Below are 57671 nucleotides of genomic sequence, written 5' to 3'. Positions count from 1 at the left end.
CTCACCCAGGGGCCTTTCGCATTTCAGCAGCCCGTTACGCCGCTTTCGCTTCCAACTGGCTCAACGAGCGGTTCAGCGCGCTGAACACCGCCTTGAAGCTCGCAGTAGTGATGTTTTCATCAATACCCACACCATGCACCGGACGCTCGCCATTCACGCGCAGTTCAATGTAGGCCGCTGCCTTGGCATTGGTGCCCGCGCCGATCGCGTGTTCGTTGTAGTCCATGATCTCCACCTTGATCGGCAACGCGGCGACCAGGGCTTCCAGCGTGCCGTAGCCCTTGCCGTTCCAGCGCAGGTTGGTTTCGCCCTGGCCTTTGCCCGAGACTTCCACTTCCACGCTGCTGTTGCCGTTTTCTTCCTGCAGGCGATGGCTGACCAGCGCGTACGGGGTGTTGGCTTGCAGGTATTCACGCTGCAGCAAGGCGTAGATCTGCGGCGCGGTCATTTCCAGGCCCACGCGATCGGTTTCGGCTTGTACTACTTGGCTGAACTCGATCTGCATGCGACGCGGCAAGCTGATGTCGTATTCCTGTTCCAGCAGGTAGGCGATACCGCCTTTGCCGGACTGGCTGTTCACGCGAATCACTGCCTCGTAGCTGCGGCCGATGTCGGCCGGGTCGATCGGCAAGTACGGCACTTCCCACAGGGCGTCGGCTTTCTGCTGGGTGAAGCCCTTGCGGATCGCGTCCTGGTGGGAGCCGGAGAACGCGGTGTGCACCAGGTCGCCGACGTACGGGTGGCGTGGGTGCACCTGGATCTGGTTGCACTCCTCGACGACTTTGCGCACGCCGTCGATGTCGGAGAAGTCCAGCTGCGGGTCGAGGCCCTGGGTGTACATGTTCAGTGCCACAGTCACCAGGTCGACGTTACCGGTACGCTCGCCGTTGCCGAACAGGCAGCCTTCGACACGGTCGGCGCCGGCCATCAGGCCCAGCTCGGTGGCGGCTACGCCGGTGCCACGGTCGTTGTGGGTGTGCAGGCTGATGATCACGCTGTCACGGCGGTTGATATGACGACCGAACCACTCGATCTGGTCGGCATAGATGTTCGGCGTCGCGCATTCAACGGTGGCCGGCAGGTTGAGGATCATCTTGTGCTCAGGCGTCGGGTTCCACACCTCGATCACCGCGTCACAGACTTCCTTGGCGAACTCCAGCTCGGTCGCGCTGAAGGTCTCCGGGGAGTATTCGAAGGTCCACTGGGTTTCCGGCTGCTGGGCGGCGTATTTGACGAACAGCTTGGCCGCGTTGACCGCGATGGCCTTGATGCCATCCTTGTCCTGGTTGAACACGATGCGGCGGAACGACGGCGACGTGGCGTTGTACAAGTGCACGATGGCCTTTTTGGCGCCGCGCAGGGATTCGAAGGTCCGTGCGATCAAGTCTTCACGGCCCTGGGTCAGCACCTGGATGGTGGTGTCCTCGGGGATGTGGTTGTCTTCGATCAGGGTGCGCACGAAGTCGAAGTCGGTTTGCGACGCAGCTGGGAACGACGCTTCGATTTCCTTCACGCCTACCGACACCAGGGTCTTCCAGAAACGCAGCTTTTTCGCGGCGTCCATCGGCTCGATCAGCGACTGGTTGCCATCACGCAGGTCGGAACTGCACCAGATCGGCGCTTCGGTGATGGTCTTCGACGGCCAGGTGCGGTCCGGGATGTCGATGGTCGGGAACGCGCGGTACTTCGAAGACGGGTCTTTGAGCATGCTCATCGGGAAATCCTTTGTAGTAGGGGCCGAAAAAAGGCGGCCTGCCGTGAAACTGTTTTTGGGGGAAAAAGCGTGGGGCGAGGCAGATCGATTCAGCCTGGCAGTCGTGCGCTGACGAGGCACAGGCTGCGGTGCTGGCGGAGCTGAATGAGGGTATGAGAGGTTTTCATAAGCTCAACCCTAACCGCCGGGGTGAAAGATGGCAAGTAGTCGAGAAAAATTGAGAGAAGTTTTGCTATTTCAGCTGAGGGCGAGATTTTGTGGCGATGATTGCGCCGAGCGCTGGTTTTAATTGCGCACCCTTTGTTGGGTGCGCAATTCACTCATTCAGGGTTGGAACGCGCCGATAAAGATGGCCGGGTCCACTCGCGCATCGTTGAGGCTGACATTCCAGTGCATATGCGGCCCGGTCGCGCGGCCGGTCGAGCCGACCTTGCCGACGACGGCGCCGCGCACCAGTTGCTGGCCGACTTTCACGTCGATCACCGACATATGGCAGAACATGCTGATAAAGCCCTGGCCATGGTCGACAAACACGGTGTTGCCGTTGAAGAAGTAGTTGCCCACCAGAATCACCTTGCCGTTGGCTGGGGTCTTGATCGGCGTGCCGGCCGGTACGGCGAAGTCCAGGCCCGAGTGGGGGTTGCGCTCTTCGCCGTTGAAGAAACGGCGCACGCCGAACTTGCTCGACAGCGGCCCGTTCACGGGTTTGTCCAGCACCAGGTTGCTCGGCAGGTTGGGGCTGAAGCTGCGGTAGGCCTTGAGCTGCACCGCCAGTTCACCTTCGATGCGCTTGAGCTGCGCCGGGTCGGGGTTGACCTGGCTTTTGTTTTTCAAGGTGATGCGCTGTTCCGGGTATTTCTTGTAGCCGACGATAAACGGCAGGGTGCGCCCGCCGCTGCTGATGCGCTCGTTGCCTGGCTTGACGGTCAAGGGGATGCCGACAATCGCCAGCCAGTTGTCCTGCTCCTTCACCACCAGCACCGGCTTGCCCTGGTAGGTGGCTTTGGGCGCGGCGGCCGCGGGGCCCAGTTCGACCACGGCGACGCCGCCGGGCACGGGTTTATTCAAGGTGCGGGTGATGTAGCTGTCGGCTTGGGCGTTGAAGGCGAGGCACAGCAGCATCAGCAGGCTAAATAGACGTGGCATCGATCAATCCAGTAACGAAAGGGTGACGGGTGTCAGGTGGTTGTCTTCCACCCGCACTTGCAATTGGCCTTCACCGAGACGCGCGGTCAGGCGCTGGCCGGTGTGGGTTTGCGCGGCGTTGCGGATGGCCTGGCCGCGCTCGTCGAGCAAGATGCTGTAGCCACGGCCGAGGGTTGCCAGCGGGCTGACCACCTGCAACGTCTGCACCTGGCTCTGCAGTTGCAGGCGACGCGCCTTGAGGCCTTCGCGCATGGCGCGGGGCAGGCGTTCGGCGAGGCTGTCCAGGCGCTGGCGCAGCAGGGCCAGTTGGCGGCCGGGGTGCTGGCCGGCCAGGCGGGTTTCGAGGCGGATCAGGCGTTCGCGACGGGTATTGAGGCTGCGCTCGAAGGCGCGGCGCAGGCGCATGTCCAGGTCATCCAGGCGCTGGGCCTGCTGGCGCAGACGCTCGCCGGGGTGGCGCAGGCGCCGGGCCATGCCCTCCAGGCGCAGGCGGTCGTGGCTCAGGCGGTTGCGCATGAGCATTACCAGGCGCCGGTGCAGGTTCTCGACCTGGCGCACCAGGTGGCTGGCGTCCGGCGCCAGCAGTTCAGCGGCGGCGGAGGGGGTAGGGGCGCGCACATCGGCCACAAAGTCGCAGATGGACACATCGGTTTCATGCCCGACGGCGCTGACGATCGGCGTAACGCAGGCATCCACTGCGCGGGCCACGGCTTCTTCGTTGAAGCACCAGAGGTCTTCCAGCGAACCGCCGCCTCGGGCCAGGATCAGCGCATCGAAGCCGCGTGCGTCGGCCAGTTTCAGCGCGCGCACAATCTGCGGGATCGCTTCGCGGCCTTGCACGGCGGTGGGAATCAAGGTCAGTTCAACGTTCGGCGCACGGCGGCGGAACACGCTGATGATGTCGCGAATCACCGCGCCGGTCGGCGAGCTGATAATCCCGATGCGCCGGGGATGCGCCGGCAGCGGCACCTTGCGCTCGGCACTGAACAGGCCTTCAGCGCTGAGCTTTTCCTTCAGCGCATCAAACGCCAAACGCAGCGCGCCATCGCCGGCAGGCTCCACTGTGTCGAGGATCAGTTGATAGTCGCCACGGCCCTCAAACAACGAGACCTTGCCGCGCACTTTGACCGCCAGCCCATCCTTCAAGGCCTGGCGCACCCGCGCGGCGTTGTTGCGAAACAACGCGCAGCGCACTTGGGCGCCGCTGTCCTTGAGGGTGAAGTACACATGGCCGGAGGCCGGGCGGGCGAGGTTGGAGATCTCGCCTTCAACCCAGATATTGGTGAACACGTCTTCCAGCAACACCCGCGCGCGGCCGTTGAGTTGGCTGACAGTCAGGACTTCGCGGTCCAGGCCCAGGCGGGCAAAAGGGTCTTTAATCATGGGCGGCAGTTTATAGGCATTCGCGCAAGGTTTGGCAGAATTGCTCCACCAGCGCGCTCGGCGCCTGAGCGCAGGCCAGGGCCACGGTGCTCAGGCAGTCGGGGTCGGCCAGGGGCAAAAAGTGCACGTTGGCGGGGGCGATGTCCTGCATGGATTTTGGTAACAAGGCAATACCGAAGCCGGCCTGGATCAGTTGCAGTTGGGTGGTCTTGCGCGACATCACCCGTGCAGCCTTGGGGAAAAATCCTGCGCGCATGCACAATTCGGCTGACAGGTAACTCAGGCCGCCGCGCTGCGGATGCGGGATCGAGATAAACGCCTCATCAGCGAGTTGCGCCAATTCGACAGGTGCGTCGCTATGCGCCAAACGGTGATTGGGGGGTACGGCCAGCAGTACTTGTTCTTCATATAAAGGAACCACGCATACGCCTTCGCGCTGGCGCAACACGGGCAAGCGCAGCAGGCCGACGTCCAGCCGGCCCTCGGCGATTTCCTCCAGTTGCGCTTCGGAGGACAGTTTGGCGATGTCCATCGACACGCCGGGGCAGCGCTGCAGCCAGGTGCCGATGCCTTGCAATAAAAGGCCGCTCATCGGCACGGTGCTCGAATGGCTCAGGCGCAGGGTGCCGAGTTGGCCGTTGCCCACTTGAGTCGCCATTTCACTGGCCTTAAGCAGTTCGCTCAGCAGGTTGCGCGCCCGCGGGTAGAAGGCTTCACCGGCAGCGGTCAAACGTGGCTGGCGCGCGGTGCGCTGGAACAGCGGCGTTTGCAGCTGGGTTTCCAGCTCCTTGATCTGCCGACTCAGGGCGGACTGGGCGACAAACAAACGCTCGGCGGCGGCGCTGAAACTGCCGCTGTCGGCGATTTCAACGAAATAACGCAGTTGGCGGGTGGAGATCACACGTCATGCCTTTTCGAGATGGGTGGAGGGCTTTGAAGATATTAGTCGCAACCCTCGCCAATGGCTAAAGTGATGGTCATCTCTTACAAGGAATAACCCATGAGCCCGGTTGAGCTGATGAATCAATGGTCGTTTGGCGCGGTGGATTGGCTGGTGATCGGCGTGGGTGTGGTGATTGCCTACATCGTGTTCGGCATCGCCGGATTTGGTACCGCGCTGGTGGCGGGGCCGGTCCTGATCCTGTTTATGCCGCTGTCGAAAATCATCCCGTTGCTGGTGCTGCTGGATTTTGTCGCGGCGTTTGGCAACCTGCTGCAATCGCGGCGCGAGGTGAACAAACCGGAGCTGCTGCGACTGCTGCCCTGCATGGCGATTGGCTGCACGCTGGGCGTGGTGTTCTTGCTCAACCTGCATTCGGACCTGTTGTTACTGTTGATGGGGCTGTTCATCAGCGCCTACGCGATTTACAGCCTGGCGGTGAAAGTACGTCCCACGCGGCTCGCCACGGGGTGGTCGGTGCCCATGGGCACGGTGGGCGGGTTGTTTGGGGCGTTGTTCGGCAGTGGCGGTTTTTTGTACGCGATTTACCTCAACAGTCGTTTGCCCAAGGATGCGGCGCGCGCCACGCAGAGCGCGTTGATCAGTTGCAGCACGGTGGTGCGCCTGAGCCTGTTTCTGATCGCTGGGGTGTATGCGGATTGGCCGCTGTTGATGTTGGCGCTGTGTTTGCTGCCGGCGATGGCGTTGGGGTTGTGGTGTGGGCGCAGGCTGACCATGCGCATGTCGCGGGAGGCGTTTGTACGGTTGGTGACGTGGTTGGTGCTGGCCAGCGGGCTTGCGTTGATTGGGCGGTATTTGAGTACTTGACCTGTGTGGAGCAGGGATTAAGCTGCCAGGCTTTAGGGCCCCATCGGAGGCAAGCCCCCTCCCACATTTGGAATTGTGAACACATTCACTGGTGGGAGGGGGTTTGCCCCCGATGGCGTCAGCAGCCACACCGCAGGACTCCCATGAATTCCCAAAGCATCCTTGTCCCCAAAATCTCCACCTTGCCCGTCCACGAACCCCGAGCCCGGGCAATCGTGCGCTGGCTGGTGCGCAAGAACATCATCAAGGAAGAGCTGACCACCTGCGGGCGCACCGGCAACCGCATGGGCTACGCCCTGGCCGATGGCGCCCGCGCCGTGGTGCTGCATCCCGAGGCGCTGCCGTTCAACGAGCCGGTCAACGGCCTGGAGATCATCTACAAACGCTGCATCTATACGCCGGCCAAGGGCTTTCTCGAAGAGGCCGGTTGCCCGGAATGCCGCAAGGAGGTCGGCGAGGCCCTGTTCGAAAGCCTGGAAGACTGGATGCCCGGCCATACCGACAACTTCACCTGCCCGCTGTGTGGGCACGAAGACGACATCAACGGTTTCCTTTTCCTGCAGCAATGTGGGTTTTCCAACCTGGGATTCATCTTCAACAACTGGGCGGAGGCGGGGTTCAAGCAGAGTTTTATCGACGAATTTGCCGATTGGCTGGACCAGAAGATGAGTTGGGTCAAAGTCGAGCTTTAACCCTTCTATCAGTATTACCAAGTTTGTCAGAGTTTTACATTGAGCCCGACAGGGTGCATGTATATAATGGCGCGCTTCCATTTTCCCGCTCGGGAGCCCCCGCGATGCTGCGTATCAGCCAAGAAGCTCTGACATTCGACGACATTCTCCTAGTGCCCGGTTATTCCGAGGTGCTTCCTAACGAAGTCAGTCTCAAGACCCGCCTAACCCGTGGCATCGAGCTGAATATTCCCCTTGTTTCTGCTGCCATGGACACCGTCACCGAAGCCCGTTTGGCAATTGCCATGGCTCAGGAAGGCGGCATCGGCATCATCCACAAGAACATGACCATCGAGCAGCAAGCTGCCGAAGTGCGCAAGGTCAAGCGTTACGAAGCCGGTGTGGTGAAAGATCCAATCACCATCGAAGCCGACGCCACCGTGCGTGATCTGTTCGACCTCACTCGCATGCACAACATCTCCGGCGTTCCGGTGCTGCACGATGGCGACCTGGTCGGCATCGTCACTTCCCGTGACGTGCGTTTCGAGAACCGCCTTGAAGTGACCGTCCGCGACGTGATGACGCCCAAAGAGCGCCTCGTTACCGTCAAGGAAGGCGCCGACAAGAACGACGTGCGCGAACTGCTGCACAAGCACCGCATCGAGCGCGTGCTGATCGTCGACGACAAATTCGCCCTCAAAGGCATGATGACCGTCAACGACATCGAAAAAGCCAAGGCTTACCCGCTGGCCAGCAAGGACGACCAAGGTCGTCTGCGCGTTGGCGCTGCCGTCGGTACCGGTAAAGACACCGGCGACCGCGTTGCCGCCCTGGTTGCAGCCGGTGTGGACGTGGTAGTGGTCGACACCGCCCACGGCCACTCCAAAGGCGTGATCGACCGCGTGCGTTGGGTCAAGCAGAACTTCCCTGATGTACAAGTGATCGGCGGCAACATCGCCACCGGCGCTGCCGCCAAGGCCCTGGCCGAAGCCGGCGCCGATGCAGTCAAGGTCGGTATCGGCCCTGGCTCGATCTGCACCACGCGCATCGTCGCCGGTGTGGGCGTGCCGCAAATCAGCGCCATCGCCAACGTTGCCGCTGCCCTCGAAGGCACTGGCGTTCCGTTGATCGCCGACGGCGGCATCCGTTTCTCCGGTGACCTGTCCAAGGCCATCGTAGCCGGTGCTTCCTGCGTGATGATGGGCTCGATGTTCGCCGGTACTGAAGAAGCGCCGGGCGAGATCGAACTGTTCCAGGGCCGTTCGTACAAGGCTTACCGTGGCATGGGTTCGCTGGGCGCCATGTCCCAGGCGCAGGGTTCTTCCGACCGCTACTTCCAGGACTCCTCGGCAGGCGCCGAGAAGCTCGTCCCGGAAGGCATCGAAGGCCGTGTTCCTTACAAGGGCACCCTGAGCGCGATCATCCATCAACTGATGGGCGGCCTGCGTTCCTCGATGGGCTACACCGGCAGCGCCGACATCGAAGAAATGCGCACCAAGCCTGAGTTCGTACGGATCACCGGCGCCGGCATGGCTGAATCCCATGTCCACGACGTGCAGATCACCAAGGAAGCGCCAAACTACCGCGTAGGTTGAGGCTTCCAGCAAAATGTTAAGTAACCGGGGCTGTTCTTCAGCCCCGAGTTGTTTCTGATTCATTAGACGAGACTGACTTCATGGCCCTCGACATTCACGCCCACCGCATCCTGATCCTCGACTTCGGTTCCCAGTACACCCAACTGATCGCCCGCCGCGTGCGTGAAATCGGCGTGTACTGCGAACTGCATCCGTTCGACATGGACGACGAAGCGATCCGCGATTTCGCACCTAAAGGCGTCATCCTCGCCGGTGGCCCCGAGTCCGTGCACGAAGCCAACAGCCCGCGTTGCCCGCAAGCCGTGTTCGACCTGGGCGTACCTGTTTTCGGTATCTGCTACGGCATGCAAACCATGGCCGAGCAACTGGGCGGCAAGGTTGAAGGTTCCGAACTGCGTGAATTCGGTTATGCCCGTGTGGACGTGGTCGGCAAGAGCCGCCTGCTGGACGGCATCGAAGACCACGTCGACGCCGATGGCCTGTTCGGCCTCGACGTGTGGATGAGCCACGGTGACAAGGTCACCAAGATGCCGGAAGACTTCCACATCCTGGCCAGCACCCCGAGCTGCCCGATCGCCGGCATGTTCAGCGACGAGCGTCGTTACTACGGCGTGCAGTTCCACCCGGAAGTGACCCACACCAAGCAAGGCGGGCGCATCCTGTCGCGCTTCATCCTCGACATCTGCGAGTGTGAAGCCCTGTGGACCCCGTCGAAAATTGCTGAAGACGCCATCGCCAACGTGCGTGCCCAGGTCGGTACCGACAACGTACTGCTCGGCCTGTCCGGCGGCGTTGACTCCTCGGTGGTTGCTGCGCTGTTGCACAAAGCCATCGGCGACCAGCTGACCTGCGTATTCGTCGACAACGGCCTGCTGCGCCTGCACGAAGGTGAGCAAGTGATGGCCATGTTCGCCGAGAACATGGGCGTCAAGGTGATCCGCGCCAACGCCGAGGACCAGTTCCTCAACAACCTGGCCGGCGAGTCCGACCCAGAGAAGAAACGCAAGATCATCGGCCGCACCTTCATCGACGTCTTCGATGCCCAGTCCAACAAACTGGACAACATCAAGTACCTCGCCCAGGGCACCATCTACCCCGACGTGATCGAGTCGGCCGGCGCCAAAAGCGGCAAGGCCCACGTGATCAAGTCCCACCACAACGTGGGTGGCCTGCCTGAGGAAATGAACCTCAAGCTGGTAGAACCGCTGCGCGAACTGTTCAAGGACGAAGTCCGCCGTCTGGGCCTGGAACTCGGCCTGCCGTACGACATGGTCTACCGCCACCCATTCCCGGGCCCGGGCCTGGGCGTGCGCATCCTCGGTGAAGTGAAGAAGGAATACGCCGACCTGCTGCGTCGCGCCGACCACATCTTCATCGAAGAACTGCGCAAAGCCGACTGGTACCACAAGGTCAGCCAGGCCTTCGTAGTGTTCCAGCCAGTGAAATCCGTTGGCGTTGTAGGCGATGGCCGTCGCTACGCGTGGGTCGTGGCCCTGCGTGCCGTAGAAACCATCGACTTCATGACCGCCCGCTGGGCACACCTGCCATACGAACTGCTGGAAACCGTCAGCGGCCGTATCATCAATGAGATCGAAGGTATTTCGCGCGTTACTTATGACGTGTCGAGCAAGCCGCCGGCGACGATTGAGTGGGAGTGATCCCTTCTAAGGGTTAACCGCTAAGGCACAAAAAAGCCGCTTGTCTGTTGAAGACAAGCGGCTTTTTTATGCGCGTTGTCAGGCGCGGGTCTACAGGTATTTCACCTGCAACGTAGCGTGGCCATCGATGGGCACTTCTTCGGTCAGAGTCAGCGTTTTAGCGGGGGCGATGTAGGTGTAATACACCACGACAGCATCCAGCGTGGTGATGGCGGCGGGCACGTTGCTTGGGTTGTTCGCGCCGGTCACGGCGAGCAATGCCGCATGGGTCAAGTTGCTGCCGGAGCGCCAGGTGGCGCCGTTGTTGGTGGACATGATGGTTCGCATCTGCCCGGAGTCGCTGACCGGGTCCACCAGGCTCAAGGCGAGGTAGCCGAGTTTTTCCGTGCCGTTGATCAGGCCCAGGCCGTGGAGGCTGGGCACCGTTGAGGAGCCTGCTCGATTATCGACGGTGGTCATGGCCAGCAGCGTGGCGCCTTCGCAGTGGAGGCTCAATTGCAGGCGGTGCTCGGGCAGGATCGTGATGTCTTCAACGTTCAGGTCCTTGGCCGCCAATTTACCGTGATCGATGGCCCCGCCGTTGGTGAGGCTGGGCTGGCAGGCGCTCGGGGTGATGCGGCCACGGATGTTCAGGTCGGTGGCAGAGGCTGCGGACGCAAGGGCGCTCTCGCTCAGCAGCAGGGCCGCGAGGAGTGGGGGGAGTAGTTTTTTCATGGTCGGCTCGGTATCGGCAAAGGGTCGATGATGCCCCTCTTGGTGGGGCAGAACCTTAGCGCCAAGTACCGGCCAGCGGAATGCAACAATTACGACAATGGCCGCGGCGTCAGTCAACCTATGTAACAACTGACACTCTGCCATCGGGAGCAAGCCCCCTCCCACATTGTTTCTATGGTGTTCTTACAGCTGCGGGTTATCTTCCGGCGGTTTGGTCTTGTCCACGCCCGGCACATGCAGATTGCCTTCCACCACCTGGTTACCCTCCAGCTGCGGCTGGGTCACCCAGGTGAGGATGTCGTAGTAGCGCCGGATGTTCGCCACAAAATGCACCGGCTCACCACCGCGCGCGTAGCCGTAGCGGGTCTTGCTGTACCACTGCTTCTGCGACAGGCGCGGCAGCATTTTTTTCACATCCAGCCACTTGTTCGGGTTCAAACCTTCGCGCTTGGCCAGCGTGCGTGCATCGTCCAGATGGCCGGTGCCGACGTTGTAGGCGGCGAGGGCGAACCAGGTGCGGTCCGGCTCGGCGATGCTGTCGTCCAGTTCCTCCTTGATCTTGGCCAGGTACTTGGCGCCGCCCATGATGCTTTGCTTGGGGTCCAGGCGGTTGGACACGCCCATGGCCTGGGCAGTGTTCTGGGTCAGCATCATCAGGCCGCGCACGCCGGTCTTGGAGGTGACCGCCGGTTGCCACAGCGATTCCTGGTAGCCGATGGCGGCCAACAGGCGCCAGTCGACTTTTTCTTCCTTGGCGTACGCGCGAAAGTGTTTCTCGTATTTGGGCAGACGCTGCTGCAAGTGCTGGGCGAAGGTGTAGGCGCCGACATAGCCGAGTACATCGACGTGCCCGTAGTAGCGGTCTTTCAGACGCTGCAGGGTGCCGTTCTTCTCGACCTTGTCCAGGTAGCTGTTGATCTCGTTGAGCAGGCTGTTGTCTTCACCGGCGGCCACGGCCCAGCTCTGGTTGCTGGCGTTGCCGAGGTCGAAGGCCACGCGCACGTTGGGGAAGTACACCTGGTTCATCGCCACTTCGTTGGAGTCCACCAGGGTCAGGTCGATCTGCCCCTCGTCCACCATGCGCAGCAGGTCAACCACCTCAACGGCGTCGGATTCTTCGTATTCGATGGCAGGGTTCTGCTGCTTCAGCGCCGCCAGTTGCTCGGCGTGGGTGCTGCCCTTGAGCACCATGATCTTCTTGCCCACCAGGTCCGCCGCGTTGGTCGGCCGTGACTGGCCGTTGCGGTAGATGATCTGCGGGGTCACTTCCAGGTAAGGGTGGGAGAAGCGCACCTGCTGCAGGCGCTGCTCGCTGCTGACCAGGCCGGCGGCGGCCAGCACCGGGCCATTGGGCTTGCCCAGCTGGCCGAACAGGTCATCGAGGTTGTCGGCGGTCTCGATCTCCAGCTTCACGCCCAGGTCGTCGGCAAAACGCTTGACCAGTTCGTATTCGAAACCGGTTTCACCGTTGCGGTCCTGGAAATACGTGGCGGGGCTGTTTCGGGTAATCACCCGCAATACGCCATCCTCCTTGATTCGCTCGAGCGTGCTGGGTTTATCAACACAGGCGCTGAGCATCAGGAAGAGTCCGGTTGCGATGAGCCATTTGGCGCATCGCGGGCGCAAAGCAGTTGGGGAGAACATCTGCGCAGTATACGCAAACGGCCCACGGCGCCATATCTCGACAGCGGCGGACTTGTCTGCTAGCGCCGCCAAAACTGTGCTGCAGCCCGCAGAAACGTGGCCTGGCGGCCGAATGTGACGGTTAAAATAACTGCACGGAATGCCTGGGATAACGCCCCGATAGTGTGCAAACCGTGCCAACTGACGTTCGGCTGCGGCCAGTGGTGCCGTTTCGGGTGCCGTTGGCGCAGGTTTACGCTAGAATGCACGGCCTCAAAGCACACCCCCTTCCCGAGGCTGTCCCGAAGATGTTGATCCTGCGCGGCGCTCCTGCCCTTTCTGCCTTTCGCCACAGCAAACTCCTTGAGCAACTGAGCCAGAAGGTTCCAGCTGTTACAGGCCTGTATGCTGAATTTGCTCACTTCGCCGACGTTACCGGCGTGTTGACCGCCGACGAACAGCAAGTGCTCGCACGCCTTCTGAAGTACGGCCCCAGCGTTCCCGTTCAAGAGCCGACCGGCCGCTTGTTCCTGGTTCTGCCGCGGTTCGGCACCATCTCGCCCTGGTCGAGCAAGGCCAGCGATATCGCCCGCAACTGTGGCCTGGAAAAAATCCAGCGCCTGGAGCGCGGTATCGCCTTCTACGTGGCTGGCCAGTTCAGCGACGCTGACGCCGAGCTGATCGCCAGCAGCCTGCACGACCGCATGACCCAGATCATCGTCAGCCAGCTCGAACAGGCCGCCGGCCTGTTCAGCCACGCCGAGCCCAAGCCGCTCACCGCGATTGACGTGCTTGGCGGCGGCCGCGCCGCCCTTGAGAAGGCCAACACCGAACTGGGCCTGGCCCTCGCCGAAGACGAAATCGACTACCTGGTCGACGCCTTCAACGGCTTGAAGCGCAACCCCCACGACATCGAATTGATGATGTTCGCCCAGGCCAACTCCGAGCACTGCCGTCACAAGATCTTCAACGCCAGTTGGGACATCGACGGCCAGAGCCAGGAAAAAAGCCTGTTCGGCATGATCAAGAACACCTACGTGATGCACAGCGAAGGCGTGCTGTCGGCTTATAAGGACAACGCCTCGGTGATCGTCGGCTCCGTGGCCGGGCGCTTCTTCCCGGACCCTGAAACCCGCCAGTACGGCGCGGTGCAGGAGCCGGTGCACATCCTGATGAAGGTTGAAACCCACAACCACCCGACCGCGATTGCCCCGTTCCCGGGCGCAGCTACAGGTTCCGGCGGTGAAATCCGTGACGAAGGCGCGACTGGCCGTGGCGCCAAGCCCAAGGCGGGCCTGACCGGTTTCACCGTGTCCAACCTGCAGATCCCGGGCTTCGAACAGCCGTGGGAAGTGCCGTACGGCAAACCAGAGCGCATCGTTACCGCCCTCGACATCATGATCGAAGGCCCACTGGGCGGCGCTGCGTTCAACAACGAATTCGGGCGCCCGGCGCTGACCGGTTATTTCCGTACCTTCGAACAATCCATCACCACCCCGCGTGGCGATGAAGTGCGCGGTTACCACAAGCCGATCATGTTGGCCGGCGGCATGGGCAACATCCGCGAAGAACACGTGAAGAAAGGCGAGATCCTGGTCGGCTCCAAGCTGATCGTGCTCGGCGGCCCGGCCATGCTCATCGGCCTGGGCGGCGGCGCCGCTTCTTCCATGGCCACCGGCACCAGCTCGGCCGATCTGGACTTCGCTTCCGTACAGCGCGAAAACCCGGAAATGGAGCGTCGCTGCCAGGAAGTCATCGACCGTTGCTGGCAGTTGGGTGACAAGAACCCGATCAGCTTCATCCACGACGTCGGCGCCGGCGGTTTGTCCAACGCCTTCCCGGAACTGGTCAACGATGGCGACCGTGGTGGCCGTTTCGAACTGCGCAACATTCCAAACGACGAGCCGGGCATGGCCCCGCACGAAATCTGGAGCAACGAATCCCAGGAACGTTATGTGTTGGCCGTGGGCCCTGAAGACTTCGCGCGCTTCCAGGCCATCTGCGAACGCGAGCGCTGCCCGTTTGCCGTGGTCGGCGAAGCCACTGCCGAACCGCAGCTGACGGTTACCGACAGCCACTTCGGCAACAGCCCGGTCGACATGCCGCTCGAAGTGCTGCTGGGCAAAGCCCCCCGCATGCACCGCTCGGCAGTTCGTGAAGCCGAGCTGGGCGATGACTTCGACCCAAGCACACTCGAACTGGCCGACAGCATCGAGCGCGTGCTGCACCACCCGGCCGTGGCGAGCAAAAGCTTCCTGATCACCATCGGCGACCGCACCATCACCGGCCTGGTGGCCCGTGACCAAATGGTTGGCCCATGGCAAGTGCCGGTGGCCGACGTTGCCGTCACCGCCACCAGCTTCGACGTGTACACCGGTGAAGCCATGGCCATGGGCGAGCGCACGCCGCTGGCCCTGCTGGACGCTCCGGCGTCGGGCCGCATGGCCATTGGTGAAACCCTCACCAACATCGCCGCGTCGCGCATCGGCAAGCTGTCCGACATCAAACTGTCGGCCAACTGGATGTCCGCTGCCGGCCACCCGGGTGAAGATGCACGCCTATACGACACGGTAAAAGCGGTCGGCATGGAGCTGTGCCCGGAGCTGGGTATCACCATTCCGGTGGGCAAGGACTCGATGTCCATGGCCACCCGCTGGAACGATGAAGGCGTCGACAAAACCGTTACTTCGCCGCTGTCGCTGATCGTCACCGGCTTCGCACCGGTCACCGACATCCGCCAAACCCTGACCCCGCAACTGCGCATGGACAAGGGCACCACCGACCTGATCCTGATCGACCTGGGCCGTGGCCAGAACCGCATGGGCGCATCCATCCTGGCGCAAACCCATGGCAAGCTCGGCAAGCAGGCTCCGGACGTCGATGACGCCGAAGACCTCAAAGCCTTCTTCGCCGTGATCCAGGGCCTCAACGCCGATGGCCACCTGCTGTCCTACCACGACCGTTCCGATGGCGGCTTGCTCACCAGTGTTGTAGAGATGGCCTTCGCCGGTCACTGCGGCCTGAACATCGTGCTCGACAGCGTTGCTGAGGATGCTTCCGAAATCAACGGCATCCTGTTCAACGAAGAGTTGGGTGCAGTGATCCAGGTTCGCCAGGACGCTACCCCGGATGTACTCGCACAATTCAGCGCCGCCGGCCTGGACGACTGCGTTGCCGTTATCGGCCAGCCGATCAACAACGGCGAGATCAACATCTCGTTCAATGGCGACACCGTGTTCGCCGGCCAACGCCGCCTGCTGCAACGCCAGTGGGCCGAGACCAGCTACCAGATCCAACGCCTGCGGGACAACGCCGACTGCGCCGAGCAGGAATTCGACGTGATCCTGGAAGAAGACAACCCGGGCCTGAGCACCAAGCTCAGCTTCGACGTCAACCAGGACATCGCCGCGCCGTACATCAAGAAAGGCATCCGCCCACAGGTTGCCGTGCTGCGTGAGCAGGGCGTCAACGGCCAGGTAGAAATGGCGGCGGCGTTCGACCGCGCCGGCTTCAATGCGATCGACGTGCACATGAGCGACATACTCGCCGGTCGCGTTGATCTCAACGAGTTCAAAGGCCTGGTGGCTTGCGGTGGTTTCTCCTACGGCGACGTGTTGGGTGCCGGTGAAGGCTGGGCCAAGTCGGCGCTGTTCAACAGCCGTGCCCGCGACGCGTTCCAGGGCTTCTTCGAGCGCAACGACAGCTTCACCCTGGGTGTGTGCAACGGTTGCCAGATGATGTCCAACCTCAGCGAACTGATCCCGGGCAGCGAGTTCTGGCCGCACTTTGTGCGTAACCGTTCCGAGCAGTTCGAAGCCCGCGTGGCCATGGTGCAGGTGCAGGAGTCGAACTCGATCTTCCTGCAAGGCATGGCCGGTTCGCGCATGCCGATCGCCATCGCCCACGGTGAAGGCCATGCCGAGTTCGCCAGCGAAGAAGCCTTGCTGGAAGCCGACCTGTCCGGTTGTGTGTCGATGCGTTTCGTCGACAACCACGGCAAGGTCACCGAGAGCTACCCGGCCAACCCGAACGGCTCGCCGCGCGGGATCACCGGCCTCACCAGCCGTGACGGCCGCGTGACCATCATGATGCCGCACCCGGAGCGTGTATTCCGCGCCGTGCAGAACTCGTGGCGCCCCGAAGAGTGGAACGAAGACGGCGCCTGGATGCGCATGTTCCGCAACGCTCGCGTGTGGGTGAACTAAGGCGGTGTACAAGCTGGCCTTCTTTGTGCCCGGCAGCCATGTGGAGACGGTGAAAACCGCCGTCTTCGCAGCCGGCGGCGGGCGCATCGGCGACTACGACAGCTGCGCCTGGCAAGTGCTGGGCCAGGGCCAATTCCGTGCGTTGGATGGCAGCCAGCCATTTATCGGGCAAGTGGGCCAGGTTGAAGTCGTCGAGGAATGGAAGGTCGAGCTGGTGGTGGCTGATGGTTTGATCGACGCGGTTGTGGCTGCGTTGAAGCTTAGCCACCCCTACGAGACACCGGCATATGAAGTGTGGCAGTTGGCGGATTTCTGATCCGCCGGCTGTAAAACAGCAAACCCGCTGGGCCACGATGGCCAGCGGGTTTTTTGTTGCCCGTGATTTAGGTGACAGGGACCAGCTTGACGTCTTCTCTGAGCATGCCGAACAGCGTTGCCATCGCCTTGAAGCGTTGCGCCTGCTTGCCCCAGCGGTCAATGAAGTACAGCCCGTTGTCGTCGACTTGAATCGGCGTGGTCACGATTTCACCGGTACTGGAACGGTGCACCAGCCGGGTTTCTGCAGCCGACGGGCGCTCGATCAGGTACTGCCCGGCGCGGGTCAGTTTCGAGCGCTCAACCGCCACAAAGGGCCGCGGCGCCGGCCGACCGGGTTTGCCGACTTCAAGCTTGAAGTCACTGCGCAGCGCAGGTGACGTGAGCGTGGCCAGGTCACTTTCCCAGTAGCCTGGGTGAATGCCTCTGGCGAGTGCTGGCGCAGTGTCCCGTACATTCAGGCTGACTGCTCCGAGCATTTCGGCCAGCCCTGGTACTCCAAGGTTGTTATTGGTGTGGGCACTGCCGACGAAGGCGACCCATTTGTGTGGGCCGTGCGCGGCCTGGTCGGCCTCGATGACCTTGGCCGCGAAGTAATTGAACATCGAGTTGCGCGACGCACCGGGGTCCGATAACTCCTTGAGGTGGTAGCTGGCGGTACAGTCGAGGGCCCGTATGCGGATGCCATATTTATTCGCCGCCTGGACCACTTGCGTATAGGTGTCAGGGCCAGTGTTCAGCGGCATATGCCCCCTATCCTGTTGCCTTAGGTAGGTTTTGAGGCCGTCGGGCAGGCGCCGGGTGTGCAGGAACAGATCCAGTTCGGCCTGGTGCAGGTCGGTGAGCAGGTGTTCGACATACAGGGTCTTGAAGCCGGCGTCCTTGAGGGTCTTCATCTGCGTCCTGAGGAGCGCCTTGCCGGCCTCGTGACTATGGCCTTCGCCGATGATCAGCCCTGATAGCGAGCTGTCGCTGACCTGTTTGATAAAGGACTCCGTTGTGGTGGCCGCTGTGACCTCCGGCAGGAGGGGGCGGGCAGGTGGCGCATAGTCGGTGAAGAAGCGCTCGGCCTGGGTGTTCAGGCGTTCGCGCGTTTCGACGAATGCATCGAACGCCGGCCTGCGGCTGGTCATGGATGGCGGCGGGTAACGGCCGTCTAGCCCATAGGGCTCGGCTGCCAGGCGCAGGATATCGTCTCTGAGCGCGGGGGCGATGTCGAAGTCGCTGAAATGCTCAGAGGCCGGCGCAGCTGCCGATGCTGGCGATGCTGTTGCTGCGATGGGCTCGGGCGCCTTGTACGCGGTGGGCAAGCTCATCAGGTAGTCACCCTTGGCCTCGGCATCGCCGGCGATCGAACCGGCCGTGTCAATGCGCAGGCTCGCGGGCTGGCCCACACTCACATCCTCGACACGCAATGCGACGGACTCGTGCAGGTCTGCCAGACCCGGCGTCTGGTTGAAGGTGCGCAGGCGCGATGGCTCCACCAGCGCCACCCAGCGCTCCTGAGGGGTGTCGGCCATGTCCGCCTCGATGACTTTGTGCGAGTAGAAGTTTCGTAGGCGGTTGTCCCGTGGCGTGGTGGGCGGGGTGTCGCCCAGGACCAAGGCGCTGTCGAGGTGATACGAGGTGCAGGCATCCAGCGCCTTGACCTGCAGGCCCTTTTCCCTGGCCTTGCGCACCAGTTGGAGGTAAGAGTGCTCTGCGCCCTTCGCGAAGCCGAAGGTGGTGTCCAGCGTGCCCAAGTGCTGCTTGAGGTGCTTCCAGGATTTCCCCCGGTTGAGGTTTTCCAGTTTGGCCCGGAACACGTCCCCCGGTACGTACTCCAGGTACAAAGTCTTGAAGCCCTGTTCAACCAGGGTGTCGAGGTTGTCGATCAACACTTGTTTGCCGGCAATGGAACTGGGCAGGGCGCCGATGACCAGGTGCTTGTTGCTACTGAACGCCTCGGTGCCAAGCAGTTGGGCAAAGGAGGCGCCGGCATCGATGGCCGGTACCTGCGCCACCGCGGGCAACGGCACAAACCCCTGGAAAAACGCCTGTGCATCTGTGGTTAGACGCCCGACTTGTTGTTGGTATTCACCGCGTACTTTCCTCAGGTGCAGCACGGTACTGTCCAGTTGCATTTGCGCAGGCAGTTGCATCACATCGGCACGCAGGATCAGGTTGTTTTTCAACTGTGGGTCGAGGACCGATTCAACCTCGCGCCAGTACTTCGCGGGTATTCCATAGTCCTTATGGGGGCCGGGAGTTTCCGGCAGGCTTTCGTACTTCGGCGCGCCGCCCGCCAGCCCACTGCGTACCCACACGCCTTCAGCATTCGGTTCGGCCAGGCGGGCGGTGGACATCAGGTGGCCGCTGGCCGGGTCAAGGCGATGCAGTAAATAGCGGCCGATGGCATCCGGCGTCTTGGGCGCCCAGAACGGCTGGCCCTCGAAGACCACCGGCTGCATGCCGGACGGCGCCGGCGGCGGGGCTTCCAGTTGTTTGATCAGTTGCAGTACGCGGCGTTGCCCGGCATCGGCAGCACTCAGGCGCAATGGCTTGCCGACGGGGTTGAGCGAGCGCACCACGGGCCGCAAATCGGTGAGCAACGCGCCGGCACTGTTGAACAGGTAGCCGAGGAAGTGCTCGAAGGCGGCCGAGGTGTCACCTTGGTTATAGGCATGCAAGGCCAGCATGGCGTCCTTGAACGCCAGCAGCAGGCCGGTCGCCAGGCTCAGGACCGGAAACGGCGCGGTGGCCACTGCCGCCACCCATTCCACGCAGGTCCAGAGGATGCCGGTGATCATCTGCGTGCGGTTCACGGTGGTGGCGGCCACGTCGTCGAGCTTGCGTTGCAGCTGCATGTTGTACAGCGCCAGGCGCAGGTCGGTGACGGGCGTCACGCCGCGCGTGGTGTCGTAGCGCGCTGGGCTGGGGGTGGTTTTGTCCAGCTGTTCGGGGAGTTTGCGCTTGGCTTCATCAAGAAAGGCGCGGACCCGCGTGCGCGATTGCACGCCGACCCGTTCGGTGAAGTAGTCGATCATGCCTGGCTGCTTTTTCAACAGGTAGTTGAACAGCCGCGCCTCGCGAAAGCTGATGCCGTCGGGCGCCTGCGGCGTGTAGAGCAGCACGGGGTTGTCGGCGTGGGTGAAGAGCCAGGTGCCGATCACCCAGTCGCCGTCGATCATCAGGCGGTGAATCGAGTAACGCTTGCGCGTCTGCACCGAGGTGTCGGCCATGCCGGCGATGCACAGGCTGAGCCATTGCAGGTCGACCCCGGCGATATGGCCTTGCAGGTGGCTCTCGAGCGCGGCGCTTTCAAGCTGCCACTGGGTGATGGTCAATGCGGTCCTGCGGCGTAGGTCGTAAGAGGCATCCGTGCTGTCCAGCAGTTTGGCCTTCACGCCATCGATGTAGCGCTGGCCTATCCATACGCCGGTGAGCGAGCGTGCCACTTTTTGCGGTGTGAGCGCCGACAGGTCGACGCCTTGAGGGCCTCTGAAACGTGCCGAGTGCGAAAATTTTTCATCGAGAAAGCCCACGCCATCGGCGTAGCCGTCGCGATACAACTGGGTATAGGTGAGGGGCGCGGGCGTCCAGATACCGACCAGCGCAGGAGGCGAGTAGGCCCAGACGGTGTCCGGGTCGACATCGTTCTGTGGCCGGCGCAGCAGCTGGTTCAAGCGCAATCGCGCATGGTCATGTAAGTAGCTGTCGAAGCTTGGGAGGTTTGCTTCCGAAAATACCTGGGCGTTGTAGGCCAGCAGGGTGTTGTCGGCATTGTCGTTCAGCGTTGCGAGTTTTCTTCGCTGTTCGGTGCTGGCCGAGCGAAACCACAGCGGCGTGCTGAACTCATAGTCATCCACACGTGTACGCAGGGCATGCTCGGCCGTCGATTGCAGGCACGCCTGATAGCTCGTCGCCGGGTTGAACGTGACCTCCTGGTGTTCCTTTGCATGGGGCTTGAAGCCCAGGCCGGCGAGGACGCTTTTCATGGCGCTGCGAAACCGCATGGGCAGGCGGGTGATCAGGTAATCGGTGAGCGTGCCGGAGGCGGCCTCGACGCCGTTATCCACCGCCCAACCGAGGATATGGGCCTGGCACTGCGCTTCGCTGTCGAAGGTCATGAATTGCTGCGCGCGCGGCGCCTCCGGGGTGCACAGCAGCACGCGTTTGATCGCCCCCTGGCTGTCGGCCTGGCGCAACACCCACAGGTCCAGCAGTTGCGCGCCATGCAGGGACAGCGCGCCCGAGCCCACGCTGGCGGCGCTCAGTTGCGGGTCGCTGCCCGCGCGCAGGCGCTGGATCAACTGGTAGTCATCGTCGGTGAGGTGCTGTTGCAGCACGGCGGTGTAGGCCAGCACGTTGATGCGCCGATCCAGCATCTGTTCGATGGCCAGCCTCAGCTCGACGCGACCATGCAGCTCGGTTTGCAGCTGGGCAAAATCGATTCGCGGTTGCAGGGTGGTCAACTGCTGGGCCAGCCATGTGGGCGTAAGGTCCTGGTAGGCATCCGGCAGCGCTGTACCGTGGTAGGTCAGCGTGGTCTTTCGCACAAAGTCCGACCCCGGCAATTCGTCACCCAGGTGCGGGCCGCGCAGGGCCAGATCGATCAGGTTGCGCGGGTGTTGATAGTCGCCCAGGTTGGGTATGACGCGGTGGGTGGTGACCAGCAGGTGCTCTGGCTGCAAGTCGTCGATCTCCAGCTCGTCGCGCAAGCGCTCGCGCCATTGATGGTCGGCCAGGGTCTGGGGCGTGGCAACCGGGCCGAGCAGGTCAAGCAAGGTCTGGCGCGCCTGGTTGTACTGCCCCAGGTGTTCGGCCAGCTCGGTTCGCTGGGCGTCGTCGGCGCTGCGATACCAGTCGGGCGCACTCAGGCGCAGTTGGCGTTCGAGCAGGGCCTGGGCGTGCAATTCAAGGCGTGTGCTGAAGTCGGGCGGGCTGCTGGCGATGGCGTGGTCGAGGGCGTTATTCAGCTGCAGCGAGTCTTGCTGCGGGTTCTCGGCGAAGCTCAGGGCCCATTGGATGTCTTGCGTGCGTTTGTCTACCTGGACGTCAAAGAGGTGCTCGAACAGCGGCTTTTCACTGATGCTGGCCAGCGCCAGTGGCGAGATACCCGCCGCCGTCAACGTGTGGTAACGCCGAGGTAACAAGCTCATGAATTCGTCGCGGCCGGTGGGGTGATCGATAACCTGCAGCAGGTGGTTATTCAGTTCGTCCAGTGAGTCGAAGGCTTGGATTCCCCGCACCGGCGTGAACAGCAGCACGCGGCCGACCGCCTCTGTGGACGTCAGCGCCGTGACCACCGGGCTATTTTTTTGCGTGGCGACAAACGCGCCGGCCAGTTCGACGGTTACGTCCTGATAGTCGAACCTCAAGGCATACAACCCAGGGCGCAACGCGGGCGCCAGCCCAACCTGCGCGAGCATCTCACTGTCTTGCGATTGCAACAGGTGATCCTGAACCCCGAGCCTGGCCTCGTGCTCCAGGGCCGTGAGCCCCGCCTCGTAGATCATGAACGACTTGCGCGAGGAACCGTTGATCTGTTCGCGCAGGTCCATGTCCAACAGGCTGGTGTTGAGGCTGCTCTTGAGTGTGGCAACCAACGCTTGCCCTTGCGCGCTGCGCAAGTCACTGCCTGGCAACGCCTGATACAGCTGGCGGCTCTTGCCAAGCACCGTTCGGTAATGGGTTTTGAGCAGGCTGTTCACGCGCTCAAGGTAAGCCAGCTCGGCAGATGGGCGATGGTCGGGCAATAACGGCGCCGGGCTCACAAACAGGTGATGCCCGATCTGGTGGAGCGAGCTTTTGATAGTGTCGAATGACTGGGTGGACGTGCTCATCGGCACATTCTCCATGCTGAGGGTTGGAGGTCTCAGGATGGGGAAGGGGGGGCGGGGCCGGGCTGTAGATAGATAGCTGAAGGGTTGGGAAATGTCTGACAAGGCTCATGGCCTTGATTCAACTGGCGCCAGTTAAGGCCTCATCGGGCGCAAGTCGAATCGTCGCACCGCCCCTCCCACACTTGAAGGTATTCACAGTTCAAAATGTGGGAGGGGGCTTGCCCCCGATGGGGCCCTGTCAGTCACCCAGTGGTTAGACCCTGGCACCGACCTCACGCCCACCGACCAACCGCTCCAGCGCCTCACCCAACCCCGAGGCCTTGTCACCGATCAACAGGTGCCACACACCACTGTCGAGCTGGCTCACACCCTGGCAACCCAGCGCCTTCAGATCCGCTTCGGACAACACTGAGTCATCGCCCAGTTCCACGCGCAATCGGGTCATGGCCACGGCTTGCAAATGGCGCACATTCCCTCGGCCACCCAGGGCGTTCAGCCACTGCTCGGCATCCTGCAGATTCACCGCAACCGGTCTATCCACAGGCGCCGTGGCCACAAACGACGGCATCGCCAAGCGAATCTCATCGGCAATGCTGTCCGCCAGCGGCCCGACCACCACCTGCAAGCTGCCACCATTGCCCGGCCGCACAACGGCCATCGCGCCGAGTGCTTTGAGCTCGGCATCCACGGCTTTGTTGCGGTCCACCATGTCCAGGCGCAGGCGGGTGGTGCAGGCGCCCACACTGAGCAAATTGGCCGCGCCGCCCAAGGCTCGGATGTAGGCCGTAGCGCGCTGGTTGTCGCTCATCACCTGCGCCTGTGCCACCTGGATATCTTCACGGCCAGGGGTTTTCAGGTTGAACCGACGAATGCAGTAGTTGAACACGCTGTAGTAGATCGCCGCGTACGCCAGGCCTACCGGGAACACCAACCAGCCATTGGTGGATTTGCCCCAGCCCAGCACCATGTCGATAAATCCGCCGGAGAAGGTAAACCCGAGGTGGATATTGAGCATATTGGTCACCGCCATCGACAGGCCGGTGAGCAGCGCATGGAGCAGGTACAGGAACGGCGCGAGGAACATGAAGGCGAATTCAATCGGCTCGGTCACCCCGGTCAGAAACGAGGTCAGCGCCATCGACAGGAAAATCCCGCCCATGACTTTGCGCCGCTCCGGCAGGGCATTGCGGTACATCGCCAGGCACGCAGCAGGCAGGCCGAACAGCATCACCGGGAACATGCCGGTCATGAACTGGCCACCTTTGGGGTCGCCGGCAAAGTAGCGGGTCAGGTCGCCGGTGACCACCGCGCCGGTGAGCGGGTCGGTGAAGCTGCCGAACACGAACCACGCCATGTTGTTGAGGATGTGGTGCAAACCAGTGACGATCAGCAGGCGGTTGAACACGCCAAACACGAACGCGCCGAAGCTGCCGCTTTCCATCAGCAATACACCGAAGCTGTTGATGCCGTGCTGGATCGGCGGCCAGATCAGGCCAAAGATCACCCCCAGCGCCACCGCCGAGAACCCGGTGACAATTGGCACAAAGCGCCGCCCGCCGAAGAACGCCAGGTACTCCGGCAGCTTGATGTCCTTGAAACGGTTATACAGCGCACCGGCCATCAAGCCGCTGGCGATCCCGGCGAGCATGCCCATGTTGATGCTGGCGTCCATCACCTTGAGCGTGGAGACCATCACCAGATAACCAATGGCGCCGGCCAGCCCGGCCGTGCCGTTGTTGTCGCGGGCAAAACCCACGGCGATGCCGATGGCGAAGATCAGCGCGAGGTTGGCGAAGATCGCTTGCCCCGCGTCGTGCATCACCGCGATGTTGAGCAGGTCAGTGTCACCCAGGCGCAGCAGCAGGCCGGCAATCGGCAAGATCGCGATGGGGAGCATCAGTGCACGGCCCAGGCGTTGCAGCCCTTCGATGAATAGTTGGTACATGGCGGGTCTCCTTTTTCTTGTTGTTGTCAGCTCAGCGGCCAGTGGGTTTGACAGGCTTGGCGCACGGCCTTGGCGCTGCTCAGGTCGAGCAGGCCTTGGCTCAATTGCCGGCATTGCGCCGCGTCCAAGTGGCGGACGCGGTCCTTGATTTCGCCGATTTGCAGCGGGCTCACCGACAGCTCGCTGACCCCCAGGCCCACCAGCACCGGCGTGGCCAGCGGGTCGGATGCCAGGGCGCCACACACGCCGACCCAACGCCCATGTTTGGCCGCGCCCAGGCAGGTCTGGGCGATCAGCCGCAGCAGCGCCGGGTGCAAGGCATCGACCCGCGCGGCGAGGCCGGCGTGGTCGCGGTCCATGGCCAGGGTGTACTGGGACAGGTCATTGGTGCCGATCGATAAAAAGTCCGCATGCCTGGCCAGTTGCTCGGCCATCAGCGCGGCGGCGGGCACTTCAATCATCACCCCAAGCTCGGGGCGCTGGGTCAGTTCCAGCTCCACGCAAAGCTCATCCAGGCGCTGGCGGATCTGCAGCAGTTCATCCACCTCGCTGACCATCGGCAGCAAAATGCGGCAGCGCTGCAGCGGGCACACTTGCAGCAGCGCACGCAGTTGCTGGTCGAGCACCTCGGGGCGCACCTGGGCCAGGCGAATGCCGCGCAAGCCCAGTACCGGGTTGGCCTCGACCGGCAGTGGCAGGTAGTCGAGCTGTTTGTCGCCGCCGACGTCGATGGTGCGGATGATCACCGACTTGTCGCCCATGGCATCCAGCACGGCTTGATAGGCCTGGCGTTGCTCCTGCTCATCCGGCGCGGTGCGGCGGTCGACGAAGAGGAATTCGGTGCGCAGCAGGCCGACGCCATCGGCACCGTTTTCAAACGCTACTTGGGCCTCGTTGCTGGAGGCGACATTGGCGGCCACTTCGACGGTCACGCCGTCAGTGGTGATCGCCGGCAATTGGGCCTGGGCCTGTTGCTGCTGGCGCCGCAGGTTTTGCGCGTCGCGAAGCTGGTGGACTTCGGCATGACGGGCGTCGCTGGGCGCCAGTTCCAGGCGACCGTTGGCGGCGTCAAGCACCACGCGCTGGCCTTGGGGGACGTCCAGCAGGTCTGCGCCCAGCGCGACGACACACGGCAAGCCTTTACCCCGCGCCAGGATCGCCACGTGAGAGGTGGCGCCGCCTTCGGCCATGCAGATACCGGCCGCCTGTTGCGCGCTCAGTTGCAGCAGGTCCGAGGGGGTCAGCTCATGGGCGCTGACAATCGCCCCGGCCGGCAATTCGAAGTGCCACGCCTCACCCAGCAGCGCGCGTAAGACGCGTTGTTGCAAGTCGCGCAGGTCGTTGGAACGCTCGGCAAACAACGGTTTGCCCAAGGCCAGCAACACCGCGCACTGGGCCTGGATCGCATCGCGCCAGGCGTGGGTGGCGGCGCTGCCGTGTTCGATGGCGTGGGTGGCCGCGTCCAGCAGCGCCGGGTCTTCGAGCAGTGCGAGGTGGGCGGCGAAGATGTCTTCTTCTTCAACATTTTTGCGTTGGCGGGCGTGGTCCAGGGTGACGCGGATTTCGCCGCGCACCTGCTCCAGCGCCGCGTCCAGTCGTTGCAGTTGTTCGTCGGCATGATGCTGGCCGGTGTCGGCCGGCAGTTCGATGCCAGCCAGCCGCAGCAGCGGCCCGCAGACCAGGCCCGGTGCGGCGCATACACCTTGCAACACACCGACTTCGGTATTGGCGCGACGCGGCGCAGCGATAACGGGCGCGTGGTGTTCCTCTTTGACCGCAACCGAAAGCGCCGCAACCAGTGCCTGCAACGCCGCCTCGGCGTCTGTGCCGCGACAGCTCACGCGTACCTCATCGCCTTCGCCGATGCCCAGGCCCATCAGGCCAATCAAGCTGTCGCACGCCGCCGACTTATCGCCGAAGTGCAGCAACGCCTGGCTGCTGAAACCCTGGGCGGTCTTGCGGATCAACGCCGCCGGGCGCGCATGCAACCCGCCACGGTGGGTGATGCGCACGCTGGCGCTGGCTTCTGTGCTGGAGTTATCCACAGCCGTTTGAACGCCGGCGGTCGAGCGCGCGGCCACCCGCATCAGCGGCTCGCCGAGCTTGACCGTGTGCAGCGCGAGTGGCGTCAGTTCAAAGCGATCGCTGTTGGTCAGGATGACTAGGCTGACCAGGCTCTTGCACTGGCGCGCGATGCGGTCCAGGTCAAACTGCACCAGCGCCTGGCCCTCTCTCACGTGCGCGCCTTGCTTGACCAGCAGCGCAAAGCCTTCGCCGTTCAGCTCCACGGTGTCGATGCCCACGTGCATCAGCAGCTCGGCACCGTTGTGCGCGCGAATCGTCAGCGCGTGGCCGGTGCGGGCGACGTGGATGATCTCCCCGTCACACGGCGCGTGCAGGCTGTCGTTCAGCGGGTCGATGGCGATACCGTCGCCCATGGCGCCGCTGGCGAACACCTCATCGGGGACGTTGCCCAAGGCCAGCACCGGCCCGCTTAAGGGGGCGCTGAGGGTCACTGCATTATTGTTGTTGGACATGGGCACGGTACTCATCAGGAAAACGCCACTCAGTGAGTGCGGGTGACTTTGCTCAGGTGGCGCGGCTGGTCGGGGTCCATGCCCCTGGCCACTGCCAGGCCGGCGGCCATCACGTAAAAACTCTGGATTGCCAGGATCGGGTCCAGGCTCGGGTGTTCGGCGCGGCTCAGGGTCAGGTCGCGCTCGGCAATATCGTCCGGCGCGGCCAGCAACACGCGGGCGCCGCGCTGGCGCATGTCGGCGGCCAGGCTCAGCAGGCCGGCCTGCTCGGCGCCGCGTGGGGCGAAGATCAGCAGCGGGTAGTGTGCGTCGATCAAGGCCATCGGTCCGTGGCGCACTTCGGCGCTGCTGAAGGCTTCGGCCTGGATCGCCGAGGTTTCCTTGAGCTTGAGCGCGGCTTCCTGGGCGATGGCAAACCCGGCGCCACGGCCGATCACCATCAAGCGCTGGCTGCCTTTGAGGGCGTCGATGGCGAGTGTCCAATCCTGCTTCGCAGCGCCACGCAACTCATCGGGGAGCGCGTGGCAGGCTTGCAGCAAGTCGGCTTCCTGGTTCCAGTGGCCGACCAACTGCGCGCTGGCGCTGAGGGTGGCGATAAAACTTTTGGTCGCGGCCACGCTGAGTTCCGGCCCGGCGCACAGCGGCACGTGAAACTCACAGGCGGCCTCCAGTGGCGAGTGTGCGGCGTTGACCAGCGAGATGCTCAAGGCCCCGCGCTTGCGCAGCAGGCGCAGGCTGTTGACCAGGTCCGGGCTCTGGCCCGACTGCGAGAAGCCGAACGCCACCTGGCCACTGACTTTCAGCGGCGCCTGCAACAAGGTCACCACCGACATCGGCAACGACGCCACCGGGATGCCCACATGCTGCATGGCCAGGTAGGCGAAGTAGCTGGCGGCGTGGTCCGAGCTGCCGCGGGCGATGGTCATCGCCACTTGCGGCGGCTGGCGACGCAGGCGGCCGGCGACTTCCTCAAGTATCGGGCTCAGGCGTTGCAGTTGCGCGGCAACCGCGTCAGCGGAGGCCAGGGCCTCTTCAAGCATTTTTGAAGTCAATGGTTTCTCCTTCGACCATTACGTCGGTGAGGTGCAGGGCGCGGTCCAGGCGCACGCAGTCGGCAAAGCTGCCGGGTTGCAGACGACCGCGTTGTTCCAGGCCCAGGTAGTCCGCAGGAAATTGCGACAGGCGTTGTGAGGCTTCGCTGATGGGCAGGCCGATTTTCACCAGGTTGCGCAGCGCCTGGTCCATGGTCAGCGTGCTGCCGGCCAGGGTGCCGTCTGCCAGGCGCACGCCGCCCAGGCATTTGGTCACGGTGTGGCTGCCCAGCTTGTATTCGCCGTCGGGCATGCCGGCGGCAGCGGTGGAATCGGTGACGCAATACAGGCACGGGATCGAACGCAAGGCCACGCGGATGGCGCCGGGGTGCACGTGCAGCAAGTCCGGGATCAACTCTGCGTATTTGGCGTGGGCCAGTGCGGCGCCGACGATGCCAGGTTCGCGGTGATGCAGCGGGCTCATGGCGTTGTACAAATGGGTGAAGCTGGTGGCGCCGGCGGCGAGGGCGGCGACGCCTTCTTCATAGCTGCCCAGGGTGTGGCCGATCTGCATGCGCACGCCGCGTTCGCTGAGGGCGCGGATCAGGCCGTCGTGGCCGGCGATTTCCGGGGCGATGGTGATCACCCGGATCGGCGCCAAACGCAGGTACTCCTCGACTTCGGCCATCAATGCGGTGTGGGCGAAGTTGGGTTGCGCGCCGAGTTTTCCGGGATTGATGTAGGGCCCTTCCAGGTGCACGCCGAGTACACGGGCGCTGCCGGCAGGGCGTTGCTCGCAGAACGTGCCGAGTTCGCCGAGCACGCGGGAGATTTCCTCGACCGGTGCAGTCATGGTGGTGGCCAGCAGCGAGGTGGTGCCAAAGCGCACGTGGGTGCGGGTGATGGTTTCGAAGGCGGTCGCGCCTTCCATGATGTCTTTGCCGCCGCCGCCGTGCACATGCAGGTCGATAAAGCCTGGCAGCAGGTAGGGCAGGTCGTTGTCGGCCGGGTCGCAGGGCTGGCCTTCAATGGCGGTGACCTTGCCGTTTTCGTGCACCAGGCGGCCGCGAATCCAGCCGTTGGGCGTGAGGATGTTGTTTTCGGACATGGGCAGTTCTCTAAATGCGCAGTTCAGCGGAGTAGTCATGGCGGCGCAGTTCTGCGACGAAGTCGTAGTAGTCGTTGCGGCAGTAGGTGTCGGTGATTTCAATCGGCGTGTTGTCGGCGGTGTAGCCGACCCGGGTCATCAGCAGCATGGCGGTGCCGGGGGCAATGCCCACCAGCCTGGCGAACTCGTCCGAGGCATTGATTGCCTGGATGTGCTGCAGGGCACGTACCACGGGCTTGCCGATGCCTTCGAGGTATTCGTACAGCGAGTTGCCGATGGCTTGCGGCTGCGGCAGCACCGAGGCGGGCAGGGTGGTCATTTCAATGGCCATCACGGTGTCATCGGCTTTGCGCAAACGCTTGAGCCGCGCCACTTTGTCGGCGGGCGACAAGCCCAGGCGAATCAGCTCTTCGTGGGTCGGCTGGGTGATCTCACGCTCCAGCCATTGGGAGGTGGGCACAAAGCCCTTGAGCCGCAACATCTCGCTGAACCCGGACAGGCGGGAGAGCGGCTGCTCCAAACGTGGCGAAATAAACGTGCCGGAGCCTTGGTTGCGGCGGATCAGCCCTTGCGCAAACAACACTTCCAGCGCCTTGCGGGCGGTGACGCGCGAGATGCTCAATTGCTCGCTGAGCATGCGCTCCGACGGCAGCGCCTGTTCGGACGTCCACTGGCCGGCATGGATCGCCGCTTCCAGCTTGCGCGCCAATTGCAGGTACAGCGGCGTGGATTGTTTGTCGTCGGGGCGCAGGGCCAGGATGGGATTCATGGTTCAGGTTTCCGATGCGGTTATTGGAGTGTTGTCGCCCGGTAATGGCCGGAAATTAATACCACTTAAATACCATGTCAATGCAACCAAAACGGTGCAGGCACTGGTTTCAAGGCCCTGCAATGGGGCCTGGTATCAAGTGGTATTAGAGAGGTCTTTATCGCGCGCAGAAGCACGCAGCCCAGCGCGGTGAACTGGTATTCACCGGCAGGCGCTGCCAGGGGCAGGAATTATTTTCAGATTATTTTACGAACGGTACGTGATTACGGCCGAATCTCGATCAGGGTGCCGTCTTTGACCAGGTTCCAGACTTCACGCATATCGACGTTGCGCATGCCGATGCAGCCGTCGGTCCAGTCCAGGGTGTGAAACCACTGCTCCGGGTAGTCTTCGGTGTCGGGCGTGCCGTGGATCATGATCATGCTGCCGGGCTTCACGCCTTCGCGGCGCGCGCGGGCGGCGTCGCTGATATTCGGGTAGGAGATGTGCATGGCCAGGTTGAAGCGGTCGCTGGTCTTGCGCCAGTCGATCCAGTACAGGCCTTCCGGGGTGCGGCGGTCGCCCTCGATCAACTTGTGGCCCTTGGGGTTTTTACCCAGGGAAATACGGTAGGTCTTGAACGGCTGGCCGTCGTTGATCAACTGCAACTGGTGGGCCGACTTGAGCACCAGGACTTTCTCGACAGTTTTGCCGCCCAGGGTTTGCACAACGGCGGCGGGGGACAGGGTAGCGAACGACAGGCAGATAACAGCAAGCAACCAACGCATTAAAACGGTATCCCTTCAAAGGTCATCTGCCGGAGTGTTATTGAGCGGGCTTGCCCATCGGCGGCACAGCCTCGCTGCGCACCGGGTACGACTGCAGCCTGCGGTCAGCGAAAAAGCATTCTAAGGTACGTGCCACCGTGCGGAAAGCCAGCTCGGACCAAGGGATATCGGCTTCGTCGAACAGCTGTACTTCGAGGCTTTCGGGGCCTGCGGCGTAATCCAGGTCGACCAGTTCGGCGCGGTAGAAGATATGCACCTGGCTGATGTGCGGCACGTCGATCAGCGTATAGATGTTCAGGTTGCGCACGCGGGCACAAGCTTCTTCGAGGGTTTCGCGCATGGCGGCCTGCTCCACCGTCTCGCCGTTCTCCATGAAACCGGCGGGCAGGGTCCAGTAGCCCAGGCGCGGTTCGATGGCGCGGCGGCACAGCAGCACCTTGTCGCCCCACACCGGCACGGTGCCGGCGACAATATTGGGGTTCTGGTAGTGGATGGTCGAGCAGTGATCACACACAAAACGCAGGCGGCCGTCGCCTTCGGGAATGCGCTGGGTAACCGGTTTACCGCACTGGCTGCAGAAATTCATGCTGGGGTTCCTGGAAAGTGCGCCTATCTTGGCGTGGCTGGCGGGGGGCTGCAAGGTGTCGTCGGGTTTTGGGGTTGGGCGCCCGGCAGCTTTGGTGCATGATGCAAGGTAGCCAACAGACCGAGATGACTCATGCTGGACGAGCTACTTCGCCGGGTAAGCAATCACACTCCCCATACGCTGGAAACCGACGGGCGTTTCCCCGAGGCCGCGGTGCTGGTGCCGATTACCCGCAGTGACGAACCTGAGCTGATCCTGACCCTGCGCGCCAGCGGCCTGTCGACCCATGGCGGCGAAGTGGCCTTCCCCGGCGGGCGCCGCGACCCCGAAGACCCGGACCTGATCTTCACCGCGCTGCGCGAAGCCGAAGAAGAAATCGGCCTGCCGCCTGGCCTGGTGGAAGTCATCGGCCCGCTGAGCCCGCTGATTTCCCTGCATGGCATCCGGGTTACGCCTTATGTAGGCGTTATCCCCGATTACGTCGAATACCTGGCCAACGATGCCGAGATTGCGGCGGTGTTCAGCGTGCCGCTGGATTTTTTCCGGCAGGACCCGCGTGAACATACCCACAGAATCGATTACCAGGGCCGCAGCTGGTATGTGCCCAGCTACCGGTTTGGCGAATACAAGATCTGGGGGCTGACGGCGATCATGATCGTGGAGCTGATCAACCTGCTCTATGACGACGCCCAGATCAGCCTGCACCAGCCGCCCAAAAGCTTCATCAATACCTGAGCCATCGTTTGAATGGCGAGCCGTGAGGACACACCATGAAATACCGCCTGGGCGACGCCCGCGTCGAGACGCACCCAACCAGTTGGGTGGCCCCCAATGCCACGCTGGTGGGCAAGGTCAAGCTGGAGGAGGGCGCCAACGTCTGGTTCAACGCGGTGTTGCGTGGCGACAACGAACTGATCCTGATCGGCAAGAACAGCAACGTGCAGGACGGCAGCGTGATGCACACCGACATGGGCTACCCACTGACCCTCGGCACCGGCGTGACCATCGGCCACAACGCCATGCTGCACGGCTGCACGGTGGGCGATTACAGCCTGATCGGCATCAACGCGGTGATCCTCAACGGCGCCAAAATCGGCAAGCATTGCATCATCGGCGCCAATTCGCTGATCGGCGAAGGCAAGGAAATCCCCGACGGCTCGCTGGTGATGGGCTCGCCCGGCAAGGTGGTGCGTGAGCTGACCGACGCGCAGAAGAACATGCTCGAGGCCAGCGCCGCGCACTATGTGCATAACTCGCAGCGCTATGCGCGTGACTTGGCTGAGCAGGAAGAATGAACCCGATAGAACGCCCCGTCGCCTCGCCGTGCGTGAGCATTTGCGCACTGGATGACGACGATATCTGCACTGGCTGCCAGCGCACGGTGGATGAGATTACGCGTTGGAGCCGTATGGACAATGCCGAGCGCCGGGTGGTGTTGGGGTTGTGCCATGAGCGGGCGGTGGCGGGTGGGTTGGTGTGGATGACTCCCGGCAAATCTGGCAGCTGACAGATTGCTATCGGGGGCAAGCCCCCTCCCATATTTTGACTGCATTCCCGCAGGAGAAACACGGTCACCTGTGGGAGGGGGCTTGCCCCCGATAGGGCCCTCCCAGACGACATATTTCAAAATGTGAAGTACCCTGTGCCGATTGCTCACAGGTCCATCCCCCCATGCTCTTCCTGATCGCCTACATCAGCAGCGTCGTGCTGATCAACTTCGCCTTCTCCACCGCCCCGCACCTGGACATCATCTGGTCGGCCTGGGGTGGCCTGGTCTTCATCCTGCGCGACATGGTGCAAACCCGCTTCGGCCATGGCGCAATCGTTGCCATGCTGGCGGCGCTGGTGCTGTCGTACATCACCTCCGACCCCTCCATTGCCCTGGCCAGTGCCACGGCGTTCGCGGTGTCCGAATGCATCGACTGGCTGGTGTTCAGCATCACCAAGCGCCCGCTGCACGACCGCCTGTGGATAAGTTCGGCACTGAGCATTCCCCTCGATACCTTTATCTTTTTCGGCCTGATCGGCGCGCTCACCCCGGCCGTGGCGGGCACCGCGCTGGTGTCAAAGTTCGCCGGGGTCACGGTGGTGTGGCTGATCATGGCGGTGCGCATGCGCAAACGGGCCGTCGCCAACTGAGGCCAATTTTTACAGTTCATGTAAAATGCCGGCCTTTCTCCCCATGATCCGCTCCCCTGAGGACCTGAGATGACCCGAATCGGAACTCCATTGTCGCCAACCGCGACCCGCGTAATGCTGTGTGGCTGCGGTGAGCTGGGCAAGGAAGTGGTAATCGAACTGCAACGCCTGGGCGTTGAAGTGATTGCCGTGGATCGCTACGCCAACGCGCCGGCCATGCAGGTGGCGCATCGCAGCCACGTGATCAACATGCTCGACGGCGCCGCCCTGCGTGCGGTGATCGAAGCCGAGAAGCCGCACTTCATCGTGCCGGAAATCGAAGCCATCGCCACCGCCACCCTGGTTGAGCTGGAAGCCGAAGGCTTCACCGTGATCCCGACCGCGCGTGCCACCTCGCTGACCATGAACCGCGAAGGTATCCGCCGCCTGGCCGCTGAAGAGCTGGACCTGCCGACCTCGCCGTACCACTTCGCCGACACCTTCGAAGACTACAGCAAGGCCGTCCAGGACCTGGGCTTCCCGTGCGTGGTCAAGCCGGTGATGAGTTCGTCGGGCAAGGGCCAGAGCCTGTTGCGCAGCATCGATGACGTGCAGAAAGCCTGGGATTACGCCCAGGAAGGCGGCCGCGCCGGCAAGGGCCGGGTGATCATCGAAGGCTTTATCGACTTCGACTACGAAATCACCCTGCTGACCGTGCGCCACATCGGCGGCACCACGTTCTGCGCGCCGGTTGGCCATCGCCAGGAGAAGGGCGATTACCAGGAATCCTGGCAGCCACAAGCCATGAGCCCGATTGCCCTGGCCGAATCCGAGCGCGTTGCCAAAGCGGTGACCGAAGCCCTGGGTGGTCGTGGTCTGTTTGGCGTCGAGCTGTTCATCAAGGGTGATCAGGTGTGGTTCAGCGAAGTCTCGCCGCGCCCGCATGACACCGGTTTGGTGACCCTGATTTCCCAGGACCTGTCGCAGTTCGCGCTGCATGCGCGCGCCATTCTTGGCCTGCCAATTCCGTTGATCCGTCAGTTCGGGCCTTCGGCGTCGGCGGTGATTCTGGTGGAAGGGCAGTCGATCCAAACTGCATTCGCCAACCTTGGCGCCGCCTTGAGCGAGCCGGACACGGCGTTGCGTCTGTTTGGTAAGCCAGAGGTGAATGGCCAGCGCCGCATGGGCGTGGCGTTGGCGCGGGATGAGTCGATTGAGGCTGCTCGGGCCAAGGCGACCCGGGCTTCCCAGGCTGTTGTGGTAGAGCTCTAAAAGCATCGGGGCGATGCGGCGGCCCGACAAGCCCCCTCCCACATTTGATTGGGTTCACAGAGTTTGATGTGTGAACCCATTCCAGTGTGGGAGGGGGCTTGCCCCCGAGAGCGGTCTATCAGACCACCTTGTTCAGATCATTATCCCGCGTCTCTTTCAGGCACAGCACAGCAATCAAGCTAAGCAACGCCGCTGCCGACACATACCCGCCGACATAACTCAGCCCACCCATCGCCACCAGCTTGGTCGCGAAGAACGGTGCGGCCGACGCGCCCACAATCCCACCCAGGTTATACGCCGCCGACGCGCCGGTATAACGCACGCGGGTCGGGAACAGCTCCGGCAGCATCGCGCCCATCGGGGCGAAGGTCACGCCCATCAGGAACAGCTCCAGCGCCAAAAACAGTGCAACCGCCCAGGTCGAGCCGTGGGTCAGCAGCGGCTCCATGGTAAAGCCCGACAGAATCGCCAGCACCGCGCCGACGATCAGCACCGGCCTGCGCCCCCAGCGGTCACTCGCCAGCGCCGCCAGTGGTGTGGCCAGGCCCATGAACAGCACCGCAAAGCACAGCAGGCCGAGGAAGGTTTCACGGCTGTAGCCCAGTGTCGACACGCCGTAGCTCAGGGAAAACGCGGTGGTGATGTAGAACAGCGCATAGCACACCACCATCGAGGCGGCGCCCAGCAGCACCGGCAGCCAATGCTGGCTGAACAGTTCCACCAGCGGCACTTTTACCGGTTTTTCCTTGGCCACGGCGTTGGCGAACACCGGGGTTTCATGCAGCTTCAAGCGTGCATACAGGCCGACCATCACCAGCGCGGCACTGAGGATGAACGGGATGCGCCAGCCCCAGCTGCGGAACTGCTCGTCATTGAGGCTCATGGCCAGGATCAGGAACAAGCCGTTCGCCGCCAGAAAACCAATCGATGGGCCCAACTGCGGAAACATGCCGAACCAGGCGCGCTTGCCCTTGGGCGCGTTCTCGGTGGCCAGCAATGCCGCGCCGCCCCATTCGCCGCCCAGGCCCAGGCCCTGGCCGAAACGCAGCACACACAACAGGATCGGCGCCCAGGCCCCGATGCTGTCATAGCCCGGCAGCAAGCCGATCAGCGTGGTGCACACGCCCATCAGCAGCAAAGAAGCCACCAGCGTGGACTTGCGCCCAATGCGGTCGCCAAAGTGGCCAAACAGCGCCGAGCCAAGCGGGCGGGCGATAAAGGCGATGCCGAAGGTCAGGAACGACGCCAGCATCTGCGCGGTGCCTGAGGTCTGCGGGAAGAACACCGGGCCGATCACCAGCGCGGCAGCCGTGGCATAGATGTAGAAGTCGTAGAACTCGATGGCGGTGCCGACGATGCTCGCCGTGGCGACCCGTGCAGTCGAGTTGGTCGGGGCGGCGGTCGCGGCCTCGTTATAGGTGGTGCTCATGGCGATATCCCTGACGGTCATTGCGCGTTTGGACGCGGATTATTATTGGTCGAACACCCATGGATCAGGGTTGTGCGCGGGGTGGCTCGGGATGGGAGCGAACACCGGTCAGACACGATGCAGCGGTGCCTGGACGCGCGGAGTGCGGGTAGCACGCGGTCGGGCGGGGCTTGGGTAAGCTCGCCGATTATAGGAAGGGGTTTGGAAATACAACAAGAGCTGGAGCGCCGCAAATCAAAATGTGGGAGGGGGCTTGCCCCCGATTGCGGTTGATCAGTTGCAGATGTGCTGATTGGCACACCGCTATCGGGGGCAAGCCCCCTCCCACATTGGATTGTGGTGTGTCAGGAGAACTATGCGGCGACCGGCACGCGGCTGGTGTGCCAGATCAGTACCTTGGCCACACGGTTGTCCTCGGTCTCGAGGATTTCCAGGCGATAGCGCCCGATTTTCAGGCACACCGCGCAATCCGGAATGGTCTCCAGCGCTTCGGTCACCAGGCCGTTGAGGGTCTTGGGGCCGTCGCTGGGCAGGTGCCAGCCCAGGCTCTTGTTGAGTTCACGGATCGAAGCGGCGCCGTCGATGATGTAGCGGCCATCGGGCTGGGCCTCGATGTGCGGGTTATCCACTGCCTGATCGCTTTCGAATTCGCCGACGATTTCTTCGAGGATATCTTCCAGGGTGACAATGCCCAGCACTTCGCCGTATTCGTCCACCACCATGCCCAGGCGGCGCTGCTGTTTGTGGAAGTTCAGCAGTTGCAACTGCAAGGGCGTGCTTTCCGGGACGAAGTAGGGTTCGTGGCAGGCGGCGAGCAACGCTTCCTTGGTCAGGCTGGCGTCGGGCAGCAGGTGCTGGACCTGGCGTGTATTGAGCACGGCCTGGACCTGGTTGATGTCACTGTGGAACACCGGCAGGCGGGTGCGCTGGGAGGTGCGCAGTTGCTCGATGATTTCTTCGATGGAGTCATCCAGGTTGATGCCGTCGACTTCGCTGCGCGGCACCAGGATGTCATTTACGGTGATGTTATCCAGTGCATGGATGCCAGGCATGCCGGGGTTCTGGCTGTCATCGGCCTCGGGTGCCTGGTCGTCATCGTGCTCGGGCAGCGGGTCGTCGCTCTTTTTCACCACGCCGGCCTTGCGCGCAAACGGGCGCAGCAGTAACAGGCTGATGCCATTGAGCAGCCAGGCAAAGGGGTAGAGGATTTTCAGCGGCACGCCCAGCAGCGTATTGCCAAAGCCCAGCACTGCCTGGGGATGGCGGGTGGCCAGGGCGCGGGGCAGGTAGTCGGCGAGTATCAGCAGCACACTGCAGGAGATCAGCCAGCCCAGCCACGGGCCGTTCTGCGCCCAGGTGTAGATCGCCAGCAAGGTGCACAGAATCACCACTGCGGCGCGGCACAGGCTGTTGCACAGGATCAGGCTGTTGCGCGGAAAACTCAGGCGGGCGGCGGCCTTGTCACCCTGGCGGGTGCCGGGGCGCAGGGCCAGCAGGTGTTGTTGTGCGGCTTCGATGGCGGTAAACAGCGCCGCCCATAACACCAGCAGGGCGATTACCGCGAGCATCGGCCCAAGGGGCAAGTTGTCCATGATCGCCGCTCGTCAGATATGCAGGATGTATTCGCGAACCAGCTTGCTGCCGAAGTAGGCCAGCATCAGCAGGCAGAAACCGGCCAGGGTCCAGCGGATAGCCTTGTGCCCGCGCCAGCCGAGGCGATTGCGGCCCCACAGCAGCACGCTGAACACCACCCAGGCCAGGCACGCCAGCAGGGTCTTGTGCACCAGGTGCTGGGCGAACAGGTTTTCGACGAACAGCCAGCCGGAGATCAGCGACAGCGACAGCAGCGTCCAGCCGGCCCACAGGAAACCGAACAGCAGGCTTTCCATGGTTTGCAGCGGTGGGAAGTTCTTGATCAGCCCGGACGGGTGCTTGTGCTTGAGCTGGTGGTCCTGCAGCAGCAGGAGCAAGGCCTGGAACACCGCAATGGTGAACATGCCGTAGGCGAGGATCGACAGCAGGATGTGCGCGAGGATGCCTGGCTCTTCATCAATCACCTGCACGGTGCCGGTCGGGGCAAATTGCGCGAGCAGCACCGTCAGCAGTCCCAGCGGGAATAACAGCACCAGCAGGTTCTCGACGGGGATCCGGTAGCAGGCCATCAGCGTCAGCGCGATGACGGCTGCGGCGATCAGGCTGGCGGCGCTGAAAAAATCCAGGCCCAGGCCCACCGGCGTCATCAGGTGAGTGAACAGGCTCGCGGCATGGGCCAGCAGGGCAAGGACGCCGAGCCCGACCAGCAGACGTTTGTCTGCCTTGGCGCCTTGGGCCAGACGAGTGCCTTGATAGAGGGTCGCAGCGGCATACAAGAGGGCGGCGGCGAGGCTGGGTAGTAAACTGGGTGACAAGGGGAGCATAAATCCTGATAGACAAGCCCGAAAGGCGCTGAGTTTGGCATACCCCCGCGTTCCACGAAAGACTCCCGGGCCAGACAGCGGGTGTGCATGGGCGCAGTCTTCGCTATAATCCGCGACCTGCCCACGCCGCAGGCTCGCCGAGCGCTGTTTTTAATAGCGATTTACCACAGCCTGGGCCGTCATTACCTCGGTCTACCAAAGCATTTCGATGAATGGGGCCTGAAAGGATCGCGCATGTTTGAAAACTTGACTGACCGTCTCTCGCAGACGCTGCGCCACGTAACCGGCAAGGCCAAGCTGACCGAGGACAATATTAAAGACACCCTGCGCGAAGTGCGCATGGCGTTGCTGGAAGCCGACGTGGCCTTGCCGGTGGTGAAGGACTTCGTCAACTCGGTCAAAGAGCGCGCGGTCGGCACCGAAGTGTCGCGCAGCCTGACCCCGGGCCAGGCGTTTGTGAAGGTCGTCCAGGCCGAACTCGAAAGCCTGATGGGCGCGGCCAACGAAGACCTGAACCTCAGCGCCGTGCCGCCAGCCGTCGTGCTGATGGCGGGTCTGCAAGGTGCGGGCAAGACCACCACCGCCGGCAAGCTGGCGCGCTTCCTTAAAGAGCGCAAGAAGAAGTCGGTGATGGTGGTGTCGGCTGACATCTACCGTCCGGCAGCCATCAAGCAGCTGGAAATGCTCGCCGGCGAAGTCGGCGTGACCTTCTTCCCGTCCGACCTGAGCCAGAAGCCGGTCGACATTGCCAACGCCGCTATTAAAGAAGCGCGGTTGAAGTTCATCGACGTGGTGATCGTCGATACCGCCGGTCGCCTGCACATCGATGAAGAGATGATGGGCGAGATCAAGGCGCTGCATGCCGCGATCAACCCGGTCGAGACGCTGTTCGTGGTCGATGCCATGACCGGCCAGGATGCGGCCAACACCGCCAAGGCCTTCGGCGACGCACTGCCGCTGACCGGCGTGATCCTCACCAAGGTCGACGGCGACGCCCGTGGCGGTGCCGCGCTGTCGGTGCGCGCCATCACCGGCAAGCCGATCAAGTTCATCGGTATGGGCGAGAAGAGCGACGCGCTCGAGCCGTTCCACCCTGAGCGTATCGCCTCGCGCATCCTCGGCATGGGCGACGTGCTCAGCCTGATCGAGCAGGCCGAAGCCACGCTTGACAAGGACAAGGCCGAGAAACTGGCCAAGAAGCTGAAGAAGGGCAAGGGCTTCGACCTCGAAGACTTCCGCGACCAGCTGCAACAAATGAAGAACATGGGCGGCCTCGGCGGCCTGATGGACAAGCTGCCGAACATGGGCGGCGTGAACCTGGCGCAAATGGGCAATGCCCAGGGCGCGGCAGAGAAGCAGTTCAAGCAGATGGAAGCCATCATCAACTCCATGACCCCGGCCGAGCGCCGCGACCCTGAGCTGATCAGCGGTTCGCGCAAACGCCGGATCGCCATGGGTTCCGGTACTCAGGTGCAGGACATCGGTCGCTTGATCAAGCAGCACAAGCAGATGCAGAAGATGATGAAGAAATTCTCCGCCAAGGGCGGGATGGCCAAGATGATGCGCGGCATGGGCGGTATGTTGCCCGGCGGCGGCATGCCAAAGATGTAAAGAATTCGAGCGGGAGCTTGCTCCTGCTCCGACCCACAGGGATGTGGGATCTCCAGCAAACCCGCCGTTGGCGGGGGCTGACCTGCCGTTTTAACCGACGGCTCTATAGCAGATCTGAATGGCACGCTGATAGGCGCCAGAAAAAGACATTTGCAAAAGTCCGGATATTCCTTAGAATATGCGGCCTTTCGGGCACCTATGCCCGCTGTGCATTTAGATTTGCAGCACCGACTACAGGAACGATCTTCACATGCTAACAATCCGTCTTGCCCTCGGCGGCTCCAAAAAGCGCCCGTTTTACCACTTGACCGTAACCGACAGCCGCAACCCGCGCGACGGTTCGCACAAGGAACAGGTTGGTTTCTTCAACCCTGTTGCTCGTGGTCAAGAAGTTCGTCTGTCCGTGAACCAAGAGCGCGTAGCCTACTGGCTGAGCGTTGGTGCACAGCCATCCGAGCGCGTTGCAAAACTGTTGAAGGACTCGGCTAAGGACTCGGCTAAGGCCGCAGCCTGAGCAATATGAACGCGACGCCAGCTGTTGCTGATGATTTGATCGTTATCGGCAAGATTTACTCTGTTCATGGCGTTCGCGGCGAAGTGAAGGTGTATTCCTTTACTGATCCGACTGAAAACCTGTTGCAGTACAAAACCTGGACGCTCAAGCGCGAAGGTAGCGTTAAGCAGGTTGAGCTGGTCAGTGGACGCGGGAGCGACAAGTTCCTGGTCGCAAAGCTCAAGGGTCTTGATGATCGTGAAGAAGCTCGTCTTCTGGCCGGTTATGAGATCTGCGTGCCGCGAGACCTGTTCCCTGAATTGACCGACGGCGAGTACTACTGGTACCAGCTGGAAGGTCTGAAGGTTATTGATCAACTCGGGCAACTGTTCGGGAAAATCGATCATCTTCTGGAAACCGGCGCCAATGATGTAATGGTGGTCAAGCCTTGCGCTGGCAGCCTGGATGATCGCGAACGCCTGTTGCCCTATACGGAGCAATGCGTGTTGGCCGTCGACCTGGCAGCGGGCGAGATGAAGGTGGAATGGGACGCGGACTTCTAAGCGTGGCTAATTTGCGCATTGAAGTGATCAGTTTGTTTCCCGAGATGTTTTCCGCCATCAGCGAGTACGGCATCACCAGTCGGGCGGTGAAACAGGGGCTGTTGCAGCTTACCTGTTGGAACCCGCGAGACTACACGACGGATCGACATCACACTGTGGACGATCGCCCATTTGGCGGTGGCCCGGGCATGGTGATGAAGATCAAGCCCCTGGAAGACGCATTGGTTCAGGCCAAGGCTGCTGCCGGGGAGAAGGCGAAGGTAATTTACCTGTCCCCTCAAGGCCGTCAGCTGAAACAGGCTGGGGTCCGCGAACTGGCGAATGAGGAAGCATTGATCCTGATTGCCGGTCGCTATGAAGGCATTGACGAGCGTTTTATTGAAGCTCATGTCGATGAAGAGTGGTCGATTGGGGACTATGTCCTGTCTGGCGGCGAGCTGCCGGCGATGGTCCTGATAGATGCGGTTACACGACTGCTGCCTGGAGCTTTAGGGCATGCGGACTCCGCGGAGGAAGATTCCTTCACGGATGGTTTGCTGGATTGCCCGCACTACACCCGACCGGAGGTGTATGCGGATCAGCGTGTTCCCGACGTATTGCTAAGTGGCAATCACGCACACATCCGGCGTTGGCGTTTACAGCAGTCCCTTGGTCGGACCTATGAACGACGCGCCGATCTTCTGGAAAGCCGCTCGCTTTCTGGAGAAGAGAAGAAGCTGCTCGAGGAATACATCCTCGCGCGGGACGATAGTTAACAACGTATCGATGGTAGGTCCATTGACTTACCTTAGGAGCACAGCATGACTAACAAAATCATCCTTGCACTCGAAGCAGAGCAGATGACCAAAGAAATCCCTACCTTTGCCCCGGGCGACACCATTGTCGTTCAGGTGAAAGTGAAGGAAGGCGACCGTTCGCGTCTGCAAGCGTTCGAAGGCGTTGTAATCGCCAAGCGTAACCGTGGTGTGAACAGTGCTTTCACTGTTCGTAAAATCTCCAACGGTGTTGGCGTAGAGCGTACTTTCCAGACCTACAGCCCGCAAATCGACAGCATGGCCGTTAAACGTCGCGGTGACGTACGTAAAGCCAAGCTGTACTACCTGCGTGACCTGTCCGGTAAAGCAGCTCGCATCAAGGAAAAACTGGCTTAAGTCCAGCTTCCCGATGCAGAAAAAAGCAGCCTACGGGCTGCTTTTTTGTGCCTGAAATTTGTTCCTTTGCCGGTATTTGTCCATGACCACCCGCCTCGAAGAAATCCAGCGTCGCACCGACCTGTCCGTCACGCATGTGACCAAGGCCGTGTTTCCGCCGACCACCAACCACCACAACACCCTGTTCGGCGGTACTGCCCTGGCGTGGATGGATGAAGTGTCGTTCATCACCGCTACGCGTTTTTGCCGTCTGCCGTTGGTGACCGTGTCTACCGACCGCATCGACTTCAACCACGCGATCCCTGCCGGTTCCATCGTCGAGTTGATCGGCCGTGTGATCAAAGTCGGCAACACCAGCCTTAAGGTTGAGGTCGAAGTCTTCGTCGAGAGCATGAGTGCCGATGGCCGCGAGAAGGCCATCCAGGGTGTGTTCAGCTTTGTCGCGATTGATGCCGACAAGCGCCCGGTGCCAGTGCTGCCCGGGTTTTTGGACTGATCCTGAACCCAGCCGCGCAAGCCAGCTCCCACATTAGGAATGCATTCCCCTGTGGGAGTGGGCTTGCCCGCGATAGGATGTCACTGACAACACCTTTCCCAAGCCTTGAGTCCCCATGCCCGCCATTGACCACCCCTTGATCGACCGCTTCCTCGACGCCCTGTGGCTGGAAAAAGGCCTGTCGGACAACACTCGCCAGGCCTATCGCAGCGACCTGGCGCTGTTCAATGGCTGGCTGCAGGAAAAAAACCTCGAGCTGATCAACGCCGGCCGCGAACTGATCCTCGATCACCTGGCCTGGCGCCTGGAGCAGAACTACAAACCGCGCTCCACCGCACGCTTTCTCTCGGGCGTACGTGGCTTTTATCGCTACCTGCTGCGGGAAAAACTGATCGCCCTCGACCCGACCCTGCAGATCGACATGCCGCAACTCGGCCGGCCATTGCCTAAATCCCTGTCGGAAGCCGACGTCGACGCCTTGCTCGCCGCCCCGGACCTGAGCGAAGCCATCGGCCAGCGCGACCGCGCCATGCTGGAGGTGCTGTACGCCTGCGGCCTGCGTGTGACCGAGTTGATCAGCCTGACCCTGGAGCAGGTCAACCTGCGCCAGGGCGTACTGCGGGTGATGGGCAAGGGCAGCAAGGAGCGGCTGGTGCCGATGGGTGAGGAGGCGATTGTGTGGGTCGAGCGCTACATGCGCGATGCGCGCGGCGAATTGCTCGGCGGGCGCCCCAGCGATGTGCTGTTTCCCAGCCTGCGCGGTGAGCAGATGACCCGCCAGACCTTCTGGCATCGCATCAAGCACCAGGCCAAGGTTGCCGGGATCGGCAAGGCCTTGTCGCCCCACACCTTGCGCCATGCATTCGCCACCCATTTGCTCAACCACGGTGCGGATTTGCGCGTGGTGCAGATGCTGCTCGGGCACAGCGACTTATCCACAACCCAGATCTACACCCATGTGGCGCGCGCGCGTTTGCAGGATATGCACGCCAAGCACCATCCACGCGGGTGAAAACCGCCAATTTATCCCGCCGCGGGCTGCCCTGCGGCCCAACTGTGGTAGGCTTTGCCGGTTAGTAAGGGGGACGGCCACTGCCCGTGTTTCAAGATCGGTGTTCCTTCCCGTCCCTGCATCTGCCTTCAGGAGTTCCCATGCGCTTGACCCAGATTATTGCCGCCGCAGCGATTGCGTTGGTTTCCACTTTTGCCTTCGCTGATGACGCCGCCGAGCAGACCATTCGCAAGAGCCTGGCCAACCTGCAGCTCGACACCCCGATCGAAAGCATCAGCGCCAGCCCGATGGCCGGTCTGTATGAAGTCAAGCTCAAGGGCAGCCGAGTGCTGTACGCCAGCGCCGACGGCCAGTACATCGTTCAGGGCTATCTGTTCCAGCTGAAAGACGGCAAGCCGGTAAACCTGACCGAGAAAGCCGAGCGCCTGGGCGTGTCCAAGCTGATCAACGGTATTCCAGTAGCTGAAACCGTGGTCTACCCGGCTATCGGCGAAACCAAGACCCACATCACCGTGTTCACCGACACCACCTGCCCGTACTGCCACAAGCTGCATGCCGAAGTGCCGGCGCTGAACAAGCTCGGCGTGGAGGTGCGCTACGTAGCGTTCCCGCGCCAGGGCCTGGGCTCGCCGGGTGACGAGCAGCTGCAAGCCGTATGGTGCTCGGCCGACAAGAAAGCCGCCATGGACAAGATGGTCGATGGCAAGGAAATCAAGGCCGCCAAGTGCGCCAACCCGGTTTCCAAGCAATTCGCCCTGGGCCAGTCGATTGGCGTGAACGGTACACCGGCCATCGTTTTGGCTGACGGCCAAGTGATTCCGGGCTACCAGCCGGCACCACAAGTTGCCAAACTGGCGCTGAGTGCCAAATAAACCAGCATCGTCGAACCTTTGACGATCATGGCCTGTGGATAAGTCGACGGGCCATTAAATTGAAAGCCGCAGTCGTGCGGCTGTTTTCCACGGCCGACCTTGCGTCGGCCGTTTCATGGGGAGTTCTTCAGTGAAACCGGTCAAAGTAGGCATCTGTGGGTTAGGGACCGTCGGTGGCGGCACCTTAAACGTACTTCAGCGTAACGCTGAGGAAATTTCCCGCCGCGCAGGTCGCGGGATTGAAGTGGCGCAAATTGCCACGCGTACGCCAAAGCCTCAGTTCCAAACGACCGGTATTGCGATTACCAACGATGTCTTCGCCGTGGCCACCAACCCTGAAATCGATATCGTCATCGAACTGGTAGGCGGCTACACCGTGGCCCGCGAGCTGGTGCTCAAGGCCATCGAAAACGGCAAGCACGTGGTCACCGCCAACAAGGCGCTGATCGCCGTGCACGGCAACGAGATCTTCGCGAAGGCCCGCGAGAAGGGCGTGATCGTGGCGTTCGAAGCGGCCGTGGCCGGTGGCATCCCGGTGATCAAGGCGATCCGTGAAGGCCTGTCCGCCAACCGCATCAACTGGGTGGCCGGCATCATCAACGGCACCGGCAACTTCATCCTCACCGAAATGCGCGAGAAGGGCCGTACCTTCGAAGACGTGCTGGCCGAAGCCCAGGCCCTGGGTTACGCCGAAGCCGACCCGACCTTTGACGTGGAAGGTATCGACGCGGCCCACAAGCTGACCATCCTGGCGTCCATCGCCTTTGGTATCCCGCTGCAGTTCGACAAGGCCTACACCGAAGGCATCACCAAACTGACAACCGCCGACGTGAACTACGCCGAAGCGCTGGGCTACCGCATCAAGCACCTTGGCGTGGCGCGCAGCACCCCGGCCGGTATCGAGCTGCGTGTGCACCCGACGCTGATCCCGGCTGACCGCCTGATCGCCAACGTCAATGGCGTGATGAACGCGGTGATGGTCAACGGCGACGCAGCCGGTTCGACCCTGTTCTACGGCGCCGGCGCCGGCATGGAGCCGACCGCGTCGTCGGTGATCGCCGACCTGGTGGACGTGGTTCGCGCCATGACCAGCGACCCGGAAAACCGCGTACCGCACCTGGCCTTCCAGCCGGACTCGCTGTCGGCCCACCCGATCCTGCCGATCGAAGCTTGTGAAAGCGCCTACTACCTGCGCATCCAGGCCAAGGATCACCCGGGCGTGTTGGCCCAGGTGGCGAGCATCCTGTCGGAGCGCGGTATCAACATCGAGTCGATCATGCAGAAGGAAGTCGAGGAGCAAAACGGCCAGGTGCCGATGATCCTGCTGACCCATCGCGTGCTCGAACAGCACATCAACGATGCCATCGCTGCACTCGAAGCCTTGCAGGGCGTCGTGGGCCCGGTGGTGCGTATTCGTGTCGAACACCTGAACTAACCGATCTGTTCCAGAGGCCCCGTGCAGTCGGCGGCCTCTGTTCGAGAATGTTGTAGAGGAGCCAGTCATGCGTTACATCAGCACCCGCGGCCAGGCACCGGCCCTGAATTTCGAAGACGTTTTGCTGGCAGGCCTTGCCACCGACGGCGGCCTGTACGTGCCGGAAAACCTGCCACGTTTTACCCAGGAAGAAATCGCTTCGTGGGCCGGCCTGCCGTACCACGAGTTGGCGTTCCGGGTGATGCGCCCGTTCGTCACCGGCAGCATTCCGGATGCGGACTTCAAGAAGATCCTGGAAGAAACCTACGGCGTGTTTTCCCACAGCGCCATCGCGCCGTTGCGTCAGCTGAACGGCAACGAGTGGGTACTCGAGCTGTTTCACGGCCCGACCCTGGCGTTCAAGGATTTCGCCCTGCAACTGCTGGGTCGCCTGCTCGATTACGTGCTGGAGAAGCGCGGTGAGCGCGTGGTGATCATCGGTGCCACCTCGGGTGACACCGGCTCGGCGGCCATCGAAGGCTGCAAGCACTGCGAAAACGTCGACATTTTCATCCTGCACCCGCACAAGCGCGTGTCGGAAGTGCAGCGTCGCCAGATGACCACCATCTTCGGTGAGAACATCCACAACATCGCCGTCGAAGGCAACTTCGATGATTGCCAGGAAATGGTCAAGAACAGCTTCGCCGACCAGAGCTTCCTCAAGGGCACGCGCCTGGTGGCGGTGAACTCGATCAACTGGGCGCGGATCATGGCCCAGATCGTCTACTACTTCCACGCCTCCCTGCAGTTGGGCGGCCCGGCGCGTTCGGTGTCGTTCTCGGTGCCGACCGGCAACTTCGGCGACATCTTCGCCGGCTACCTGGCGCGCAACATGGGCCTGCCGATCAACCAGTTGATCGTCGCCACCAACCGCAACGACATCCTGCACCGCTTCATGAGCGGCAACCAGTACGTCAAGGAAACCCTGCACGCCACACTGTCGCCGTCCATGGACATCATGGTGTCGTCGAACTTCGAACGTTTGCTGTTCGACATGCACGGTCGCAACGGCGCCGCTATTGCCGGCTTGATGGACAACTTCAAGAGCGGTGGCGGTTTCAGCGTGGATGAAGAACGCTGGACCGAAACCCGCAAGCTGTTCGACTCCCTGGCCGTGGACGACGCGCAGACCTGCGAAACCATCGCGCAAGTCTACGCCCAGACCGGCGAGCTGCTGGACCCGCACACCGCCATTGGTGTGAAGGCCGCACGCGAATGCCGTCGCAGCCTGGACATCCCGATGGTGATCCTGGGCACCGCCCACCCGGTGAAGTTTCCGGAAGCGGTGGAGAAGGCCGGTGTTGGCAAGGCGCTGGAATTGCCGGAGCACTTGGCTGACCTGTTCGAGCGCGAAGAGCGTTGCACCGTTTTGCCCAATGACTTGAAAGCGATGCAGGCGTTTGTGAGCCAGCATGGCAACCGGGGTAAGCCGTTGTAAGGCAAACCGCGTAGATAAAAACGCCGCTTTCCCTTCCTTGGGTCAGCGGCGTTTTTTGTTTTTGGCAGGCCCGGCGGTGTGCTGGTTACAGGAGCAATTTGATAGCCATTCCGGTGATGGACGCAATCGTCGCGACAACTGCCATTGCTACGCCCATGGGGTACCAGAAAGTCTCACAGTTTATCTTCATGGATTCTGATTTGAGCTTTTCTTGCTCAGCTTGCATGCGTGCTATTTCAGCAAAAATACGTGAGACCTCAGCGTGCATTCTGTCTGTCGTGGTCTGCTGTTCATTTTGTTCCGCCATCGTGTTCATCCTTCGCAATTAGGGCCTTTGACATGTGTTTTTACCCGCTTGGCAGCGTGACCAGCGCCTACCGAGTATTAGGATTCACCTGTATCCCGCGCGCCCGGCAAACCCCAAAACAGCCACCCATTGCGTAAGCAGTTATGTGCCGCCGTTTTTTGCTTGTCATGTTGCAAGCGCATGCTGGATCTCGTCATCCCCTGACGGCCCCATAAAGACGATAAAGCGAACTTTCCTACGTCACAAACAGTCACTTAGGAGAGATGCAGCTCCCGTTGAAACGATTGTTCCCGAACTATTGAGTGGTGATCGAGATGGAAAGTATCAGCCTATTGCTCGAAGAAGCACTGAGCCCTTATCAGGTTACGCTGACCACCTCTGGTGTGCAGGACGAGTGCCTGGTGACCGTGAAGAATCCTGCCGGCGCCATCGTGGTCGAGCGTGAAGTCGACCGTGCGCAATTGCTGGACAAGCGCGTGCTGGTAGACGTCGTAGACTGCCTGCTGCGTGACCTCAAGATCGCCGAAGGGCGCCTGGAACCCTCGGTCATCGCAGCCTTGCGCAACGCTGCCCAGACCCGCAGCGCTGCCGTTGCATGAAGAATTGTTTATATCTGGAAACTTCCTACGTGATGCCCGGTCAGATTTTTTAACAGCAAGAGCAAACATTGTGCTCCGGTGTTTGTGCCTTGCTGTACTGGTCTTTGTAGGCCACGTTTAACCCCGAAGTGTCTCCCCACATTTCGGGGTTTCTTTTTGCCTGGGATTTGCCCCACGACCTTTCAGCGCTCGGGCGAATCCTGGAAAAAACTCGGGTTATCGCGCAGGTAGTGCGCGCGCATGATCGGGTCCAGCCATGAAGCGTAGGATTGCTGCACCTGTTCCTGGGGAATGTCGCGCAGTACCTGGTTGATCCGTTGAATGGCCTCGCGCCCTGTGGGCGTATCCGCGCAACCGATATGCGTACGCTGGTAGGGCGCCGAGCCCTTGATGGGGTAAAAGCTCAAGTCATCGGCGGCGATGCCCTGTTGCAACGCGTGATAGCGGATCTCCGGCCAATAACCCAACACCGCCTCCAGCCGCGCCAGGCGCTGCATCTGCAGCAGGCTGCCCAAGGCATCGTTACCGTAATGCAGCGCCAGTTTGTGCGGATCGGCCTGCTTGAGCTGCTCATCGATGACGGGCCCATAGCTGCGTTCCGCAACAACACCCACCCGGGCTTTATGCGCCTCAAGAAACGCTCGCAGGTCAAACTGGCCGTCTACGATAAATGGCGTCATGGCGTTCTGTTCGCTGCGTCGCAAGGTGATGCCATTGCTGGCGACCATAAACGCCTGGTCGGAAAACACCATGTATTTGGCCCGCTCCGCCGTCCACAGCAGGGAGGGGTCACAGGTGAGCCTGGGCTCGCGCAGCATCTGCATGCCACGCGCACGGTTGACGTGCAGCACCTGATGCCGGTACTCCGGCAAACGCTCAATGAGGATAGGCAGCAGTTGGTCCAGTGCCCCCTGACCCTTTTTCGGCCCTTCGAAAATAGTCAGTGGCGGCAGGTCGCGCAGCAACCAGGTCAAGGTGTCCTCGGCATTCGCCGACAGGGGCCAGCCGCCGATCACCACGGCGGCGAGGCACAGTTGGGCGAGCCTGCGCTTGCACCAAGGGGCCATCAGATCGCGCCTGCCTCGCGCAAACGCAGGATGGCGGCAGCGTCATAGCCCAGTTCGCCCAGCACCACAGCGTTGTGTTCGCCCAACTGCGGCCCGACCCATTCGCAGCTGCCCGGAGTGTCCGACAGCTTGGGCACGATGCCAGGCATCTTGAAGTCCTTGCCGCCGGGAAGCTGGGCTTTGAGGAACATTTCCCGCGCGAGGAATTGCGGGTCACCGAGCATGTCCTCGGCGCTGTAGATGCGGCTGGCGGGCACTTCGGCCTTGTTCAGTTGCTCTACCACCTGGTCCAGTGGCAGCGAATTGACCCATCGGTCGATCACCCCATACAGCTCATCGCGGCGGCTATCGCGGCCGTCATTGCTGGCCAGCGCAGGGTCATTGGCCAGGTCGTCACGGCCAATCGCCGCCATGAAGCGCTTGAAGATTGCATCACCGTTGGCGCCGATCTGCACATGCTTGCCGTCCGCGCTGGTGTGGATCGAGGATGGCGTGATGCCGGGCATGATGTTCCCGGTGCGCTCGCGAATGAACCCGAACACATCGAACTCCGGGATCATGCTTTCCATCATGGCGAAGATGGCCTCATACAGCGCCACGTCCACCACCTGGCCGAGGCCGCCGTTGACCTCGCGATGACGCAGCGCCATCAACGCGCCGATCACCGCCCACAGCGCGGCGATGGAGTCGCCGATGGAGATGCCCGTGCGCACCGGCGGGCGGTCTTCAAAACCGGTGATGTAACGCAGCCCGCCCATGGATTCGCCCACTGCGCCAAACCCCGGCTGGTCCTTCATCGGCCCGGTCTGACCAAAGCCCGAGAGGCGCACCATCACCAGCTTGGGGTTGAGCGCGTGCAGGGTTTCCCAGCTCAGGCCGAGCTTTTCCAGCACGCCGGGGCGGAAGTTTTCGATCAGGATGTCGGCGTCCGCCAGCAGCTGCTTGAGGATCGCCAGGCCGTCCGGGTGCTTGAGGTTCAGCGTCAGCGACTTTTTATTGCGCGCCTGCACAAACCACCACAGCGACGTGCCCTCGTAGAGCTTGCGCCACTTGCGCAGCGGGTCGCCGCCGTCCGGGGATTCGACCTTGACCACCTCGGCGCCGAATTCGGCGCAGATACGTGACGCGAACGGGCCGGCGATCAGGGTGCCGAGTTCGATGACTTTCAGGCCGGCAAGCGGTTTGGCATTAAACGACATGGGGTTCCTTGTCTGCGCAGGGCGGTGGTGTGATGCCTTTTAACATAGGCGAGTGGGCCATGGATAAGGATGATGCAGCGCAGGATTCGTTGAATAGCCCCACCATCGGTTAGACTGGCCGCCTTTCCCTGTCTCTAGAAGCCCGTTCATGGCCCAGCCGTCCACGACCTACAAATTCGAACTCAACCTCACCGACCTCGATCGCTCGGTGTACGAGAGCGTCAAACAGACCATCGCGCGTCACCCTTCGGAGACCGAAGAGCGCATGACCGTGCGCTTGCTGGCCTACGCGCTCTGGTACAACGAGCAGTTGGCGTTTGGCCGTGGCCTGTCTGATGTAGACGAACCGGCCCTGTGGGAAAAAAGCCTGGATGATCGGGTTTTGCATTGGATTGAAGTCGGCCAGCCCGACGCCGACCGCCTGACCTGGTGCTCGCGCCGCACCGAACGCACCAGCCTGCTGGCCTACGGCAGCCTGCGTGTGTGGGAAGGCAAGGTGGTGCCGGTGGCCAACAACCTGAAAAACGTGCACATCGCGGCCGTGCCTCAGGAGGTCCTGGAGACGCTGGCCAAGGACATGCCACGGGTGATCAAGTGGGATGTGATGATCAGTGAAGGCACGATTTTTGTGACTGATGATCGTGGCCAGCATGAAGTGCAGTTGCAGTGGCTGGTTGGCGAGCGCGGTTGAAAAAAGGTAGGAGGGGGGTTACCCCCCTTTTACAGTTGACCTCTATTGTTTTTGAAATTGTTGTTTAACCGTTTTATCAGAAGAGAAGCGCCCGTCACCCCATGCGTATCGATCCCCGCCCGTTGCCCGCTGTCCTGCCGTTTCTCGGTGAACTGCCACCGCTGTTGACTCGTCTCTACGCCGCGCGCGGGGTGCAGTCCGAGGCTGAACTGGACAAGAGCCTGGCGCGGTTGATCCCTTATCAGCAGCTCAAGGGCATCGATGCGGCGGTGGATCTGCTGGTGACCGCGCTGGAGCAGCGCCAGCGCATCCTGATCGTTGGCGACTTCGACGCCGATGGCGCCACTGCCAGCACCGTGGGCACCCTGGGCCTAAGGTTGCTCGGTGCGGCGCATGTCGATTACCTGGTGCCCAACCGCTTCGAATATGGCTACGGCCTGACCCCGGAAATCGTCGCCGTGGCGTTGCAGCGCGAGCCGCAGTTGCTGATCACCGTGGACAACGGCATCTCCAGCGTCGAAGGCGTGGCGGCAGCGAAAGCGGCCGGGTTGCAGGTGCTGGTGACCGACCACCACTTGCCGGGCGATGAATTGCCGGCGGCGGATGCCATCGTCAACCCGAACCAGCCCGGCTGCGAGTTCCCGAGCAAGGCGTTGGCCGGCGTGGGTGTGATCTTCTACGTACTGATGGCCCTGCGTGCGCGTCTGCGCAGCCTGGGTTGGTACGAGAACAAACCGCAGCCGAACATCGGCGAGCTGCTCGACCTAGTGGCCCTGGGCAGTGTCGCCGACGTGGTGCCGCTGGACGCCAATAACCGCATCCTCGTGCACCAGGGCCTGGAACGCATCCGTGCCGGGCGCGCGCGACCGGGGATCAAGGCGATCCTCGAAGTGGCTAAGCGCGACGCGGCGCGCATCACTTCCACCGACCTCGGTTTCATCCTCGGGCCACGCCTGAATGCCGCCGGGCGCCTGGATGACATGAGCCTGGGCATCGAATGCCTGCTCACCACCGATGTGGCCGCCGCGCGTGAAATGGCCGCGCAACTGGATGGCATGAACCAGGACCGCAAATCCATCGAGCAAGGCATGCAGCGCGAGGCTTTGGCCCAGCTCAAGGACTTGCCGGTGGAATCGATGCCTTACGGCTTGTGCCTGTTCGACCCGGAATGGCACCAGGGCGTGATCGGGATTCTGGCGTCGCGCATGAAAGAGCGCTACTTCCGCCCGACCATCGCCTTCGCCGACGCCGGTGATGGCCTGCTCAAGGGCTCAGGGCGCTCTGTGCAGGGTTTTCACATCCGTGATGCGCTGGCGGTGGTCGCGAGCCAGCATCCCAACCTGATCGCCAAATACGGCGGCCACGCCATGGCGGCGGGGCTGACCTTGCCCGAGGAAAATTTTCCGCTGTTTGCCGAGGCCTTTGATGCCGAGGTGCGTCGGCAACTGCGTGAAGAAGACCTGACCGGGCGCCTGCTGTCCGACGGCACCCTGGCGGTGGAAGAGTTTCACCTGGAACTGGCGCGCGCCTTGCGGCATGCCGGCCCGTGGGGGCAGCACTTTCCCGAGCCGTTGTTTCACGGGGTGTTTCAGCTGGTAGAACAGCGGGTAGTGGGGGAGCGGCACCTGAAGGTGGTGCTCAAGAGCGAATGTGGCTCAGTGAAGCTCGATGGCATTGCGTTTGGCGTGGACCGTGAGGTGTGGCCGAACCCGACGGTGCGTTGGGTGGAATTGGCCTACAAGCTGGACGTTAACGAGTTTCGTGGCAATGAAACGGTGCAACTGATGATTGCGCATATCGAACCGCGCTAAATCTCGGCAACACTGCAAAAACAAATGTGGGAGGGGGCAAGCCCCCTCCCACATTTTTTATCGCGTACAGCCCGAGATTACTCGGCTTTGTCCTTGGCCTGATGCTTCACAATGATATCCACCAACCGCTGCGCCAGCGCTGGGTAGTTTTCATCGAAGTGATGCCCACCCGGCAGCTTCAGCGCCTCGCCCACCGCAGTCTTGTCGGTGCAGCCGCTCTCGTCGACTTCTTCGGCACCGTAGATGCACACCACCTTGTCGGCGGGCAGCTTGGCCATTTCCGGGCCGGTGGCGGCTTCTTTGCCGGCGTTGCCGAGCCAGCCTTCCACTTCGATTTCAAAGCTGCCGGTGCGGGCGAAGGCCAGCAGGATGATCACGTCGACCCGCTGCTGTTCGTTTTCCGGCAGGCGGTTGTAGATCGCCGGCAGCACGTCGGCGCCGAACGAATAACCGGTCAGCACGAAGCGCTTGGTGCCCCACTTCTGCCGGTAGTGCTGCATCAGCTCGGTGAGGTCCTTGGCGCTTTGTTCCGGGGTCTTGTGCTGCCAGTAGTAGCGCAGAGTGTCGATGCCGACCACCGGGTAGCCGATCTTGGCCATCTCGCCGGCCACGTCGCGGTCGAGGTCACGCCAGCCGCCGTCACCGGACAGGAACAGCGTCACGGTGTCCTTGGCCTGGCCGGCGGGCACTTCGACCACCGGAATCGCCAGGCCGCCGTTGTCCGAACCCACCAGTTGCTTGCGCAATTCGTTGTTCAGCACTTGCGGGTAATGAATGTCGTAGTCGCTGATGCTGGTAGTCGCGCGCGGTGTATCGCGTACGAAACTGGCGGCATCGTCGTCAGGGTTATCGTTCCATGCCACCAGCCAGCTACCGTGTGCGGAGGTTTTCGGCAGGGGGTCCTTGCAGCCTTCCTGAGTCATGGCGAAGCCGACGGAGATGGCGTTGGCCTTGTCGTCGCTCTGTGTCGCCAGCCAGCGCCAAGCCAGGCTTGCGCCAGGGCCGATGCCGCTGACCAGGGTTGCAGGGCCCTTGAGCTGGCTCAGGGCGCTTTGCAGCGCTTGTTCCTGCAGCTTGCAGTCGTCTTTGGGCAGCACCACCTGAACGATTTGTGCCTTGCCGCCCTGGCCCAGGGCAATCAGTTGGCTGTCGGTCAGGGTCGCATCGGCCATCACGGCCACGGCCACACGGGCCTTGGCGGTGCCGGCAGGGGTCACGCGGGTCATCACCGAGCCGTCGGCCTGGGGCAGTTGCTCCAGGGTCGGCTGCGGGGCAGGGCGGTTCCAGTACCAAAAGCCACCCGCCGCGATCAGCGCGAGCAGCACTACTAAGGCCAATACATACCGCCAGGAGCGTCGAATCATCAGCGTTTCACCAATCCAGTCAAGCCGCCCGCGATCAGGGCGGCGGTATCGGCCAGTGCCACCAGCGGATCAAGTCCTGCGGGCACGGCCATGTAACGGGGTTCCCAGTCAGGCTGGAACTTGTCTTTGAAGCGGCGCAGACCTTGGAAGTTATACAGTTGCTCGCCACGGCGGAACACCATCGAGCCCAGGCGTTGGGTCAGCGGCGCGCCACGTCGCGGTTGCAGGCCCGACAACGGCACCATGCCGAGGCTGAAGCGGGCGTAGCCGTGACTCTTATAGTGCTGAATGAGGCCAACCATCATGAATTCCATGGTCAGCTTGGGCGCGTCCGGGTGGGCACGCATCAGGTCGAGACTGGCCAGGTCATGGTTGTAAGTCTCGAGCAGGTTGGCGAAGGCTACCGGGTGGCCTTCGAAGCGAATGATCGCGATGCGAAAGTGCTTGAGGTAGTCGTCGCTGAATCGGCCCAGGGAAAAGCCCTTTTCCCGCACATTCTTACCGGTCAGCCAGGCATCGGAGATAACTTTTAATTCATCCATCGGCGCCTGGCCTGGCTCATGGATCTCCAGGGACAGGCCGTCCCGGGTGCCACGGTTCCAGGTGTAGCGCAAATCCTTCATCTCTTTGCCCTTGGCTTCCAGGTCAAAGCGTTTCAGGTCGACGCGGGCTTCTTCACCCAACTTGATCGCAGTGAGGCCGATGTCCATGTAGTACGGCAGGTTTTCCGCCCGTACCTGGTAGAACACCGGGCGCGCGTGGTGGATATCACACAGGTCGCGGAACTGCCAGATCATTTCGGCGCGCGGTTGGGTCGGGCCGATCGGGTCGTACAAGGCCACCAGGCTGCGCCCGCGACGCGCATACATCAGGAACGCTTCGTCGTTGGGGTGGAACAGCAGCGCTTTGTCGCCGGTCAGCGCCAGGCCGCCGTCGGGCTGCGAGGAGGCCATCAGAATTTTGGTCGCGCGTTCCAGTTCATCGGGAGTCGGCAGGTGGATCACCGGGCGCGCGGTGCGCAGCAGCCAGGTCAGCGACACGATCACCAGCAACACGGCGGCGCCCAGCAGCGAGCGCAGGCCGCGCGGGGCGTTGGCGTCGAGGGTGAATTGCCACCACAGTTGGTGGCTGTACGGCACGTCCTGGTAGGCAAACAGCAGCAGCCAGATCGAGGCCCCCAGCACGCAGACGCTGGCCACCAGGTACAGCGGCGAGAACGGCAGTTCGGTCAGGCGGCTGGCGCGGTAGAACGAGCGCCGGAAGATCGCCAGCAGGATGGCGGTCATGGTCATCAGGCTGGCTTCTTCCCAGTCGAAACCTTTGAGCAGCGAGAGCAGGGCGCCCACCAGCAGCAACACCATGGTCAGCATCCAGGCCGCCGACAAGCGTCGACGCAGGCCCTGGGCCAGCAACAGGCACAGCACGCCGATCAGGCTGGCACCGAAGTGCGAGGCGTCAATCAGGCGGTGGGGAATCAGGAAGCCGATGTTTTCCAGGCGTGAGTCGATTTCCGGCGTGGCGCCGGAAAACAGCAGGACCACGCCGGACAAAAAAACCAGTACGGCCAGTACCGGCGCCGCCAGGCCCGAGGCCACGCGCAGGCTTTGCTGGGTCTGGAACAGCCGTTGCGCTTCATTGATGAGCAGGAACACGCACGCGATCAGCAGCGGCAACACCACATAGATCATGCGGTATAGAAGAAGCGCCGCGGCCAATGGCGCGGCACCGAGCTTATCGGCAAAGGCAGCGAGCAGGATGGCTTCAAAGACCCCGACCCCCCCCGGCACATGGCTGAGTACACCCGCGGCGAGGGCTAGCAGGTAGACCAGCAGGAAGGGGCCAAAGGGTGGCGCTTCCGGCAGCAACAGATAAAGGACGGTGGCCGCAGCGGCGACGTCGAGTGCCGTAATCACCAGTTGCAGGAACGTCAGGCGCCGGCCGGGCAGGCGCAGGGTGCGGCGCCCGACCTTGACCAGCAGGTTGTCCGGGTAAGGTTGCTCCGGCAAGCGGCGGCGGTAGATGCCAATGCACAGCGCGGCCGACAGCAGCAGCACGGCGCCAGCAATGCCGCCGAGCAGCGTTTGCGATAAGTGCAGGTAAGTCGAAGCCGCCGGCAAGTTGCTCAAGGTGGCCAACGCCGCCAGCGGCGGCAGTGCGCAGCCCAGCGCAAGGCTGGCGAACACGGTCATATGGGCAACTTCCGATGCCCCGATGCCTTGACGCGCATAGAGACGGTAACGCACCGAACCGCCCGAGAGCATCGAGAGGCCGATGGCGTTGCCAATGGCGAAGGCAGTAAAGCCGCCATGGGCCAGGGTCTTGGCCGGCAGTTTTACCCCGGCGTAACGTGCGCCGGAAAATTCATAGCCCAGCAGAATGATGAAGCCTGCGACCGCCGCAGCGAATGCGCCCAGCAACGCAGGCTTGGGCACTTCCAGGATCGAGTCGTGGAGGGCGTAGAGATCCAGTTCCAGCAGCAGGTGTCGGCAGGCGATCAAGGCGATTGCGAACAGCAACAGGGTCACGGCCAACCCGATCGGTTGCCGATATTTGCTCAACAGATCCAGCCAGCGTAAACGGGTGGGAGCGATCGGTTGTTCTGCTGTAACAGTGTCTTGTGGTTCAGACGAGTTGGCGCGCATCAATCACCTCGTGGATTGTGCGCGACAGGATGGAGGTATCCAGCCAAGTTACCAATCCCTATGGACAAAATAATTACAAATATTAACGCGTATCACCGGGTGCGGCGACAGCGGCCATTGGTCGTAGAGGGTAGCGCTTGAGCATTGAGCATAGCTTGCAAAGAGATGGACTCAACAAACCGTGTTGGGTTTCATGAAAGATGCCATGCCATTGTTTCAGAACAACTTTTTCACCGGATACAAAAAAGGCCACTCTTTCGAGTAGCCTTTTTTGATGTTTGGTTG

General features: G+C 62.1%; 47 protein-coding genes. 24 read left to right on the top strand and 23 right to left on the bottom strand.

What is annotated here, in order from left to right:
* Window positions 1-34: 34 nt before the first annotated feature.
* The 4 genes from leuA to AC0IYH_RS13845 form a co-directional block, all read right to left on the bottom strand.
* Window positions 35-1714, bottom strand: coding sequence for a 2-isopropylmalate synthase (gene leuA, locus AC0IYH_RS13860; RefSeq protein ID WP_116628756.1), 1680 nt, complete (start codon window positions 1712-1714; stop codon window positions 35-37).
* A 324-nt stretch (window positions 1715-2038) separates the two neighbouring features.
* Window positions 2039-2860 (bottom strand): peptidoglycan DD-metalloendopeptidase family protein, encoded by an 822-nt coding sequence (locus tag AC0IYH_RS13855; protein WP_471834785.1) that lies wholly within the window; start codon window positions 2858-2860, stop codon window positions 2039-2041.
* Between the two features lie 3 nt (window positions 2861-2863).
* Window positions 2864-4243 (bottom strand): exodeoxyribonuclease VII large subunit, encoded by a 1380-nt coding sequence (gene xseA, locus AC0IYH_RS13850; protein WP_058422672.1) that lies wholly within the window; start codon window positions 4241-4243, stop codon window positions 2864-2866.
* Window positions 4244-4253: 10 nt separating this feature from the next.
* Entirely contained in the window at window positions 4254-5144 is an 891-nt protein-coding gene (locus AC0IYH_RS13845) for a LysR family transcriptional regulator (RefSeq protein WP_471834784.1), read from the bottom strand.
* A gap of 99 nt (window positions 5145-5243) precedes the next feature.
* On the opposite strand from AC0IYH_RS13845, the gene AC0IYH_RS13840 reads away from it, so the two are divergent.
* The 4 genes from AC0IYH_RS13840 (at window position 5244) to guaA (ending at window position 9935) form a co-directional block, all read left to right on the top strand.
* Window positions 5244-6011, top strand: a complete 768-nt coding sequence (locus AC0IYH_RS13840) for a sulfite exporter TauE/SafE family protein (RefSeq protein ID WP_471834782.1) — start codon at window positions 5244-5246, stop codon at window positions 6009-6011.
* Between the two features lie 143 nt (window positions 6012-6154).
* Entirely contained in the window at window positions 6155-6703 is a 549-nt protein-coding gene (locus AC0IYH_RS13835) for a sugar ABC transporter ATPase (protein ID WP_122772593.1), read from the top strand.
* A 104-nt stretch (window positions 6704-6807) separates the two neighbouring features.
* Window positions 6808-8277, top strand: a complete 1470-nt coding sequence (gene guaB, locus AC0IYH_RS13830) for an IMP dehydrogenase (RefSeq protein WP_116628751.1) — start codon at window positions 6808-6810, stop codon at window positions 8275-8277.
* 80 nt (window positions 8278-8357) lie between these two features.
* Complete coding sequence (guaA, locus tag AC0IYH_RS13825) at window positions 8358-9935, top strand: glutamine-hydrolyzing GMP synthase (RefSeq protein ID WP_471834780.1); 1578 nt, start codon at window positions 8358-8360, stop codon at window positions 9933-9935.
* Window positions 9936-10025: 90 nt separating this feature from the next.
* On the opposite strand, the gene AC0IYH_RS13820 is transcribed toward guaA, so the two are convergent.
* Window positions 10026-10649 (bottom strand): DUF1120 domain-containing protein, encoded by a 624-nt coding sequence (locus AC0IYH_RS13820; RefSeq protein WP_116628748.1) that lies wholly within the window; start codon window positions 10647-10649, stop codon window positions 10026-10028.
* Between the two features lie 183 nt (window positions 10650-10832).
* On the bottom strand, window positions 10833-12293 hold the full coding sequence (gene mltF / locus AC0IYH_RS13815; RefSeq protein ID WP_116628747.1) for a membrane-bound lytic murein transglycosylase MltF: 1461 nt from the start codon (window positions 12291-12293) through the stop codon (window positions 10833-10835).
* Window positions 12294-12580: 287 nt separating this feature from the next.
* Here mltF and purL point away from each other — a divergent pair, with 287 nt between their 5' ends.
* Together purL and AC0IYH_RS13805 are read left to right on the top strand one after the other, a co-directional pair.
* On the top strand, window positions 12581-16477 hold the full coding sequence (purL, locus tag AC0IYH_RS13810) for a phosphoribosylformylglycinamidine synthase (protein WP_116628746.1): 3897 nt from the start codon (window positions 12581-12583) through the stop codon (window positions 16475-16477).
* Between the two features lie 4 nt (window positions 16478-16481).
* Window positions 16482-16793 (top strand): NGG1p interacting factor NIF3, encoded by a 312-nt coding sequence (locus tag AC0IYH_RS13805; RefSeq protein WP_471834779.1) that lies wholly within the window; start codon window positions 16482-16484, stop codon window positions 16791-16793.
* Between the two features lie 67 nt (window positions 16794-16860).
* Here the strand turns inward: AC0IYH_RS13805 and AC0IYH_RS13800 are convergent, their stop codons facing one another.
* From AC0IYH_RS13800 to AC0IYH_RS13765, 8 genes are all read right to left on the bottom strand, one after another.
* Window positions 16861-22617, bottom strand: a complete 5757-nt coding sequence (locus AC0IYH_RS13800; RefSeq protein WP_471834778.1) for a membrane-targeted effector domain-containing toxin — start codon at window positions 22615-22617, stop codon at window positions 16861-16863.
* 253 nt (window positions 22618-22870) lie between these two features.
* Window positions 22871-24562, bottom strand: coding sequence for an N-acetylglucosamine-specific PTS transporter subunit IIBC (gene nagE, locus AC0IYH_RS13795; protein ID WP_471834776.1), 1692 nt, complete (start codon window positions 24560-24562; stop codon window positions 22871-22873).
* Between the two features lie 26 nt (window positions 24563-24588).
* Window positions 24589-27099, bottom strand: coding sequence for a phosphoenolpyruvate--protein phosphotransferase (gene ptsP, locus AC0IYH_RS13790; RefSeq protein ID WP_471834813.1), 2511 nt, complete (start codon window positions 27097-27099; stop codon window positions 24589-24591).
* A 29-nt stretch (window positions 27100-27128) separates the two neighbouring features.
* Entirely contained in the window at window positions 27129-28139 is a 1011-nt protein-coding gene (locus tag AC0IYH_RS13785; RefSeq protein ID WP_471834811.1) for an SIS domain-containing protein, read from the bottom strand.
* Complete coding sequence (gene nagA, locus AC0IYH_RS13780) at window positions 28132-29238, bottom strand: N-acetylglucosamine-6-phosphate deacetylase (RefSeq protein ID WP_116628741.1); 1107 nt, start codon at window positions 29236-29238, stop codon at window positions 28132-28134. Before nagA ends, AC0IYH_RS13785 begins: the two co-directional genes overlap by 8 nt.
* A 10-nt stretch (window positions 29239-29248) precedes the next feature.
* Window positions 29249-30007 carry a GntR family transcriptional regulator gene (locus AC0IYH_RS13775; RefSeq protein WP_116628740.1) on the bottom strand — a complete coding sequence of 253 codons (759 nt, stop codon included), beginning with the start codon at window positions 30005-30007 and terminating at the stop codon, window positions 29249-29251.
* 263 nt (window positions 30008-30270) lie between these two features.
* A complete protein-coding gene (locus AC0IYH_RS13770; protein ID WP_116628739.1) occupies window positions 30271-30774 on the bottom strand; it encodes a L,D-transpeptidase family protein in 504 nt (167 codons plus the stop codon).
* Between the two features lie 37 nt (window positions 30775-30811).
* Window positions 30812-31360, bottom strand: coding sequence for an NUDIX hydrolase (locus tag AC0IYH_RS13765; protein ID WP_471834773.1), 549 nt, complete (start codon window positions 31358-31360; stop codon window positions 30812-30814).
* Between the two features lie 132 nt (window positions 31361-31492).
* On the opposite strand from AC0IYH_RS13765, the gene AC0IYH_RS13760 reads away from it, so the two are divergent.
* From AC0IYH_RS13760 to purT, 5 genes are all read left to right on the top strand, one after another.
* Window positions 31493-32095, top strand: a complete 603-nt coding sequence (locus AC0IYH_RS13760; RefSeq protein ID WP_015885706.1) for a CoA pyrophosphatase — start codon at window positions 31493-31495, stop codon at window positions 32093-32095.
* Window positions 32096-32130: 35 nt separating this feature from the next.
* Window positions 32131-32655, top strand: a complete 525-nt coding sequence (locus AC0IYH_RS13755; protein ID WP_116628737.1) for a gamma carbonic anhydrase family protein — start codon at window positions 32131-32133, stop codon at window positions 32653-32655.
* Window positions 32652-32867 (top strand): DUF1289 domain-containing protein, encoded by a 216-nt coding sequence (locus tag AC0IYH_RS13750; protein ID WP_116628736.1) that lies wholly within the window; start codon window positions 32652-32654, stop codon window positions 32865-32867. The genes AC0IYH_RS13755 and AC0IYH_RS13750 overlap by 4 nt, the downstream gene beginning before the upstream one ends.
* Before the next feature lie 164 nt (window positions 32868-33031).
* On the top strand, window positions 33032-33499 hold the full coding sequence (locus tag AC0IYH_RS13745; RefSeq protein ID WP_116628735.1) for a VUT family protein: 468 nt from the start codon (window positions 33032-33034) through the stop codon (window positions 33497-33499).
* Between the two features lie 69 nt (window positions 33500-33568).
* On the top strand, window positions 33569-34750 hold the full coding sequence (purT, locus tag AC0IYH_RS13740; RefSeq protein WP_471834770.1) for a formate-dependent phosphoribosylglycinamide formyltransferase: 1182 nt from the start codon (window positions 33569-33571) through the stop codon (window positions 34748-34750).
* Between the two features lie 118 nt (window positions 34751-34868).
* Here the strand turns inward: purT and AC0IYH_RS13735 are convergent, their stop codons facing one another.
* From AC0IYH_RS13735 to AC0IYH_RS13725, 3 genes are all read right to left on the bottom strand, one after another.
* Window positions 34869-36179 carry an MFS transporter gene (locus AC0IYH_RS13735; RefSeq protein ID WP_116628733.1) on the bottom strand — a complete coding sequence of 437 codons (1311 nt, stop codon included), beginning with the start codon at window positions 36177-36179 and terminating at the stop codon, window positions 34869-34871.
* Between the two features lie 353 nt (window positions 36180-36532).
* Window positions 36533-37771 (bottom strand): transporter associated domain-containing protein, encoded by a 1239-nt coding sequence (locus AC0IYH_RS13730; RefSeq protein ID WP_116628732.1) that lies wholly within the window; start codon window positions 37769-37771, stop codon window positions 36533-36535.
* 12 nt (window positions 37772-37783) lie between these two features.
* Window positions 37784-38596 (bottom strand): cytochrome c biogenesis protein CcsA, encoded by an 813-nt coding sequence (locus AC0IYH_RS13725; protein ID WP_116628731.1) that lies wholly within the window; start codon window positions 38594-38596, stop codon window positions 37784-37786.
* A 234-nt stretch (window positions 38597-38830) separates the two neighbouring features.
* Between AC0IYH_RS13725 and ffh the strand changes: the two genes are divergently transcribed.
* The 10 genes from ffh (at window position 38831) to thrC (ending at window position 47706) form a co-directional block, all read left to right on the top strand.
* Window positions 38831-40207, top strand: a complete 1377-nt coding sequence (ffh, locus tag AC0IYH_RS13720) for a signal recognition particle protein (RefSeq protein ID WP_116628730.1) — start codon at window positions 38831-38833, stop codon at window positions 40205-40207.
* A gap of 250 nt (window positions 40208-40457) precedes the next feature.
* Window positions 40458-40721 (top strand): 30S ribosomal protein S16, encoded by a 264-nt coding sequence (gene rpsP, locus AC0IYH_RS13715; protein ID WP_471834767.1) that lies wholly within the window; start codon window positions 40458-40460, stop codon window positions 40719-40721.
* A 5-nt stretch (window positions 40722-40726) separates the two neighbouring features.
* Entirely contained in the window at window positions 40727-41263 is a 537-nt protein-coding gene (gene rimM, locus AC0IYH_RS13710; RefSeq protein WP_028617814.1) for a ribosome maturation factor RimM, read from the top strand.
* Window positions 41245-42018: a tRNA (guanosine(37)-N1)-methyltransferase TrmD gene (gene trmD / locus AC0IYH_RS13705; protein ID WP_016977714.1), complete on the top strand. Its 774-nt coding sequence runs from the start codon at window positions 41245-41247 to the stop codon at window positions 42016-42018. The genes rimM and trmD overlap by 19 nt, the downstream gene beginning before the upstream one ends.
* Window positions 42019-42063: 45 nt before the next feature.
* Window positions 42064-42414, top strand: coding sequence for a 50S ribosomal protein L19 (gene rplS / locus AC0IYH_RS13700; RefSeq protein WP_003175895.1), 351 nt, complete (start codon window positions 42064-42066; stop codon window positions 42412-42414).
* 82 nt (window positions 42415-42496) lie between these two features.
* The gene (locus AC0IYH_RS13695) at window positions 42497-42910 is read left to right on the top strand and encodes an acyl-CoA thioesterase (RefSeq protein ID WP_116628729.1); all 414 of its coding nucleotides are present in this window, start codon (window positions 42497-42499) and stop codon (window positions 42908-42910) included.
* A 115-nt stretch (window positions 42911-43025) separates the two neighbouring features.
* Complete coding sequence (xerD, locus tag AC0IYH_RS13690) at window positions 43026-43922, top strand: site-specific tyrosine recombinase XerD (protein ID WP_116628728.1); 897 nt, start codon at window positions 43026-43028, stop codon at window positions 43920-43922.
* Between the two features lie 140 nt (window positions 43923-44062).
* On the top strand, window positions 44063-44794 hold the full coding sequence (locus tag AC0IYH_RS13685) for a thioredoxin fold domain-containing protein (RefSeq protein ID WP_010207987.1): 732 nt from the start codon (window positions 44063-44065) through the stop codon (window positions 44792-44794).
* 130 nt (window positions 44795-44924) lie between these two features.
* Entirely contained in the window at window positions 44925-46229 is a 1305-nt protein-coding gene (locus AC0IYH_RS13680) for a homoserine dehydrogenase (RefSeq protein WP_116628727.1), read from the top strand.
* A 67-nt stretch (window positions 46230-46296) separates the two neighbouring features.
* Window positions 46297-47706 (top strand): threonine synthase, encoded by a 1410-nt coding sequence (gene thrC, locus AC0IYH_RS13675; protein ID WP_116628726.1) that lies wholly within the window; start codon window positions 46297-46299, stop codon window positions 47704-47706.
* An 85-nt stretch (window positions 47707-47791) separates the two neighbouring features.
* On the opposite strand, the gene AC0IYH_RS13670 is transcribed toward thrC, so the two are convergent.
* A complete protein-coding gene (locus AC0IYH_RS13670; protein WP_116628725.1) occupies window positions 47792-48013 on the bottom strand; it encodes a hypothetical protein in 222 nt (73 codons plus the stop codon).
* A gap of 314 nt (window positions 48014-48327) precedes the next feature.
* Between AC0IYH_RS13670 and AC0IYH_RS13665 the strand changes: the two genes are divergently transcribed.
* Window positions 48328-48612 (top strand): DUF3509 domain-containing protein, encoded by a 285-nt coding sequence (locus tag AC0IYH_RS13665; protein WP_116628724.1) that lies wholly within the window; start codon window positions 48328-48330, stop codon window positions 48610-48612.
* A gap of 182 nt (window positions 48613-48794) precedes the next feature.
* On the opposite strand, the gene AC0IYH_RS13660 is transcribed toward AC0IYH_RS13665, so the two are convergent.
* Together AC0IYH_RS13660 and AC0IYH_RS13655 are read right to left on the bottom strand one after the other, a co-directional pair.
* Window positions 48795-49679: a TIGR02285 family protein gene (locus AC0IYH_RS13660; RefSeq protein WP_471834763.1), complete on the bottom strand. Its 885-nt coding sequence runs from the start codon at window positions 49677-49679 to the stop codon at window positions 48795-48797.
* The gene (locus tag AC0IYH_RS13655) at window positions 49679-50878 is read right to left on the bottom strand and encodes a CaiB/BaiF CoA transferase family protein (protein ID WP_471834761.1); all 1200 of its coding nucleotides are present in this window, start codon (window positions 50876-50878) and stop codon (window positions 49679-49681) included. The genes AC0IYH_RS13660 and AC0IYH_RS13655 overlap by 1 nt, the downstream gene beginning before the upstream one ends.
* Before the next feature lie 148 nt (window positions 50879-51026).
* Between AC0IYH_RS13655 and AC0IYH_RS13650 the strand changes: the two genes are divergently transcribed.
* On the top strand, window positions 51027-51569 hold the full coding sequence (locus tag AC0IYH_RS13650) for a YaeQ family protein (RefSeq protein WP_003193952.1): 543 nt from the start codon (window positions 51027-51029) through the stop codon (window positions 51567-51569).
* A 101-nt stretch (window positions 51570-51670) separates the two neighbouring features.
* Complete coding sequence (gene recJ, locus AC0IYH_RS13645; RefSeq protein WP_471834759.1) at window positions 51671-53380, top strand: single-stranded-DNA-specific exonuclease RecJ; 1710 nt, start codon at window positions 51671-51673, stop codon at window positions 53378-53380.
* A 77-nt stretch (window positions 53381-53457) separates the two neighbouring features.
* On the opposite strand, the gene AC0IYH_RS13640 is transcribed toward recJ, so the two are convergent.
* From AC0IYH_RS13640 to AC0IYH_RS13630, 3 genes are all read right to left on the bottom strand, one after another.
* Window positions 53458-54744 (bottom strand): virulence factor family protein, encoded by a 1287-nt coding sequence (locus AC0IYH_RS13640; protein WP_471834757.1) that lies wholly within the window; start codon window positions 54742-54744, stop codon window positions 53458-53460.
* Window positions 54744-57386, bottom strand: coding sequence for a bifunctional lysylphosphatidylglycerol flippase/synthetase MprF (mprF, locus tag AC0IYH_RS13635; protein WP_122772574.1), 2643 nt, complete (start codon window positions 57384-57386; stop codon window positions 54744-54746). Before mprF ends, AC0IYH_RS13640 begins: the two co-directional genes overlap by 1 nt.
* Window positions 57387-57468: 82 nt before the next feature.
* Window positions 57469-57671: hypothetical protein (locus tag AC0IYH_RS13630; RefSeq protein ID WP_471834755.1), on the bottom strand; the 203-nt coding region annotated here is incomplete at its 5' end.

It is taken from the genome of Pseudomonas sp. AC463, assembly GCF_979253585.1.
This window is presented reverse-complemented; position numbering and strand designations above follow the sequence as displayed.

Coding starts and splice junctions, on each gene's coding strand:
- leuA (WP_116628756.1), bottom strand. CDS start 1,714: ATGAGCATGCTCAAAGACCCGTCTTCGAAGTACCGCGCGTTCCCGACC.
- AC0IYH_RS13855 (WP_471834785.1), bottom strand. CDS start 2,860: ATGCCACGTCTATTTAGCCTGCTGATGCTGCTGTGCCTCGCCTTCAAC.
- xseA (WP_058422672.1), bottom strand. CDS start 4,243: ATGATTAAAGACCCTTTTGCCCGCCTGGGCCTGGACCGCGAAGTCCTG.
- AC0IYH_RS13840 (WP_471834782.1), top strand. CDS start 5,244: ATGAGCCCGGTTGAGCTGATGAATCAATGGTCGTTTGGCGCGGTGGAT.
- AC0IYH_RS13835 (WP_122772593.1), top strand. CDS start 6,155: ATGAATTCCCAAAGCATCCTTGTCCCCAAAATCTCCACCTTGCCCGTC.
- guaB (WP_116628751.1), top strand. CDS start 6,808: ATGCTGCGTATCAGCCAAGAAGCTCTGACATTCGACGACATTCTCCTA.
- guaA (WP_471834780.1), top strand. CDS start 8,358: ATGGCCCTCGACATTCACGCCCACCGCATCCTGATCCTCGACTTCGGT.
- AC0IYH_RS13820 (WP_116628748.1), bottom strand. CDS start 10,649: ATGAAAAAACTACTCCCCCCACTCCTCGCGGCCCTGCTGCTGAGCGAG.
- mltF (WP_116628747.1), bottom strand. CDS start 12,293: ATGTTCTCCCCAACTGCTTTGCGCCCGCGATGCGCCAAATGGCTCATC.
- purL (WP_116628746.1), top strand. CDS start 12,581: ATGTTGATCCTGCGCGGCGCTCCTGCCCTTTCTGCCTTTCGCCACAGC.
- AC0IYH_RS13800 (WP_471834778.1), bottom strand. CDS start 22,617: ATGAGCACGTCCACCCAGTCATTCGACACTATCAAAAGCTCGCTCCAC.
- nagE (WP_471834776.1), bottom strand. CDS start 24,562: ATGTACCAACTATTCATCGAAGGGCTGCAACGCCTGGGCCGTGCACTG.
- ptsP (WP_471834813.1), bottom strand. CDS start 27,099: ATGTCCAACAACAATAATGCAGTGACCCTCAGCGCCCCCTTAAGCGGG.
- AC0IYH_RS13785 (WP_471834811.1), bottom strand. CDS start 28,139: ATGCTTGAAGAGGCCCTGGCCTCCGCTGACGCGGTTGCCGCGCAACTG.
- nagA (WP_116628741.1), bottom strand. CDS start 29,238: ATGTCCGAAAACAACATCCTCACGCCCAACGGCTGGATTCGCGGCCGC.
- AC0IYH_RS13775 (WP_116628740.1), bottom strand. CDS start 30,007: ATGAATCCCATCCTGGCCCTGCGCCCCGACGACAAACAATCCACGCCG.
- AC0IYH_RS13770 (WP_116628739.1), bottom strand. CDS start 30,774: ATGCGTTGGTTGCTTGCTGTTATCTGCCTGTCGTTCGCTACCCTGTCC.
- AC0IYH_RS13765 (WP_471834773.1), bottom strand. CDS start 31,360: ATGAATTTCTGCAGCCAGTGCGGTAAACCGGTTACCCAGCGCATTCCC.
- AC0IYH_RS13760 (WP_015885706.1), top strand. CDS start 31,493: ATGCTGGACGAGCTACTTCGCCGGGTAAGCAATCACACTCCCCATACG.
- AC0IYH_RS13755 (WP_116628737.1), top strand. CDS start 32,131: ATGAAATACCGCCTGGGCGACGCCCGCGTCGAGACGCACCCAACCAGT.
- AC0IYH_RS13750 (WP_116628736.1), top strand. CDS start 32,652: ATGAACCCGATAGAACGCCCCGTCGCCTCGCCGTGCGTGAGCATTTGC.
- AC0IYH_RS13745 (WP_116628735.1), top strand. CDS start 33,032: ATGCTCTTCCTGATCGCCTACATCAGCAGCGTCGTGCTGATCAACTTC.
- purT (WP_471834770.1), top strand. CDS start 33,569: ATGACCCGAATCGGAACTCCATTGTCGCCAACCGCGACCCGCGTAATG.
- AC0IYH_RS13735 (WP_116628733.1), bottom strand. CDS start 36,179: ATGAGCACCACCTATAACGAGGCCGCGACCGCCGCCCCGACCAACTCG.
- AC0IYH_RS13730 (WP_116628732.1), bottom strand. CDS start 37,771: ATGGACAACTTGCCCCTTGGGCCGATGCTCGCGGTAATCGCCCTGCTG.
- AC0IYH_RS13725 (WP_116628731.1), bottom strand. CDS start 38,596: ATGCTCCCCTTGTCACCCAGTTTACTACCCAGCCTCGCCGCCGCCCTC.
- ffh (WP_116628730.1), top strand. CDS start 38,831: ATGTTTGAAAACTTGACTGACCGTCTCTCGCAGACGCTGCGCCACGTA.
- rpsP (WP_471834767.1), top strand. CDS start 40,458: ATGCTAACAATCCGTCTTGCCCTCGGCGGCTCCAAAAAGCGCCCGTTT.
- rimM (WP_028617814.1), top strand. CDS start 40,727: ATGAACGCGACGCCAGCTGTTGCTGATGATTTGATCGTTATCGGCAAG.
- trmD (WP_016977714.1), top strand. CDS start 41,245: ATGGGACGCGGACTTCTAAGCGTGGCTAATTTGCGCATTGAAGTGATC.
- rplS (WP_003175895.1), top strand. CDS start 42,064: ATGACTAACAAAATCATCCTTGCACTCGAAGCAGAGCAGATGACCAAA.
- AC0IYH_RS13695 (WP_116628729.1), top strand. CDS start 42,497: ATGACCACCCGCCTCGAAGAAATCCAGCGTCGCACCGACCTGTCCGTC.
- xerD (WP_116628728.1), top strand. CDS start 43,026: ATGCCCGCCATTGACCACCCCTTGATCGACCGCTTCCTCGACGCCCTG.
- AC0IYH_RS13685 (WP_010207987.1), top strand. CDS start 44,063: ATGCGCTTGACCCAGATTATTGCCGCCGCAGCGATTGCGTTGGTTTCC.
- thrC (WP_116628726.1), top strand. CDS start 46,297: ATGCGTTACATCAGCACCCGCGGCCAGGCACCGGCCCTGAATTTCGAA.
- AC0IYH_RS13670 (WP_116628725.1), bottom strand. CDS start 48,013: ATGGCGGAACAAAATGAACAGCAGACCACGACAGACAGAATGCACGCT.
- AC0IYH_RS13665 (WP_116628724.1), top strand. CDS start 48,328: ATGGAAAGTATCAGCCTATTGCTCGAAGAAGCACTGAGCCCTTATCAG.
- AC0IYH_RS13660 (WP_471834763.1), bottom strand. CDS start 49,679: ATGGCCCCTTGGTGCAAGCGCAGGCTCGCCCAACTGTGCCTCGCCGCC.
- AC0IYH_RS13655 (WP_471834761.1), bottom strand. CDS start 50,878: ATGTCGTTTAATGCCAAACCGCTTGCCGGCCTGAAAGTCATCGAACTC.
- AC0IYH_RS13650 (WP_003193952.1), top strand. CDS start 51,027: ATGGCCCAGCCGTCCACGACCTACAAATTCGAACTCAACCTCACCGAC.
- recJ (WP_471834759.1), top strand. CDS start 51,671: ATGCGTATCGATCCCCGCCCGTTGCCCGCTGTCCTGCCGTTTCTCGGT.
- AC0IYH_RS13640 (WP_471834757.1), bottom strand. CDS start 54,744: ATGATTCGACGCTCCTGGCGGTATGTATTGGCCTTAGTAGTGCTGCTC.
- mprF (WP_122772574.1), bottom strand. CDS start 57,386: ATGCGCGCCAACTCGTCTGAACCACAAGACACTGTTACAGCAGAACAA.